This is a genomic window from Nonomuraea africana (assembly GCF_014873535.1).
Taxonomy (GTDB): Bacteria; Actinomycetota; Actinomycetes; order Streptosporangiales; family Streptosporangiaceae; genus Nonomuraea; species Nonomuraea africana.
Map to the genome: position 1 here is coordinate 8233895 of NZ_JADBEF010000001.1, position 54001 is coordinate 8287895.

Here is a 54001-nt window from a genome sequence, read left to right on the forward strand (position 1 = left end):
CTGGAGCGCGAGGCCGTCATAGCGAGGTGGGGATCGGGGTCCGTAGCGGTGGTCGGCCACCGGCTCTCGGTGAGCGTATCCCTGGACAGACGCCAGCCCCGCGCCTGGGGTGGCGCTGGGGTGGCTTGCCGTACGGGGTGGAAGGCCGGATGGTCGCGTCCTGCGCCAGCCATGGCACAGATATCGCCGCGTCCTAGGCCAGCCACGGCACAGAAATGGCCGCGTCCTAGGCCAGCCACGGCACAAGAAAGGTCGCGTCCTGTGCTTGCCACGGCACAGACACCGAGCGACGGACGCTTAGTAGACGAGGGCTTGGGCGCCCTCGGCTACGGCTTCCTCGACGAAGGCGGGCGCGCCGGCGATCCGGACCCCGTCGATCAGGTCGTCCACCGTGATGTCGCGCCGGGCGGCACACTGGGTGCAGACCGTGACGCGTCCAGCCGCGAGCACCGCGTCGAGCAGGTCCTCCAACGGCGCGGCGTGCGGCAGGCTGAACTCCTTCGCTCTGCCGGGGAGTGCGAACCAGGAGGCTTCACCCGTCAGCCACAACGAGACGGGAACGCCGCTCGCCAGCGCGGCGGCCGCGACCGTGAAGGCCTGGTTGCATCGCTCGGGGGCGTCGGCCCCCGCAGTCACCTTGATCACCAGTGATCGTGCCATGCCGTCAGCCTAGACCGAACCACTCTTCCCGTCCGCACCCAACCACCTCCCAACCCCCGCCTCGATACCTCGGCCCCGCCGAACCCCTGCTTCCGAGATCCCTGCTTCCGAGATCCCTGCTTCCGAGATCCCAGCCTCCGAGATCCCTGCCTCCGAGATCCTTGCCTCCGAGATCCCTGCGCCCCCGCTAGCCTCCCGACTCCCTGTGGGCTGAGGTTTTGACGGGGTCGGTCGCTGTTGATCTCGGATGGATGCGCTCCCCATCGCTCAACCCCCTCGGACGCCCTACGCTTGTGTGACATGGAAGAACCTGAAGTGCATCCCGACCTCGAGCCGATCGCCTGGCTGCTCGGCAGGTGGGAGGGTGCGGGCGTGGGCGGCTATCCGACGATCGAGAGCTTCAACTTCGGTCAGGAGATCGAGTTCGGTCACAACGGCAAGCCGTTCCTGACCTACACCAGTCGCACCTGGCTGCTGGACGACGCCGGTGACCGGGTGCGTCCCCTGGCCACCGAGACCGGCTACTGGCGTCAGCAGCCCGACCGCCAGCTCGAGGTGCTCCTGACGCACCCCACCGGCATCGTCGAGATCTACGTCGGCGAGGTGGTGTTCCACAAGATCGAGCTTCGCACCGACGTGGTGGCGCGCACCGCCAGCGCGAAGGAGTACACCGCGGGACACCGCCTCTACGGCCTGGTCAACGGCAACCTCATGTGGGCCTACGACATGGCCGCCGAGGGTGTCGCGCTGACCTCGCACATGTCCGCCGAGCTGAAGAAGGTCGCATGAGCACTCCCTTCACCCCCGACGTGGTCGAGGCGATCAGGCGGCACATGAACGACGACCACGCCGCGGACGGCCTGCTGATCGTGCGCGGCCTGGGCGGACGTCCCGAGGCGACGACCGCGACGACGAGCGACGTGGACGCCGAGGCCATCGAGTTCACGATCGACGGCGGGGAGCGGGTGCGCGTGCCGTGGGGCGAGACGCTGACCGAACGTCCCCAGGTACGGCAGGCGGTGGTCCGCCTCTACAACGAGGCCTGCGCCAGACTCGGCGTCCCCGCGCGCGGCGAACACTGACACCTGCCACCGGACACCCTGAAGAGCCGCAGAACCCCAGCTCGCGAAAGCCCGGGCTCTGCGGGACTTCAACCTGCGAGTGCATCGGCCCTGAGTGGACTTCGGCCATTGGGCACTCCTGCTCTGCGAGGCTGCGGCCGAATGGGGGCTCGGCGGAGCTTCGAGCTGCGTGGGCTTCGGCCTGAGGGGGCGATTGGGCCGCGGGAACACAGGCTTCCGGCAGTGGACCAAGCCTGGTATACGGCCACCGGAAAGGCCCGGGAAATGGGAAGGGCCCCGAGCGTGCTCCGCCTGTCGTCAGGCGGGCTGGATGGACCACAGACGGGGATGGACCCCGTCCTCCAGCTGCTCGGAGCCCCGGTGGCTGCCTCAAATTTCGCCTCTGCGGCGTGAGACCTCCAGACCTGGTCCGGATGGTTCCGCCGCTAGCGGACAGCCACCTCGCTAGCCCAACTATGAATCACCATTGTTCGGACCACCTCCTTTCCGCGTGTTTCAAAGCTATGCGGCCCCATCCGTAACGGGCAAGCGATTATTCGTCGGCCGTAGACTCAGGACATGACCGAGACCGCATGGCACGAGGAGCTCCGCGCCAAGGGCTACCGCGTGACTCCGCAACGGCAGCTGGTCCTCGAAGCGGTCAAGGCGCTCGGGCACGGCACGCCCGAGGAGATCTGCGCCAAAGTCCAGCAGACCGCCCGCGGGGTCAACATCTCCACCGTCTACCGCACGCTCGAGCTGCTCGAAGAGCTCGGCATGGTCACCCACACGCACCTCAACCACGTCGCGCCCACCTACCACTTGGCCGCCGAGGCCGACCACGTCCACCTGGTGTGCAGGGGGTGCGGGGAGGTCAGCGAGGTACGTCCCGAGATGGCCGACGGGCTGGTGAAGGGGCTGGAGGAGGAGTTGGGCTTCGTCGCCGACGTCCGTCACCTGACCGTCTTCGGCCGCTGTCGGGGCTGCCGGGTAGCCTGACGGCATGCGTAGCCCTCTGCTCGATCTTCCTGGCGCCGTCGCGGCCGACGCCCCCGACGCCGACGTCGCCGCCCACTACGGCGACCTCTTCGCCGAACAGCGCGCGCTGGTGAAGGGCGAAGCGGTCGTCGACCGCAGCAACCGCGAGATCGTCAGGATCGCCGGAGCCGACCGGCTGAAATGGCTCAACGACCTCACCTCGCAGAAGCTCGACACCCTGCAGCCCGGTGAGTGGACCCAGACCCTCATCCTCGACCTGCAGGGGCGCGTCGAGCACCACCTCACGCTCGTCGACGACGGCGCGGCCGTCCTGGCCCATGTCGAGCCGGGCACCGCGGCGTCGCTGATCGACTACCTCGACAGGATGCGGTTCATGCTGCGGGTCGAGGTCTCGGCGGCCGACGACCTCGCGGTGTTGTCGGGCGCGTCGGAGGACTTCCTCGTGCCGCGCGCCGAGCTCGACACCCACCTGGGCAAGCCGCTGGCGGGGCTGTGGGCCTACGAGGCGCTGCGCATCGAGGGGCACCGGCCGAGGCTCGGCCTCGACACCGACCACAAGACGATCCCGCACGAGGTGGGCTGGATCGGCGCGGCCGTCCACCTGACCAAGGGCTGCTATCGCGGGCAGGAGACCGTGGCCAGGGTCCACAACCTGGGCCACCCGCCGAGGCGGCTGGTCTTCCTCCACCTCGACGGCAGCGTCGACACGCTGCCCGTCCACGGGGCGCCGGTGCTGCTCGACGGGCAGGAGGTGGGCTTCGTCGGCTCCGCCGCCCGCCACCACGAGCTGGGCCCGATCGCGCTGGGGCTCGTCAAGCGCACGGTGCCGGTCGACGCACCGCTGCTGGCGGGCGGGGTGGCGGCGTCCCAGGAGGTCATCGTGCCCCCAGACGCCGGCCGCAACGTCGCCATCGACCCCGCCCTCCGCCGCAGAATCCGCTAACCCCGAGCTCCCTTCAGGGGGAGCCGCTCTCCTGTGTCACCCGGGGTTTCTGCGGGGGAGGCCGCTCCCGTGCGTCACCCAGAGGTTCCCGTACGGCAAGCCACCCCAGCGCCACCCGAGGTGCGGGGCCGGCGTCTGTCCAGGGATACGCCTCACCGGGAGCGCGTGGCCGGCCGCCGTTACGGACCCCGGGTGTCGCTGAGGCGTGGCGCCGGTTTCACGGGCGCCGTTGCGGCGGTCAGCCGGAGTCCTGCTGGGTGGCCGCCTTCAGCGGACGGAACCACGCTGCGACGGAGGCGCCCAGGTGGCTTGCCGTACAGGATAAGGAGACGAGTCGCGCAGACCCGCGCAGAAACAGGTCAGCGGCCCGGAAGGTTGGTCGCATCTACTCCAGACATGTCCGCGCGGGGCAGATGAGCGTTCTGGGACGGGTGACCAGATGTACCGTGACGCCCTCCGGCACCGTCAGCGTGTAGAGCCCGCCGCAGTTCGTCGCCGCGCAGCTGACCTCCGCCCGGAGCCACTTGCCGTTCCACGACTCGGAGTGGTTGCGTCCGCCGTCGCTCCACGTGAGCCGTCGCTCGATCGTGAGCCGCCCCGCACCCCCGGCGACAGGGACCACCTTGACGTCCACCTCGCCCTTCATGTCGACGAACAGCTCGGTGGTCGCGATCCGGTAGACGGACACCGTGGTCTCGGTCGAGCGGGACGAGATGAGGGCGGTGTCGGCGGAGTCCTCGGGCAGGTCCATGCCGAAACCGAACGCCGATCCCAGTCCGACGACCGACACCAGGCTGAACACTCCGCCCACGAGGAGCCAGGCCCTGCGCATGCGTGCTCCTCTCAGACCTTCAGGAAGCGCAGGACGGCCAGCACCCTGCGATGGTCCTTGTCGTCGGCGCCGGACAGTCCGAGCTTGGCGAAGATGTTGTTGATGTGCTTGCCGACCGCGCCCTCGGACACGACCAGGGCCTCGGCGATGGCCCCGTTCGAGCGGCCCTCGGCGATGAGGGCGAGCACCTCGTGCTCCCTGCGGGTGAGCTGGTCGAGCGGGTCGCTCCGGCGGCGCAGCAGCAGCTGGGCGACCACCTCGGGGTCGAGGGCGGTGCCGCCCGCCGCCACCCTGCGCAGCGCCTCCACGAACTCGGCGACGTCGGCCACCCTGTCCTTGAGCAGGTAGCCGACCCCGGTGGTCTCGGTGGACAGCAACTGGCTGGCGTAGCGCTCCTCGACGTACTGGGAGAGCACCACGATCGGCAGCCCGGGGCGCTGCCTGCGCAGCACCAGCGCGGCGCGCAGTCCCTCGTCCCGGTGCGAGGGCGGCATGCGCACGTCGGTGACGACCAGGTCGGGCTGGTGCTCGCCGACCGCGCGCAGCAGCTCCTCGGCGTCGCCCACGGCGGCCACGACCTCCATGCCCGCCGAGCCGAGCACCCAGGTCAGGCCCTCTCTCAGCAGGACGGAGTCCTCGGCCAGCACTACTCGCATGGAAGCTCCACTTCGATCGTCGTCGGTCCGCCCGATGGGCTGTCGATGCGCAGCTCGCCGTCCACCGAACCGACCCGCTGCGCGAGGCCGCGCAGACCGGTGCCGCGCTCGGGCGCGGCCCCTCCTCGTCCGTCATCTCGTACGGCGAGCCGCAACCGGTCGCCCCTGCGCACGACCGTGATCGTCGCCTCGGTGGCCTCGGCGTGCTTGGCGATGTTGGTGAGCGCCTCGGAGACCACGAAGAACGCCACCGCCTCGATCGTGGCCGAGGCCCGCTGCCTGACGTCGACGCTGAGCCGTACGGGAAAGGGGGCGCGGGCGGCGAGGCCGGACAGGGCCGCGTCCAGGCCCTCGTCGGTGAGGACCGCGGGGTGCAGCCCGCGGACGAGGTCGCGCAGCTCCTTGAGCGCCTGCTTGGACTCCTCGTGCGCCTGGGCGATCACCTGGCGGGCGGGTTCGGGCAGGTCGGTGAGGGTGGCGCGAGCCATGCCGAGGTTCATGGCGAGCCAGACCAGGCGCTGCTGGGTGCCGTCGTGGAGGTCACGCTCGATGCGCCGCCGCTCGGCGTCCGCCGCGTCGATGACCTCGGCGCGGCTCTCCTGCAGCGTCTCCACCCGCTGGGCGAGCTCGTCGCTGAGGGCCGGGCCGAGCAGGGCCTTGCCCGCGATGACGTCCACCCAGGTGAACGCCCGCGCCACCAGCGGCGCGGCGAGGAAGAGTCCCACGCCGATCAGCGCGAACAACATGCCGAGCCAAGGGCGGGGCGAGATGTCGAAGGCACGTACCGACAGGAAGATCATGGCGAGGGTGCCGCCCCACGTCACCAGCAGGGCGACGGAGCCCAGGCCGTTGAGCAGCGGGCACAGCAGGTGGTAGGCGAGCTGCCGCCACGTGCTCAGGGCTCTGGCCTGCGGGACCAGCCACTTGAGCGGGTGCGGGGAGAAATCCCTGCGCGGCAGAGGGGGGATGTGGACGTTGAGATGGGCGGTGAAGCGGGAGCGCTGCAGGGCGGTGAAGAGCGGCAGCGTCCAGAACAGCAGAGCGACCGCGATCACGGGGACGGCCACGGTCCAGACCAGCAGCACCGACGCGGCCACCAGGGCCACGATCACCGCCCCTGAGAGCAGGCCGGTGAGCAGGCCGGTCGCCACGTGGAGCGTGCGGAGCCAGGTCGCCGTTCCCCAGTGGGCGCGGATCCGCTGCCAGATGGTCATGCGTCCACGGTAGAGAGCGGGGAAGGGGTGGGGAAATGGGCCGATCATCCCGGAAAAAGGTGAGGCTGGCCCTACCAGGTCAGAGATCGATGACGAGCGTGATCGGGCCGTCGTTCAGCAGCGAGACCTTCATCTCGGCGCCGAAGCTGCCGGTCTCGACGTGCGCGCCGAGTGCCCGCAGCTCGTCGATGACGGCCTGCACGAGCGGCTCGGCGACCGGGCCGGGAGCCGCGGCCTGCCAGGTGGGACGGCGGCCCTTGCGCGTGTCGCCGTACAACGTGAACTGGCTGATCACCAGCAGGGGAGCGCCGATGTCGGAGCAGGACTTCTCGCCGTCGAGAATGCGCAGCCCCCACAGCTTCGCGGCCAGCTTGCGGGCCTCCGCGGGGGTGTCGCTGTGCGTGACGCCGACCAGGACCATCAGGCCCGGCTGGTCGATCGCGCCGACGGTTCGGCCCTCGACGACGACGGAGGCGTGGCTCACCCGCTGAACGACTGCTCGCATGGGACCCCATTGTGGCGCACCCGGTCTTCCCGGCAGAACGCCCCGGTAGGGCGGTAATACACTCGGGGCGAAAGGGAGGGTAAATGTCGCTTGTTGTGGAGGTTGTCCGTTCCGGGTTCGTGGAGTCCACGCACCGGGCGAGGATGCTGACGGTGTCGGCGGACGGGAAGCCCGTGCTGATGCACGGCGCCGTGGACGCGCTGGCCTCGCCGCGCTCCTCGATGAAGCCGCTGCAGGCGCTCGGCATGCTGCGCAACGGGCTGGACCTGGACGGGGAGCTGCTCGCGCTGGCGTGCGCCTCTCACTCGGGCGAGCCGTTCCACGTGGACGGCGCCAGGAAGATCCTCGCGGGCGCCGGGCTCGACGAGAGCGCGCTGCTGTGTCCCGAGGACTATCCCGACGACAGGACCGTGACCAGCAAGGCGCGGATCTTCATGAACTGCTCCGGCAAGCACTCGGCCATGCTCGCCACCTGCGTGATCAACGGCTGGCCGCTGGAGACCTACCTGGACCCGGCTCATCCGCTGCAACGGGCGCTCAGGGAGACCGTGGAGGAGCTGACCGGCGAGCGCGTGGCCGCCACCGGGATCGACGGCTGCGGAGCCCCGCTGTTCTTCGTCTCGATGGTCGGGGTGACGCGGGCCTTCCGCGCCTTCCCCCTGGGAGCGCCGGGCTCGCCCGAGCGGCGTGTCTACGAGGCCATGACCACCCACCCCGAGTGGACGTCCGGCACCACCCGCCCCGAGGCCAGGCTGATGCGGGCCATCCCGGGGCTGATGGTGAAGGCGGGGGCCGAGGCGTTCGACGCCTTCGCCTACTCCGACGGCAGGGCGGGCACCGTCAAGATCGAGGACGGCTCCTCCCGCGCGCGCGTCCCCGTGACCGTGGCCGCGCTGCGGGCGCTCGGACTGGACGCTCCCGAGCTCGCCGAGCTGGCGACCGGTTCGCTGCTGGGCGGCGGGCGCCCGGTCGGCGAGGTACGGCTAGGCGCGTCGTAGGATCTCGGCGATCTCCCGCTGGCCCCTCTGCTCGGCGTGCCGCAACGCGGTCACGCCGTCGGAGTCGGCCAGGTCGGGGTCGGCGCCCGCGGCCAGCAGCAGCCGGACGATCTCCTGGTACGGCGCGCTGCCGTCGCCCAGGATGACCGCCTCCAGCAGCCCGGTCCATCCCAGGTTGTTGACGTGGTTGACGTCGATGCCGGTCTTGAGCACCTCGCGGACGTAGTCGACGTGCCCGCGCTCACAGGCCGGGATCAGCGAGACGCCGCCGTAGCGGTTGGTGATCGTCAGATCGGGCCTCGCGGGCAGCAGCGCGCGCATCATGGCCACACTGCCCGTCACGCCGGTGACCAGCCACGGGGTGTCGTGCTGGGCGTCGAGGGCGTTGGGATCGGCGCCCGCGGCGACCAGGATCTCCGCGACCTCGACGTGGTCCGCCGCGCTCGCCAGCAGCAGGGCGGTGCGTTGCTGGCTGTCACGCGCCTCCAGGTCGGCGCCCTCGGTGACGGCCTCCCTCACCGCGGCGGTGTCGCCCGCGGCGGCGGCTGTGAGCAGTTGGCTGTTGAGCACAATCGATCCTTTCATGCCCGGTCGCGTGGATGGTGACCCGCCCTCGGGACCGGCCGGACCCGCGCAGGCCGCCGCCGCGAAGGGGAGCGCGGCGGCGAGCGCGGCGACCAGCACGGTCCTGCGCGTCGGGAATCTGCGGCCGGACATCGCGGATCAGCCGAGCTGGCCCTGCACGGCCTTGAGACCGGCCTGGGCGAGCGCCTCGTCGATGTCGCCCGAGGGCGCGCCGCCGACCCCGATGCCCGCGATCGGGCTGCCACCGGAGGCGACCGGAATGCCACCGGCCAGCAGCAGCGTGCCGGGGATCGCGGCCAGCGCCTGGTTCTTCGACAGCGCGCTGGTCGGCTGGCCGAACGACACGGCGGTGAACGCCTTGCGCCGGGCGGACTCCTCCGTCTGCGGGCCCGCGCCGTCCCCCTTGAGGATCAGCCTGGTCGCGCCCGAGCGGTCCACGATCGCGACGGTCACGCGCTGCTTCTGCTTGGCCGCCTCCTTCTGCACAGCGTCGGCGATCTTCAGGGCGGCGTCGGCCGACAGCACGTTCGTCTGGACGACCGCGGGGGCGCCGGGGTCGGCCATGGCCGGAGTCTGTGAGACGGTGACGCCACCGACCACGGCGAGCGCGGCGAGAGTGGCGGCGGCGGTGCGGATGCGGATGCTCGTGAGGTTCATGCCTTCCACCCTGCCGTCGCGGACGGCTCCGGCCATCGCACGACCGGTCGAACCAGGGGGAAGAAATCGGTTGAGCCGAACGTCAACCGATTGGTTGATGCGGAGAGGAGGAGCGGATGGAACGCGTCTGGCTGAACCGCGCCATGCACGTGGGCTTCTTTCTCCTGCTCGTCGCCTCCGCCTCGCGGCTGCTGGTCAGGCACGGCCTCAACGCCGAGAGCGCGGTCAACGTCGGCCTCGCGGGCGTCGTCGGTCTGGTCTACGGCGTCGGAGTGGTGTTCTGGCGCCCGCTCGGCCAGCGCGGACGGCTGGCGTGGCTCGTGGCGGTGCTCCTGCTCTGGCTGGTGCTGGTCGAGCTGGCGCCGTCGTTCTCGTGGTGCGCGATCCCGCTCTTCTTCGTCTGCCTGCGCCTGCTCTCGCCACCGCTGACGATTGTGGCGGCGACCGTCCTGACGGTCGCGGTGATCGTCGCCCAGATCAACCTGGCCGACAGGTTCGACCCGAGCCAGATCCTCGCCCCCGTCGCGGTCGCGGCCATGACCGTGGTGATCTTCTGGGAGCTGCGCCGCGCGGGCATCCTGGAGGAGCGCGAACGGCTCAGCCGCGAGATCCACGACACCTTGGCCCAGGGCCTGACCAGCCAGCGCATTCTGCTGCAGGCCGCTGACCGGGCATGGGAAGGCGACCCCGCCCTCGCCCGCTCCTACCTGCGGCAGGCGATGACCGCGACGGGCGAGAACCTGGAGGAGGCCCGCCGGTTCGTCAGGGACCTCGGCCCCGCCGACCTCGCCGAACGGTCGCTGCCCGACGCGCTCAAAGCGCTCTGTGACGACTTCCGCCAGGAGGGGGCCGAGTACCCCCTCGACGACAGGACGCAGGCCGTCCTGCTGAGGGTGGCGCAGGGGGCGCTCGCCAACGCGCGCGAGCACGCCCACGCCAGCCGGGTGGTCGTCACCCTGTCGTACCTGGAGGGCGAGGTGACGCTGGACGTGTTCGACGACGGCGTCGGCTTCGACCAGGCCGCGCCCGGGCCCGGCCGGGGGTACGGCCTGCGCGGCATGCGTGACAGGCTGGCCGAGGTGGGTGGCACGCTGGTGGTCGAGAGCGTGCCGGGCGAGGGCACGGCCGTGGCTGCGAGGATCCCACTATGAAGCTCTTCCTGGTGGACGACCATCCCGTCGTCAGGGCAGGCATCGCCGCCCTGGTCGGTGGCGAGCCCGACATGGAGATCGTCGGCGAGGCGGCCACCTCACAGGACGCGGTGCGCGGCATCGCCCTGCGCGAGCCCGACGTGGTGCTCATGGATCTGCAACTCGGCGAGGGGCCCGACGGTGTGGAGACCACCCGGCTGGTCCGCGCCCTTCCGCACGCCCCGCAGGTGCTCGTCCTGACCACCTACGAGACGGACGCCGACATCGTCAGGGCCATCGACGCGGGCGCCACGGGCTACGTGCTCAAGGCCTGCCCGCCCGAGGAGCTCTTCCACGCGATCAAGGCGGCCGCCAGGGGAGAGACCGTCCTGTCGCCCAAGGTGGCGACGCGGATGATGCGCCGCATGCGCGACCCCTGGCCGGCGATGACCGCCAGGGAGATCGAGATCCTGGGGCTCCTGGCGAAGGGCGCGGGCAACAAGGAGATCGCCAGGTCGCTGTTCATCACCGAGGCGACCGTCAAGACCCATCTGGTCCACGTGTACGGCAAGCTCGGCGTCGACACCCGCACCGCCGCCGTCACCGTGGCGGTCGAGCGCGGCCTGATCCGCCGGTGATCCAGGCGACGAGTCACCGCGCTGACGGGGCGTTCGCTGCGGAGCCGGCCCCTGCCTCGGCGAGCTCGTCTTCGGAGAAAAGGGTGTCAACCACGGTGCCAGGCTCGCACCCCGATCGCCGTGCGGGCCACCGATTTGTCCGGTGGCCCCCATGGCTGGTCACGTCATGGCCGCCTCCGCCGCTCCGCCTTCAGGGCACAGCGGCAGGGTGACCGTCACCGTCATCCCGCCGCCCTCGCGAGGACGGGCGGTGACCTCGCCGCCGTGAGCGTGCGCGATGGAGCGGACGATGGACAGGCCGAGGCCCGCGCCCTTGGCGGTGACGAGGCGGTCGCCGCCGAGGCGGCGGAACGGTTCGAACAGGGACGAGATCTCGTACGGTGGCACGGCCGGCCCGGTGTTACTCACCTCGAGCTCCACCCTGTCGCCGGCCACGGTCCGGGTGGTCACTCGCACCCAGGCGGCGCCGTCGCCGGTGTTGTGCCTGATGCCGTTCTCCACCAGGTTGTGCACCAGCCGTTCCAGCAGCAGCCCGTTGCCGGTGGTGGGCGCCGGGCCGGCCGTCTCCCGCACGGTCACCCCCGCCGCCCGCGCCTGCGGCTCGGTCTGGACGACCACGTGGCCCACCACGTCCGCGAGATCCACCGGCGACCTGTCGGTGATCTCGTGCTCGGAGCGGGCGAGCAGCAGCAGCCCGGAGATGAGCCGCTCGTGGCGGGAGTTGATCTCCAGCAGGTTCTCGCCGAGCTGCTTGACCTCCTCCGAGGCCGTCCTGCGGTGCATGGCCAGCTCGACCAGGGCGCGGCCCAGGGTCAGCGGGGTACGCAGCTCGTGCGAGGCGTTGGCGACGAAGAGGCGCTGCCCGTCGAAGGAGCGGTCGAGCCGTTCCACCATGGTGTCGAAGGTGTCGGCGAGGTCCTTGACCTCGTCGTCGGGACCGTCCAGGGCGATGCGCTCGTGCAGGCCGCGGTCGGCGGCGGGGGCGGCGGCGATGCGGCGGGCGGTTTCGGTGACCCGGTGCAGCGGGGCCAGCACCCGCCCGGCGACCAGCCAGCCGGCGCCCGCGGCGGCGCCGCCGACGACGAGGAGCGCGATCCCGCCCTGGGCGATGAGGGAGGTGGCGGCGGCGTCGCGCAGCGTGTCCTGCTGGTCCTTCAGCCACTTCTCGGCGGTGGCGCCGGTGAGCCGGTCGCCGGCCTCGGTCACCACGGACATGTCCTGGTGCAGCGGCCCGCCGGTCGGGGCGGCGGACGGCACGATCTGGCTGTCGACCTTGGGGCCGGAGCCGTTGAGCTGCTGGGTGAACAGCGCGTACGTGACGCCGAGGAGCACCACCCCGGCGGCCAGGAAGAGGCCGCTGTAGATCAGGGTGAGCCGGGCGCGCAGGGTGACGCGGCGGGGCAGCGGTCCACGCGGCTTCACGGGATGCGGTACCCCACTCCGATGACGGTCTCGACCACGGGCGGGTCGCCGAGCTTGCGGCGCAGTTTGAGCACGGTGAGCCGGACGGCCCCGGTGAACGGGTCCGTGTGCTCGTCCCACACCTTCTCCAGCAGCTGCTCGGCGGAGACCGCCGCGCCGTCGGCGCGCAGCAGCTCGGCCAGGACGGCGAACTCCTTCTTCGCCAGCGGCACGTAGCGGTGGTCGCGGAACACCTCGCGCCGCGCCGGGTCCAGGGTGATGCCCGCGCGGCGCAGCACCGGCGGGGCCGCCGGGCGCGAGCGGCGCCCCAAGGCATGGACGCGGGCGGCGAGCTCGAGGAAGGCGAAGGGCTTGGTGAGATAGTCGTCGGCGCCGAGACAGAGACCGCTGACGCGATCGGTGACCTCGGCGGCGGCGGTGAGCATCAGCACCCGCGCCGCCGACCCCGCCTCGACCAGCTCGCGGCAGACGTCGTCGCCGTGGACGGCGGGCAGGTCCCGGTCCAGGACGACCACGTCGTAGTCGTTGACGGCGGCGCGTTCCAGCGCGGACGCGCCGTCGTAGGCGACGTCGACGGCATGGGCCTCCTCCCGCAGCCACTCCGCGATCGCGTCGGCGAGCATCGCCTCGTCCTCCACCACCAGCACGCGCATCCGTCGCCTCCTTCCAGGGGCCGCTCAGGCCATGGTCGCGGAGGCCGCGTTTCCTCACCGTTAGCCGTCGGGTGGAAACGCAGGGGAAACGACCCCTGCCGTTGCATGGCCCCCTGAAGCTTTCCGGCCACACCAGGAGGAGACGACACAATGCGCATGCGAAACCGGGGAACCTGGGCGGTGGCCCTGCCCATGGCACTGGCGCTGACCGCGTGCGGGGCGCCCGCCGAGGGCGGCGGCGTGGCCGGCGCGAACGGCGGCACGGCCGCACCCGCCTCCTCGTCCGCGGCTCCCACTGACCCGAGGGAGGCGGAGCTGAAGTTCGCCCAGTGCATGCGCGAGCACGGCGTCGACATGCCCGACCCGGAGCCGGGCGGCGGGATCAGGATCGAGACCCGCAAGGGGGAGGAGCAGAAGAGCGAGAAGGCCCAGAAGGCGTGCCAGCAGTTCCTGCGGGCCGCGGTCGGCGACCCGGGCAAGACGAAACCCGACCAGAAGAAGCTGGACGAGACGCTCAAGTGGGTTCAGTGCATGCGCGAGAACGGCGCTGACATGCCCGACCCGAGCCCCGACGGACGAGTCGAGCTCTCGTGGCCCCAGGGAACCTCGGAGCAGAAGATCAAGAAAATCGAGGAGGCGTGCAACGAGTTCGCGCCCGGCCCGCTGAAGCGGTCATGAGGAAGGGACTCATCGGCGTGGGCCTGCTCACAGTGGCCGCCGCCTGCACGGCGGTGGCGCTGCTCGGCCGTGGCGAGACCAGCACGGCGACGCCCGGCAGACCGCCCACCCCGACCGCGACGATCACCCGGCAGGATCTGGTGGACACCAAGACCGTCGACGGCTCGCTCACCTACTCCGGCGAGCGCGACGTGAACCCCGACGTCTCGGGCACGGTCACGTGGGTGGCCGCCGAGGGCGCGGTGATCCGCCGCGGCCACCCGCTCCTCAAAGTGGACCGCAGACCCGTCGTCCTCATGTACGGCAAGCTGCCCCTCTACCGGGAGCTGCGGCAGGGCATCTCGGACGGCCCGGACATCGAGCAGCTGGAACGCAACCTCCAGGCACTCGGCCACGGCGACGGGCTGACCGTGGACGAGCACTTCAGCTACGCCACCCACCTGGCGGTCAAGCAGTGGCAGGACGACCAGGGGCTGCCGGCCACCGGCAAGGTGGACGCCGCCCAGGTGGTCTTCCTGCCCGCCGCGGCGCGCGTCACCGCCGCCCGGGTGGCGCTCGGCGTGAAGACGAGGCCGGGCCAGCGGGTCCTGACGGTCAGCGGCGTCCGGCGCCTGGTGCACGTGGATCTCGGCACCGGCGACCAGGCGCTGGCCAGGAAGGGCGCCAAGGTCACCGTGGAACTGCCCGGCGGCGAACGCGCCACCGGGCGGATCACCTCGGTGGGCGCGGTGGCCAGGAGCAGCGAGTCCGCGCCAGGACAGGACGGCGCCACCACCATCGACGTCGACATCACCCTGGACGAGTCCCCGAGGACCAAGCTCGACCAGGCGCCCGTCGAGGTGGAGATGGAGAGCGAACGGCGCAGGAACGTGCTGGCCGTACCGGTGGAGGCGCTGCTGGCGCTGCGTGAGGGCGGGTACGGCGTCGAGGTCGTCGAGGGCGCCGCCACCCGCCTCGTGACGGTGCGGACCGGCGGGTTCGGCGGCGGCCTGGTGGAGATCAGCGGCGCCGGGCTCCGCGAAGGCATGAAGGTCGGGGTGCCCGCCGCATGAGCCCGCCCTCCGTCGTGGAGCTGCGCGACGTGACCAAGGTCTACAACGGCCACGTGCAGGCGCTGCGCGGGGTGGACCTGACGGTGGCGAGCGGCGAGCTGCTGGCCATCGTCGGCCCGTCGGGTTCCGGCAAGTCGACGATGCTCCACCTGATCGGCACCCTGGACCTGCCCTCCACCGGCACCGTGCGCATCGCCGGGTACGACATCGCCGACCTGTCCGACCGCGAGCTGTCGGCGTTGCGCGGCCGTACGCTGGGCTTCGTCTTCCAGCAGTTCCACCTGGCACGCGGGGTGAGCGCGCTGGACAACGTGGCCGACGGCCTGCTGTACACCGGCCTCTCCCCGCGGGTCAGGCGCGAGCGGGCGGCGGCCACGCTCGAGCGGGTCGGCCTCGGCCACCGGCTGGGACACCGGCCCAACCAGCTGTCGGGAGGCGAGCAGCAGCGCGTGGCGGTGGCCCGCGCCGTGGCCGGTGATCCGCCGCTGCTGCTGGCCGACGAGCCCACCGGCAACCTCGACTCCACGGCGGGGGCCGAGGTGCTGCGGGTGCTGCGCGACCTGCACGCAGGGGGCACCACGATCGCGATCATCACGCACGACCCGGAGATCGCCGCCTGGTGCCCCCGCCAGGTCAGGGTCCGCGACGGCCGGATCGTCTCCGACAGGGGCGACGGCGCCGGCCGTCCCGCGGAGATCACGAAGGGAGCACGCACGTGACACGCGACCGCCGCCTGAAGCCTTCCCGGCTCAGCCCCTCGGACGTGCTGCGGGTCGGCGCGGCCGGGCTCAGGACCCGCCCGGCCCGGGTGATCCTCTCCGCGCTCGGGATCGCCATCGGCATCGCCACCATGATCGCTGTGATCGGCATCTCGTCCTCCTCCCGCGAGCAGCTGCTGCGCCAGCTCGACCGGCTCGGCACCAACCTGCTCACCGTCTCGCCCGGCCAGACCGTCTTCGGGAAGGAGGCCAAGCTGCCCACCACGGCGCTGGGCATGGTCAAGCGCATCGGCGCGGTCCGGACGGCCTCGGCCACCGGGGCCGTCGACACCACCGTGCGACGCACCGACCACATCCCCGAGGCGGTGACCGGCGGCATCGCGGTCCGGGCCACGACCACCGAGCTGCTGACCACGCTGGAGGGCGGGGTCTCGCAGGGAACCTGGCTGAACGCCGCCACCGAACGGCAACCCGCCGTCGTGCTCGGCTCCGTGGCCGCCGAGCGGCTGGGCGTCACCAGGACCGGCGTGCGGGTGTGGATGGGCGGGCGCTGGTTCACCGTCATCGGTGTCCTGCGGCCGATGCCGCTGGCCCCGGAGATCGAACGCTCGGCCCTCGTCGGCTTCCCCGTCGCCGAGCGGCTCCTGTCCTTCGACGGGCACCCCACGACGATCTACGAGCGTTCGGCGGAGGAGGCGGTGGCGGCCGTGCGGGAGATGCTTCCGCGCACGGTCAACCCGGAACGGCCGAACGAGGTCGACGTCAGCAGGCCCTCCGACGCGCTGGCCGCCAGGGCCGCCGCCGCGGGCGCCTTCACGAACCTGCTGCTCGGTCTCGGCACGGTCGCGCTGCTGGTCGGCGGGGTCGGTGTGGCGAACACGATGGTGATCTCCGTGCTGGAGCGGCGAGGGGAGATCGGCCTGCGTCGCTCCCTGGGGGCCACGCGGGGTCAGGTGCGCGTCCAGTTCCTGTCGGAGTCGTTGCTGCTGTCCACGCTGGGCGGGGTCACCGGATCGGTCACGGGCACGCTGGCCGCCTCGGGCTACGCGCTGTCGCAGGGCTGGCCGCCCGTCGTGCCGCCCTGGGCGATCGGCGGGGCGATCCTGGCCGCGCTCGTCATCGGCACCGTCGCCGGGATCTACCCCGCCATGCGCGCCGCCCGCCTGTCGCCGACGGTCGCCCTGGCCATCCCGTAGCGGCGCCGGGGGTCAGGCCCAGCCCGGCCTCGCCGCCCTGACCCCCCGCCTGGAACCGGCTGCTCGCGCCGCGGTCAGCTGCCCTCGTGCCCGCCCCGCACGAGGCCGAGCGTTCTCACGGACGGGCCGGTCTGCTCGGCGGCGGCGTCGTCCCGGTCGGGGCCGGGGCCGGGGCCGGAGCCTGGCCAGTGCCGGTGGCTGGGGCCTGGTCGGCGTCGGCGGCCGGGGCCTGGTCGGTGATCGGGAACGAGTGGTGCTCGTGGGCGACGACCCATCGGCCGTTCTCCTTGCGCAGGCCGAGGGTCAGCCGGAGCCGGTTCTCCGGGTTGTCGGCGAACTCCTCCTGGGTGCCGCACCGCAGCAGGGCGTGGGCGAAGGCGACGTCGTCACCCGCGGTGACGTCCAGCGACTCGATCTCGAACGAGGCGCCTTGTTCCTGCCACTGGAAGAAGGGCGGCCACGTCTGGCGATAGGCGTCGAGGCCGCGGACGCCCTCGTAGGGTGGCGGCACGTCGAACATCACGATGTCCTTGGCGTGGTCCGCGAGAACCCCGTCCAGGTCACCGCGGTGGACCGCCTCGGCCCAGCGCTCGATCAGGGTGCGGATCTGCTCGTCGTCACTACGCATCGGTAGCTCAGTCCTTCCGGGTCGATGTTTCCCTCAGGACTACAACCCGCGCGGATCCGGAAAGTCATCGCGGCTCGCCGAAGTCAGCTCCGCCGGCAGGCCGAACGCGGGGAAGTCGGCGTCCAGGAACGAGACCACCTCGGCGACCTTCGTGCCGCGCAGGACGAGCAGGTCCAGCCCCGCCGGGACATAGCGGGCCCGGTGCTCGTCCCACATGTACGTGCCGAACGCGAGCTGCCCGTTCGCCCGCGCCGGCAGGAAGCGCCAGCGCTCCTTCAACGGCCCCTCGACCAGGAAGCGGCGGATGCCGTCGGGGCGCTCGTACCAGGCGGTCAGCGGCGGCATCGAGTACTTCGCGTCCTCCGTCAGCATCGCGACGATGGAGTCGACGTCCCCGGCCTCCCATGCGGTCATGTACCGCTGGGCCAGCTCCCGCTGCGCCGCCTCGCCGAGCGTTTTGAGCGTCTGCTGCTGGGTGGTCTCGGGGAGCAGCTCGGCGAGGGTCTTCCTGGCCCGTTGGAGCGCGCTGTTGACCGCCGCGACGGTGGTCTCCAGCAGGTCGGCGACCTCGCGGGCGGCGAAGCCGAGGACGTCGCGCAGGAGCAGGACGGCGCGCTGCAGGGCCGACAGGTGCTGCAGGGCGGCGACGAAGGCGAGCTCCACGCTCTCCCGTGCCACGACGCGGGCCTCCGGGCTCAGCTCCGCCGTCCAGCCCATCAGCCGGTCAGGGTACGGCTCCAGCCAGGACGCCTCGGCCAGCGGCGCGCCTTCCGGGCTCAGGTCGGTGGGCAGCTCGCGCCGCCCCCGCCGCTCGATGAGCGTCAGCGACCTGTTCGTCGCGATCGTGTACAGCCACGGCCGGATCGAGCCCCTGTCCTCGAACCGGGCCAGGTGGCGCCAGGCCCGATCCAGGGTGTCCTGTACGGCGTCCTCCGCGTCATGGACGGAGCCGAGCATCCGGTAGCAGTGCGCGCGCAACTCGTCGCGCAACGGCCCGACCAGACGGCCGAAGGCGTCGTCGTCACCGGCGCGGGCCGCGCTCAACAGCTCGCCCGCGGTGGACTCGTCCATGTCGGCCCCTGTCCTCCCTCCCCTCGGACTCGCCCTGTGCACCTACCCATCGCCGCCCCCGGCACCGTGGGCCGCTGCCGGGGGCGAGGGCGTCAGGCGCGGTAGGTGCGCAGGTGCTCGCCGGTGAGCGAGCCGGTCGAGGCCAGCAGCTCGGCGGGGGTGCCCGTGAAGACGATCTCACCGCCGTTCTTGCCGCCCTCGGGACCGAGGTCCACGATCCAGTCCGCGTGCTGGATCACGTCGAGGTTGTGCTCGATCACGATGACCGTGTTGCCCGCGTCGACCAGCCGGTCCAGCAGCGCCAGGAGCGTGTCGACGTCGGACATGTGCAGTCCGGTCGTCGGCTCGTCCAGGACGTACACGCTGCCCGTGCGGTGGAGCTGCAGCGCCAGCTTCAGCCGCTGCCGCTCGCCGCCGGAAAGGCTGCTCAGGGGCTGACCGAGCGTCAGGTAGTCGAGGCCGACGTCGATCAGGGAGCGCAGCTTCGAGAGGAGGGCGGGCTCGGTGAAGAACGAGACGGCCTCGTCCGCGGGGAGCTCGAGGACGTCCGCGATCGACTTGCCGCGCAGGGTGTGGGCGAGCACGGACTCCTTGAACCTGCGGCCCTCGCAGCTCTCGCAGTGGGTGGTCACCGGGTCCATGTAGGCGACCTCGGTGATGATCACTCCGCGCCCCTGGCACTCCTCGCAGGCGCCCGTGGAGTTGAAGCTGAACAGCCCGGGGGCGACGCCGTTGGCCTTGGCGAAGAGCTTGCGGATGGGGTCCATCAGGTCGAGGAAGGTGGCCGGGGTGGAGCGGGACGAGGCCGCGATCGCCGACTGGTCGACGAAGATCGAGGACGGGTAGGCGGTCATGAACTCGCCGGAGATGAGCGAGCTCTTGCCCGACCCCGCCACCCCGGTGATCGCGGTCAGCACGCCGGTGGGCAGGTCCACCGAGACCTTCTTCAGGTTGTGCAGGGACGCGTCGCTGAGCGGGAGCCACCCGGTGGCCTGCCGTACGGCCTGCTTGACCTCGGTGGAACGGCGCAGGCCGCGGCCCGTGAGGGTGTCGGCGGACCGCAGCCCGTCGAGCGAGCCGGTGTAGACGATCGAACCGCCGTGAACGCCCGCGCGGGGGCCCACGTCCACGATGTGGTCGGCGATGGCGATCACGTCGGGGTCGTGCTCGACGACCAGGACGGTGTTGCCCTTGTCACGCAGCGCCTTCAGCAGGTTGTTCAGGCGGCCGACGTCGCGGGGGTGCAGGCCGACGCTGGGCTCGTCGAAGATGTAGGTCAGGCCGGTGAGCGCGGAGCTCAGGTGCCTGACCATCTTCAGCCGCTGGCCCTCGCCGCCGGACAGCGAGGTGGTGGCGCGGTCGAGCGAGAGGTAGCCGAGGCCGATGTCGGCCACTCGCTGCAGGGCCTCGCGGGCGCCCGCCGCGGCGGCGCCCTCGACCGGGCCGAGCACCTCGATCAGGTCGGTGACCTGCATGCGGGTCCAGTCGGCGATGGACCTGCCGTCGATCTTCGTCGCCAGCGCCTCGGGGTTGAGGCGGTCGCCGCCGCAGTCGGGGCAGATGCCCTCGGTGAGGAAGCGCTGCACCTGCTCGCGGGTCTTCTCGCTGTGCGCGCTGAGGTCACGGGTGACGCCGCGCCTGGTGAAGCGGTCCACCAGGCCCTCGTACTCGACGCTGAAGGTGCCGTTCTTCATGGTCAGCTCGATCTTGACACCGCTGCCGTGCAGCAGGGTCTCCATCTGCTCCTGCGAGTAGTCGGAGAGCCTGAGGGAGGGGTCGAGCGCGGGGTGCTTGCCGTACATCTGCCACTCGGTGCCGCCGACCTTGTAACCCGGCAGCAGGATGGCGCCCTCGTCCAGAGACTTGGACAGGTCGAGCATGAGCGAGACGTCGGCGCGGACGGTCCGGCCGAGCCCGTCGCAGGTGGTGCACATGCCCTGGGGCGCGTTGAAGGAGTAGGCGGAGACGTGCCTGCCGCCCTCCCTGGCGAACAGGGCGCGAATCATGCCGTAGATGTCGGTGATCGTGCCGACCGTGGAGCGGGCGTTGCCGCCGATCGGCTTCTGATCGACGATCACCGGCGTCGTCAGGTTCTCGATCACGTCGACGTGCGGCCGCTCGTACTTGGGCATCTGGTTGCGGATGAACCAGGAGTAGGTGCTGTTGAGCTGCCGCTGCGCCTCCACCGCGATGGTGTCGAAGACGATGGACGACTTGCCCGAGCCTGACACGCCGGTGAACACCGTGATCTGGTTCTTCGGGATGGTGAGGGAGACGTCCTTGAGGTTGTGCTCGCGGGCGCCGACGATCCGGATGCTGTCCATTTCCACCTATTCGGAGAAGACGATCGTGCCGAGGAGGTCGACCATGCCGAACAGGGCCATCTCGCACAGCCGTTCGGAAGAGACAGCCTAATCCCGTCCACTTCGTCCATCAGCGCGTCGTCCATTCTGGCCCCCGCGCGGGCGGTCATGGTCGCGCCGAACTCGGGCCGCACCTCGGCGATGGGCGTGTCATAGGACAGCACGCCGCGCTCGGCCCCGGCCTCGGCTCGAGTTCAGCGAAGCCGTCCACGGCCCTCAGTATCGTGGGCGACATGAAGTACATGATGATTATTTATGGCAACAAGGAGCTCTGGGAGTCGATCCCCGCCGAGGAGTGGCAGACCACGATCGCCGCCTTCGACGCCTTCACCACCAAGCACAAGGAGAGCGGTGAGTTGCTCGGCGCGTACGGCGTGGCCGACGCCGCCCAGGCGAAGACGGTCAGGACCGTGACCGGCGCGCCCGTCGTCACGGACGGCCCCTACCTGGAGTCGAAGGAGTACCTGGCCAGCTGGTACCTCCTTGACGTCGACAGCGAGGAGCGGGCCCTTGAGCTCGCCGCCGAACTGCCCGCCGACCAGGTGGAGGTCTGGCCGATCCTTCACGAGGCCTGATCGATCCGCACCTCGCCCGGCCCCTTGTCCTCCCTCAGCCCGCGCCACGACGGATGCCTCAGACTTCCGTCGGGCGTCCACTCGGCGTAGCGGACCTCTCCGACCAGCACGGGCTGCACCCAGCGCGCGTCACGGGCGTGCTCGCGCGGCACACCCGCCATCGGCGGGTCGGGCCGTTCCAGCGGGCGCAGCCGGTCGCCGAGGTCGGCCAGCATGCGCTCGGTGAACCCGGTGCCCACGTGCCCGGCGAAGACCAGCCGTCCGCTCGCGTCGTGCACCCCGAGCAGCAGCGACCCGATCATCCCCGACCGCCGTCCCTGGCCCGGCTTCCAGCCGCAGATGATGACCTGCTGCATGGTGAAGTTCTTCACCTTCGTCCAGTCGGCGGAGCGCTGTCCCGGCCGGTAGGGCGACTCCAACCGCTTGGCCACCACGCCTTCGAGACCGAGCGACTTGCTCGCGGCCACCGCGTCCTCGCCGGAGCCGTGGAACCACACGGGCACCTGCCAGCGCGCGCCCGGCGTGACCGTCTCCTCCAGCAACCGCCTCCTGTCGGTGTACGGCAGGCCGACCGCGCTGGCCGCGTTGATGTGCAGCAGGTCGAAGAGCATGAACGTCACGGGCACCGACCGGACGAGCTCTGCGATCCTGGCGGGGTTGCGCTGGTGCATCCGCGGCTGCAGCGCGCCGAAGGACGGCCTGCCCGCCTCGTCGAAGGCGACGATCTCCCCGTCGAGCACGAGGTCGTGCCCGCCCACCGCGCCGCCCAGCATGCGCAGCTCGGTGTAGGCGACGGTGATGTCCTTGCCGTTGCGCGAGACGAGCCTGACCGCCTTGTCCTCGATGTAGGCCAGCGCCCTGACCCCGTCCCACTTCATCTCGTAGGACCACTCGCCCCTGGCCGGCAGCGACCCCGCCTTGGCGAGCATCGGCTCGTAGGAGGGCAGCGCCATCAGGACACCTCCGGCGGGGGCATACCGCCGATGAAACCGCGTCCGGACGCACCCGCATAGGCCCTCAGGCCGCAGTCCGCCGACAAACTCCGCAACATTCGCATTCCCCCTGGTCAGAGCTGTACCCACTCAGGGGGTCAGTGCCAACCGCTACGATCTGCCGCCATGACGGGTATCAGGGTCGCCTTGGTCGCTCTCCTCATGGGAGCGATGCCTTTGGCCGCGCAGGCGGCGCCTCTCACCACGGCGCCTCTCAACACGGGGCCTCTCACCGACGAGGTGACGCTGGAGCTCGGCAAGGGCGGCGTGCTGCACGTGACCGAGAAGATCAGTGGCGCGGGCGGCACGATAGAACGCACCTTCCTCACCCGTACCCGCTTCGACGACGACTTCGACCGGATCTACCGCGTCTCCAACGTCAAGGGCGGCACGCTCGCCGGAGACGTGCTCACCATGAAGGGCGACGGCACCGTCTCCTACGACGTCACCGGCGCGGTGACGCAGGTCGGCGGCACGGAGGAACTGCGCTGGTTCGCCGTCGGCGGCTGGAACGCGCCGGTGGCGAAGGCGACGGTCAAGGTCTCCGGCCCGGCCGCGATCCAGAACCTCTCCTGCTTCGCGGGCGATCTGACGTCGGCGATCGGCTGCACCTCCGCCTCGATGGACCACACCGGCGCGCGCGCCGAGTTCGAGCAGCAGGGCCTCAACGCGGGGCAAGCGCTGACCGTCGTCCTGGGCTATCCGAAGGGCACCAGCGGCGGCGCCCCGATCCTCGAACGGCGCTGGTCGATGGCGAGCGCGTTCACGCTCGACACCGTCACCGGCGGCGCGCTGGCGGGCCTGCTCGTGCTACTGCTGGGCGGGGTGGGCCTGCTGTGGTGGACCCGCGGACGCGACGCGCGCGTGGTCGGCCACGAGCAGGGCGCGGTCGCCGCCGTCCAGGACGGCCACTTCACCCCGCCCGACGGCGTACGGCCCGGCCAGATCGGCACGCTGATCGACGAGCAGGCCGACGTGATCGACGTGACGGCGACCATCGTCGACCTGGCGGTCCGCGGCTACCTGCGCATCGACGAGCAGCCCCGCCAGACCTACGACGCGCCCGACTGGGTGCTGGTCAGGCTGCCCAACGCGCCGATCGCCTCGCTGCTGCCGTACGAGCGGGCGCTGTACGACGCGATCTTCGAGGGCCGCGACAGCGTGCTGCTCTCGCAGCTGTCCGGCGCCTTCCACGCGCACCTCGGCAAGGTGCGCGACGCCCTCTACGCCGACGTCGTACGGCAGGGCTGGTTCGCGCGCAGGCCCGACGCCGTGCGCACCAGGTGGACCACCGCCGGGGTCGTGCTCTGCCTGGTCGGGGTCGCGGCCACCGTGGCGCTGGCCTGGTTCACCACCTACGGCCTGCTCGGCCTCGCGTTGATCATCGCCGGCGCCGCGCTGGCGATCGGCGGGCAGTCGATGCCCGCCAAGACCGCCAAGGGCTCGGCGGCCCTGGCCCACACGCTCGGCTTCCGCCAGTACCTCCTGGCGGGCGATCTCGGGAACGTGCCCGAGCAGCACAGGGTCGAGCTGTTCTCCCGCTACCTGCCGTACGCGGTGATCTTCGACGGGGTCGAGCACTGGTCGCGGGTGGTGGCCTCGGTCACCGGAAACGGGAGCCAGGCCGACAACCTCTACTGGTACCACGGTCCCGCCGAGTGGGACCTGTCGAAGTTCGCCGGGTCGATGCGCACCTTCACCACCACCACCTCGGGCGCGATCTCCTCCACCCGCCAGTTCCGCTCCCTCTGACCGGGGCGTCAGAGGGCGATCGCGTTCTTGGCCTTCGCGACCGACTCGTCGGAGGCGGGTCCTCCCGGGTTCTCCAGCGCGAGGGCCTGGTTGGCCTCGACGAAGGGCCGCATGCGCGACTCGTACCGGTCGAAGGCCCCCTCCACCGACCTGCCCAGCTCCTCCGCCAGCACGTAGGCGCCGACCATGGCCAGGCTGGTTCCCTGGCCGGACAGCGGCGAGGCGCAGTAGCCCGCGTCGCCGACCAGCGCGACCCGCCCCTTCGACCAGGACGCCAACCTGACCTGCGCCATCGAGTCGAAGTAGAAGTCGGGCGCCTGCCACATGGCCTCCAGCAGCTTGGGCGCCTCCCACCGCAGGCCGCCGCAGCGCTCGGCGACCAGCCGCTTCTGCTGGTCGAGGTCGCGGTAGTCGTAGTCGAGCCGGTCGCCGCTGAAGCCCAGGTTGACCTTCAGCTGGGTGTTGTCGCGCACAGGGAACAGGCCGAGGCCCGCGTCGCCGTCCCTGAGCCAGATCTGCCAGTTCTCGAGGCCGAGGACGTTGTCCATGGTGAAGATGCACAGGTGCATCCCCAGGTGGTGGATGAAGGCCGATTCGTCGCCGAAGGTCAGGCGGCGCACGGCGGAGTGCAGTCCGTCGGCCCCGATCACCAGGTCGAAGCGGCGCGGCGGGCCGTTCTCGAAGGTGACCTCGCCGTCCTGGCCGATGGAGGTGATCGTGTCGTTGAAGACGTACTCCACCTCGCCCGGGGCGCGGTCGTGGATGATCCGGGTGAGGTCCTCCTTGAGCAGCTCCACGTCGCCGCTGTCGAACCGGCCGCCGCTGTAGGTGCCCTCGGTGTCGCGCATGATCTCGTTGCCGTCGCCGTCGAGCATCGACATGCCGCGCCAGGTGGTGCGCACAGCGCGCATCTCGTCGAGGACGCCCATGCGCTCGGCGACCGTGAGCGCGGCGCCGCGCACGTCGATGGCCTGGCCGCCGGGGCGCAGACCCGAGGCGCGCTCGACAACGGTGACATCGAAGCCGTGGCGGCGCAGCCAGTAGGCGAGAGTGGTGCCGGCGATGCTCGAACCGGAGATCAGGATGTTCGTCATGTTCTGAATGTACGATGTATTGTGTACTAGTGCAGTCACCGTATTTGGACATCGTCGAAGACATCAAGCGCCGCGTCGCCTCGGGCAAGCTGAAGCCGGGTGACCGGCTGCCGCCGGTCAGGCAGGTCGCCAGGCAGTGGGGAGTGGCCCTGGCGACCGCCACCAAGGCCATGAACACGCTCCAGCAGCAGGGGATCGTCCGGGCCAGGCCGCGCGTGGGCACGGTCGTGGCCGCGCCCTCCACCGAACCGCCGCCCGAGCCGGCCCCGGAGACGGCGCTGTCGCGCGAGAGGGTGGTGCGGGTCGCGATCGAGCTCGCCGACGCCGAGGGGCTGGGCGCGCTGACCATGCGCGGCATCGCCGCCAAGCTGGGCGTCGCCCCCATGTCGCCCTACAAGTACGTCGGTGGCAAGGACGATCTCATCCTGCTGATGGCCGACGCCGCCTACGCCGAGCTCGGCTACCCGACGCCGCTTCCCGAGGGCTGGCGGGCACGGCTCGAGCTGGTCGGAAGGACGCTGTGGACCCTGCACAGACGCCATCCATGGCTCGCCCAGGTCACGCCGCTCAGCCGTCCTGTCGTCCTTCCGCATCTGGCCGTCCACGCCGAGCAGGCGCTGGCCGCGCTGGAGGGCCTCGGCTTCGACGCGGTCACCAGGCTCAACCTGCACGTGCTGTTCTACAGCTCCATCCAGGGACTGGTGGTCAACGCCGAGCGCGAGACCCAGGCGCAGTCGGCCACCGGCCTGTCGGAGGACGAGTGGATGGACAGCCAGGAGGCGGATCTGCGCAGGCTGGTCGCCACGGGGGACCACCCCGCTTTCGCGGCCATGTTGGAGGGCGTCGGCGACGGCTACGACCTCGACCTGGACATGCTGTTCGAGCTCGGACTCAAACTCCAGCTCGACGGCCTGGCCACGATGATCGAGGCCGCCACACGTCAGTGAAGGACTGCTGGAGTGCCAGGTAATCAGGTCAAAGGTTGTGGCTGCCTCCTCTTCATCGCGCTTCTCGTCGTCGGCGGGTGCAACACCCTCACCGGAGGAGACGACGAGCCGGTACGGCGGCGACCCCCGTGGCCTCCTCGCAGCAGCCCCTCGATGACCTCGACGAAGATGGCATCGAGGATCTCGTCGACGATGACGCCGACGGTGTTCGCGCCGCCGTCGATATCGACGGCGCTCGCCGGGAGTCAGTCGGAGATCGTGATGCGGAGGCGGCGGAAGCCCTTGCCCTTGCTCTCGATCTTGGCCACCTTGATCCGGCCGATCTGCTTGGTCGAGGCGACGTGGGTGCCGCCGTCGGCCTGGGTGTCGAGGCCGACGATGTCGATGATGCGGACGTCCTCGACGTCCTCGGGCACCAGGTTGGTGGCGGTGCGGATGATGTCGGGGATCGCGAACGCCTCCGCGCGCGGCAGCACACGCACGTCGATGCGCCGGTCGGCGGCGATCTCGGCGTTGCAGGCGTCCTCGACCGCCTCCTTGAAGCCGGGCGGCACCTCGGGCAGGTTGAAGTCCATCCGGGCGGAGTACGGCTCCATGTTGCCGCCCGTGACGAGCGAGCCGTAGTCGCGGAAGACCACCCCGCACAGCACGTGCAGCCCCGAGTGGGTGCGCATGAGCGCGGATCGCCGCTCGTCGGCCACCGCGGCCTCGACGACCGTGCCCGCGGGCGGGATCGGGTCGCCCTCCGCCGGGATCAGGTGGAGATCGTCGCCTTTGCGTACTCCGACGATCCGGGTTTCCACCCCCTGCCAGAGGAGAACTCCGTGATCGGCTGGCTGGCCGCCGCCTCCTGGATAGAATGCCGACTTGCTCAAGACGATCCCCTCTGGCGTCGACTCCAGGACGACCGCCTCGAAGGCGCGGAGATTCTGGTCGGACAGTTCGAGCCGCTGCGTGCGCCCGTGGAGATCGAAGCTCATGTCGGCAGCCTAGAGCTCTCGAGGTGGTCATGCGCGGCTTGCTGCGGAGTCGTCTGCTCGCATCGGCCGCCACGATTTTCGGGATATGTCCTGCTATAGCGGGATGCCATATGGGAGGTCAGGGCGCCGCCGCGTCGAAGCCGGTCGCCCGCGTGCCCGCCGTCCAGCAGGCGGCACAGAAGCAGACGCCGGTGATGATGTTCGTCGGCGACAGCTTCACCGTCGGCTCGGGGCCGGTGCGCGCGTGGGAGACCTACGCCACCGAGACCGCCAGGCAGCTCGGCTGGCAGCCGGTGATCGCGGGCGCCGGCGGCACGGGCTACGTCAGCGAGGGCCGGGTGGGCCGCACCTTCCAGCAGTCGTTCGTGGCGGAGCTCGCCTGGCGCCCCGCTCCCGACCTGCTGATCATCTCCGGTGGTCACAACGACCGCAGGTGGCCGGCCACCACGGTACGGCAGGCCGCCGCCAGGCTCGTCTGGACGGTCAAGGGCTACTGGCCGAACACCAGGATCGTGATGGTCGGCCCGATCTGGATCGGCGAGGCCCCGCCCCAGGCGTACCGGGTGCGCGACGCCCTGGCCGAGGTCGCCGCGCGCGAGCGGGTGGCCTTCCTCGACCCGCTCGGGCAGCGCTGGATCGACGGCAGGCGGTCGGAGGTGCTGCTGCCCGACGGCGTGCACCCCACGCTCGGCGGCCACGCCAAGCTGGCCCGCTGGCTGACCGACGCCCTGCGGGCGGCACCCGCGTGAGGCGCCCAAGCCCCGGGTCAGGCGCCCGGATCAGGCGCCCGAGACCGGATCAGGCGCCCGAGCCCGCGGGGGACGGCGCAGGCGACGGCGGCGTGCGCTGGTGTGATCGTCGCGGTGCTGGCGGCCATGACGACCAGCGCCGCAATGGTCATGCGCCGGCGGGCGCGGGGTGTGGACATGCCGGAGGTGCTCCTCTGCGGGGGATGAAGGGCAGTCGTAGGAGCGCTCCCAGCTCTCATTCTGCGACGCGCCAGGTGGATGTCAACGAACGGCCGGCGGGGTTGCGCCGACGTTTCCCGCGATCCCGCGCCCATGCTGCGACTACACCGACCCACCCCGATCGAGGGAACCTGAAACTTTCAGCCCATCCACCCCGACCCACCAGAGCAATACCCGATGACGACAGCCGCCCCAGGCGGGATCGCGGATGCCCGACTCACGTTGACGCATGGCCGAGACTCCCGAGGTGGCGGATGGCCGACCCATGGCGGGTGGGTGGCCGTGGCACGCGGGATGGCGGGAGCCAGCCTCGTGAGGCGGGCGAAGCGGTGAGACGTCGAGCTGAGCGGCAGGGCGAAGAGGTGGCGGCTGGTCGGGGCCCGGGTGGTGCAGCGGTGAGACGTCGCACCGAGTGGGTGCGGCGGGGTGGGGTGCGTCTTAGCGAATAAGGGGGTGGCGGTTGGGCGAGGCGAAGCGAGGCGTGCGGCGTGAAGGGGTTGTGCCGCTGTGAGGAATCCGGCGGGTAGGGTCGCCTGCATGAGGAGGGCGGGGAAGGTCGGCCGGGCCTGCGGATGGCGGGAGCTGCGGTCATGCCCCGGCGGCGGATGGCAGGGGTTGCGGTCATGCCCGACGTGACGGGGCTGGAGCAGCACCGGGTCGAGCTCACCGCCTACTGCTACCGCATGCTGGGCTCCCCGTTCGAGGCCGAGGACGCCGTGCAGGAGACCCTCGTGCGCGCCTGGCGCAGCCTGGACCGGTACGACGAGGACCGGGCGTCCCTGCGGACCTGGATGTACAGCATCGCCACCAACGTCTGCCTGGACATGCTGCGGAGCGCGCAGCGGCGCGCCCGCGCGATGGACCTCGGCCCTTCGGCACGGCCCGGTCCCGACCTCGGTCCACCGCTTCCCGAGAGCGCCTGGGTGCAGCCGATCCCGGACAGCCGGGCCGTATCCGAAGACGGCGATCCCGCGGAGGTGACCGCGCGGCGCGAGACGATCCGCCTGGCGTTCGTCGCCGCACTGCAGCATCTGCCGCCCAGGCAACGGGCGGTGCTGATCCTGCGCGACGTCCTGTGCTGGAAGGCGGACGAGGTCGCCCGGCTGCTGGACAGCTCGGTCGCGTCGGTCACCAGCGCGCTGCAACGCGCCAGGACGACGCTCAGGACGGTGCCCGTCGCCGCCGCCGAGCCGTACCGGGCGATGGATCAGGAGCAGCGGCTGCTCCTGGAGCGGTACTGCGCCGCCTTCGAGCGGTATGACGTCGAGACCCTGGTCTCGCTGCTGCACGAGGACGCCACGATGTCCATGCCCCCGTTCCTGTGGTGGCTGCGCGGGCGCGAGGAGATCCGGGGGATGCTGCTCGCGGCGGGCCGTCGGTGCGAGGGCGCGCGCCTGGTGCCGACCGTGGCCAACGGGTCGCCGGCGTTCGGGCAGTACCTGCCCACCGGCCCGTACGGCAGGCACGAGCCGTTCGCGCTCGTCGTCCTGACGCTCTCGGGTGGTCTGGTCGCCGAGGTGACGACCTTCCTCAACGCCGAGCGGCTGTTCCCCGTGTTCGGCCTGCCTTCGGGCGAGGAGGCCACAGCGCTGTTCCGGAACTGGTTTCCCGGCGACCGATGAGTTTCCGCCCGCCGCTTCGTATGACCGGCGGACACACTCATCGACACCGGAGACGAAGGGAACGGCGGCACGATGGCCGAATACGTAGACGTGAACGGCGTGCGCATGTGGTTCGACGAGCGCGGCGAAGGGGAGCCGCTGGTGCTGCTCCATGGCGGCCTGACCGACAGCAGGGACTTCACGGGCAACCTCGACGTGCTGGCCGGACGGTTCAGGCTCCTGCTGCCCGAACGCCGGGGGCACGGCCATACCGCCGACGTGCCGGGACCGCTCACCGTCGAGGTGATGGCACGGGACACCATCGCGTTCCTGGAGAAGATCGTCGACGGGCCCGTACGGTTGGCCGGCTACAGCGCCGGCGCGATGGTGGCGTTGGGGGTCGCCGTGCGCCGTCCTGACCTGGTCGAGAGGCTCGTTCTGGTCAGCGGCGGATTCCATCCGGACGGCATGATCCTGCGGCCCGTCGCCGGCGCCCCGCTGCCCCCGCAGCTGGTCGAAGCCTACGCTCAGGTGTCGCCCGACGGCGCGGACCACTTCTCCGTCGTGGTGGACAAGATCGCCCGGTCGGTGGACGAGGAGCCCGGACTGGAGGTCGCCGATCTGGGCGCCGTCACCTGCCCGACGCTGGTCGTGGCCGCCGACGACGACATCGTGACCTTGGAGCACACGGTGGCGTTGTACCGGGGCCTGCGCGAGGCGCAGCTGGCCATCGTCCCTGGGACGTCCCACCTGCTGCTGCACGAGAAGCCGGACCTGTGCGCCAGATTGGTCACCGACTTCCTGACCACCGGCCCCACCCCCACCTGGATGCCGATCAGCCGCGCCACCCCACACAACACCCCCGTGTGACCCGCGCCGGGCGACCCACGCGCGGACGACCCTGTCTGTGCCGGGCGCCCCCATACGGGCCGACCTCCCCGACCTCCCGCCGGGGCGGCCTCATGCGGGGCCACCTCTTGCTGGGGCGGCCCTGCGCTGGGTGCCCTCTTGCCTCGTGGCCATATGCGGGGCGGTCCAGCGCCGGGCAGCTCCGTGCCGGGGGACTTGAGCCAGGCGGGGCCGTGCCAGGCCGCCCCCGTGATGGCCAGCCCGTACTTGGCGGCCCCATGCCAGCTGACCTTGCCGGGCGGTCCCGTGGCGGGCGTGCTGGGGCCCGTGCCGGGTTGTCGGGCGGCCGTGCCGGGAGATCTCACGCCGGGCGGGCCCGTGTGGGGTGGCGGGCCGAGGGGCTGTCGCGCTCCGGAGTTGCTGACCCTCATGTGGGTCAGTTCGTGCGGAAGGCGGTTTCGATGGTGGTGAGGTGGTGGTCGAGGATCTCGAGCAGGTCGGCGGCGAGCGCTCCCTCTCGCAGGGTGGGAGCGCTCCCGCGAACGTAGCATTGTTCCGGAAGCGTTAACAGATGGTTTCCTCTGTCACCAAGGCCCGTAAGGACCGTTATTGCCGCCCTTGCCCATTCCGGTGACAGCCGGCTTGACATCGGCCAGGTAGACGCCCGCCGCGATGACCGAGGCGATCGCGAAGATGTTGAGCCGCGCCAGACCGCTCGCGCCGAAATAGCCCCAGGCCGTCGCGAACGAGAACAGCGTGCCGAGGCCGAGGATCAGGAGCCACCACTTCTTCTGCAGCTTGCCCGCGGCGACGAACGCGTTGGCGGGGGTGCGGATCGCGTGGATGAGCGCCCACACGGTCATGCCGAACGCGACGATCGCGAGGATCGCGAAGATGAGGTCAAGTCCAAAAGAGATCATGTCCGCTCCGCCCACTACCGCAATGTCGCCCCCCACCCTAACCGGTCGCTCATCCTGTACGGCAAGCAAACCGAGCACCACCGTGATCGCCGCTTTCCCTCCGGCGAGGGCGCGCCGCCCAGCAGGACTTCGGTCCCCGCCGTCACGGCGCCCGATGAGCTGGATTTCCACCTTTGGCCGCTTCGCGGGAGCAGAGCGGTGGTCCTGCATGCTCGGCCTCATGGCCGCTTCCCCGGGTTGAGCGGCCGTCGACACGCAAGAACCCCCGCCCGGCGAGGGGCGAGGGTCCTTGGGTGTTCCGGTCAGGCCTTCGTGCCGGCCTTCGTGGTGCGGGTGTTCCTCTTGACCGGGGTGGCCACGGGCGGCTCGGCCGCCTCGGAGACCTCCTCCAGCTCGAGCGCGGCCTCGCCGCTCGCCTTGCTGACGACCTTGCGGCCGCGGCTGGCGAACTCCTCGTAGTACTCGGTGGCCTTGCTGCCGAGCTGGTCGGCGTACACACGGGCCTTCTCGGGGAACTCGCGGGCGAGCTCCTCGGCCTTGGTGCGGACCTCGCGCGCCTTCACGGGCAGGTCCTTGGTGATGTCGGTGCGCCGCGACTGCAGCTTCTGCAGCTGCTCGGGCAACTCGCGCAGCTTCTCCACGGCGAAGTCGCCCGCGCCCGCGACGGCGTAGAACGGCTTGGACTCGGTGAGCTTCTTGACCTCGGTGGCCAGCGTCATGGGTTAACCTTCCTTGGTTTCCTGGGTGACGGTGCCGTTGTTCGAGGTCGCCGCGAAGGGCTCAAGAGCGGCGAGAAATTCCTCGGGCAGCGGCTGCTCGTCGTCCGTGCCGGAGTCGTGCTGGGGATGAGCATTCTGGGAGGTCTGCTCGTCCTCAGCGCGGTTCTCCTTGCGGAACGACTCGTAGATATCGATCAGCACCTGGCGTTGCCGCTCGGTGATGAGGCTGTCGCCCCTGATCGCGGTGATCACGTCGCTGGGCGGTTCGCGATCCTCGATGAGGCCTGCCTGCACGTACAGCGCCTGGGACGAGATGTGCAGACCTTTGGCGATCTGGTTCAGGATCTCGGCGCTCGGCTTGCGCAGACCACGCTCGATCTGGCTGAGGTAGGGGTTGGAGACCCCCGCCGCGGCCGCGAGCTGGCGCATCGAGATCTTCGCCTGCTGCCGCTGCTCGCGGATGTATTCGCCGATCGAGCCGACCTTGGGTAGTGCCATACCTCTAGTCTGCCTCGCCGTGCTTGCAATTGCAAACAGGCGGCTAACAAGAGCAAGCGGCGAACAATGAGGTCAGAAAGGCAGCGCCCAGAGGAACGGCGCGGACGTGGCCAACGTCACACTCAGCGTGATCAGCCCGTAGCGCCGGGAGCGCGGCAGCTCGGGGGCCGGCTTGATCAGCCGGTCGACCCTGGCCATGACCTGCGACTGGGCGACGCCGAGCATGCCGCTCGGGGTGGGGACGGCTCCTGCCGTACCGAAGCGGAGCAGGGCGGTGGCCAGGCGGCGCGGAGAGCAGTAGCGGCGGGCGCGGTCGTCCGCGGCCATCTCCACCAGCAGCTCGACCTGCGCCTGCGCGTCCCTGACGACCTTCGACCACGGAAGCGCCCTGCGCAGCGCGCCGAAGGGCAGCAGCACCAGGTCGTGGCGCTCGCGGACGTGGGCGGCCTCGTGGGCGAGCACGGCGGTCAGCTCGTCGTGCGAGAGCAGTTCGAGGGTGCCCGAGCTGACCACGACGTGGGAGCGGAGACCGGGCACGCAGTAGGCGGCGGCGCCGGGGTGGTCGAGCACCCGCACGCCTGGCATGCCGGGCTCCTCGCGGGCGATCAGCGAGAGCAGCAGGCGGTGGCGGCGGCGGGCGCGCAGCGTCTGCACTCCCGCGGTCAGCAGCACCGCCACGAGCACGGCCAGCAGGGTCAGGCCCGCGATCATCGCGAGCGCGTGCCAGAGGTCCCAGCGGGCGTCAGGCGTGCGCCCCGCCGCGAAGGCGGCCAGGCCGTGGATCACACCTCTGTCGTACGGCGTGACGGCGTAGGCGAGCAGCGCGCCGATGCTGGCCAGCCCCCATGCGACGCCGAGCGACTGCCACAGCGCGATGGCCAGGCGGGGCGCGCGGGAGGTCCAGCGCGCGGTGGTGAAGCGCCAGGCGCCCAGAGCGCATGCCGCGGCGAGCGCTGACAACGCCGCCGCCGTGATCACTCTTCCTCCAGCTCCGTGAGGACTCTGCGCAGGAGCTCCGCCTCGGGGCCGGACACGGCCTGGGCGAAGCGGGTCAGGGCGGCCGAGCGGTCACCCGTCATGTCCAAGGCTTCCAGCATAAGCTCGGCGACATAGCTGTCGCGGCTCTCGGCCGGCTGGTAGCGCCATGCCCGGCCGTCGCGGGTCCGGTCGAGGAACCCCTTGCGGGTGAGCCGGTCGAGAACGGTCATGACGGTGGTGGGGGCCAGATCTCTTTCCTCGATGAGCCTGCCGACCTCACGCGCCGTCAGCGGGGTGTTCTGCGCCCAGAGGATGTCCATGATGCTGCGTTCGAGCTCGCCAAGACCCTTCACACTCATCAGCGTAGTACTACAGGCTGTCGAGCTGGGATCCGGGAGGCAGATGAGAGTGACATCACGCGCTCTCCCGAAGGAACGTCACCATGGCCACCTCGTCGCGGTCGTCGCCGGGAGCCACCCTGATGGCCCTGGGCATGCGGCCGACCTCCTGGTAGCCGCACCCGGCGTAAAAGGACTCCAGCCCGAGCCCGCCTCTGCAGGTCAGGTGGAGCGACTCGAGCCCCAGCCGCACGCCCGCGTCGCCGACCGCCGTCATGAGGTCCGCGCCGTAGCCCTTGCCCTGGTGCTTCGGATGCACCATCACGCGCATCACGGTCCGCCAGTGCGCCATCAAGGGGTTCGAGTTCGCGACGAGGACGGCCCAGGCGGCCACCCTGCCCTCGTCGTCGAAGCCGGCCACCAGGCTGTCCGGGCCGCGCTCCCCGCAGCGGGCGAAGGTCACGGTGGCGACCTGCCTGATGTCGTCGGCCGTCACCGGCGGCACCCATCCGACCGCGCCTCCCGCGTTGGTCACGTCCACCCAGCAGTCCAGCAGGTCGTCGAAGAGGGCGGGCGTCACCTCGGGCTCAACAACAAATCGCAACATACGGGGCAGATTACGAGGTTGGCGCGACTGCTGACCACGGGAGGCTCAGCTCGCCCAGCCGCCAGCGTCCGGCCCCGCCCAGCGGCGCCGTGCGGTAGAGGGGCCAGCCGTCCGCCAGGGTCTCGACCGCGGCCAGCCACCGCTGGCGCAGGCCGTGCGCGCCGTAGGGGGCGGCGACGGCCCACGCCCTGTCGAAGTCGCGAAGGAACGCGTGGATCGGCTCGCCGGGCACGTTGCGGTGGATGAGCGTCTTCGGCAGCCGGTCGGCCAGCTCCGACGGCCGGTCGAAGGCGTTGAACCGGGCCGAGAACGTCAGCGTCCGCGGCCCCGCCGAGTCGAGGCAGACCCAGACGGCCCGGTGCCCGGTCTCCGAGCACGTCCCCTCCACCAGCACCCCGCCCGGTGCGAGCTTGCCGCGCAGCAGGTCCCAGTAGCCCCACGCCTCCGCCTCGCCGTACTGCCTGAGCACGTTGAAGGCCCTGACGACGGTCGGCGGGCGCGGGACGGGCAGCTCGAAGCCGCCGAGGACGAAGGACAACCCCTCCCTCTCGTACGGCCTGGCCAGCGCCACCCTGGCGGGGTCGATCTCGATGCCGACCATCTCGACGTCGCCCGCGACCGCGCGCAGCCTGGTGAACAGCTCGAGGGTCGTGCTGTGGGACGCGCCGTACCCCAGGTCGACCACGAGGGGCCGGTCGGCGGCCCGCAGCAGCCTGCCGTGGACGGCGCTCAGCCACCGGTCGGCCCTGCGCAGCCGGTTGACGCCGGTCGTGCCCCTGGTGACGCTGCCGACCGGTCTAGCCACTGACGCGGTGCACCTTGTGCTGGGCGGCCTGGGCGCGCGGCCTGATGACCATGCGGTCGACGTTGAAGTGCGCGGGCCTGGTGACGCTCCAGGTGATCGCGTCGGCCACGTCGTCGGCCGTCAGCGGGCCCGGCACGCCCTCGTAGATCCTCGAGGCCGCGTCGGCGTCGCCGCGGAAGCGGGTGAGCGCGAACTCCTCGGTCTGCACCATCCCCGGCGCGATCTCGATGATCCGCACCGGCTGGCCGACCAGCTCCAGCCTGAGCGTCTCGACCATCGAGGTCTGCGCGTGCTTGGCCGCGCAGTAGCCGCCGCCGCCCTCGTAGGAGACCAGGCCCGCCACCGAGGTCAGCATCAGCAGCACGCCGTCGCCCGAGGCGACCAGCTTCGGCAGCAGCGCCTGCGTCACCCTCAATGAGCCGAGCACGTTGGTGTCGTACATCCGCTGCCAGTCCTCGACGCGGCCCTCGGCCACGGACTCCAGCCCGATCGCGCCGCCCGCGTTGTTGATCAGCACGTCGCAGCGGGACAGCGAGGCGGCCAGCGCGTCGACCGACTCCTGGGAGGTGACGTCGAGCGTCACGGGCGTGATGCCGTCCACCTCGGCGGCCAGTTTCTCGAGCCGGTCCCTGCGCCTGGCGCCCGCCACGACCTCGTACCCCTCGGCGGCCAGCCGCCGCGCGGTGGCCGCGCCGATTCCACTGCTCGCACCGGTCACCACTGCCGTCTTCTTCATGGGCCCATCCTGCCAGGACGTAAAGAGCTGATCTCGCGTTGGGAATGTCGGGAAGTTCTGGCTAGTTATAACCCCTTCGGAGGTGATGTCTGGTGAGGCGACGCGTCAACAGGGTCGCGACGGTGAGCATGCACACGTCCCCGCTGGACCAGCCGGGCACCGGTGACGCCGGCGGGATGAACGTGTACATCGTGGAGACCGCCAAACGGCTCGCCCAGCTCGGCGTCGAAGTAGAGATCTTCACCAGGCAGACGGCCCGCGACCTGCCCCCCGTGGCGGAGCTGGCCCCCGGCGTGCTGGTCAGGCACGTCACCGCGGGCCCCTACGAGGAGCTCGACCGCCGCGAGCTGCCGGGACAGCTGTGCGCGTTCCTGTCCGGCGTGTTGCGCACCGAGGCGATGTACGAGCCGGGCCACTACGACCTCATCCACTCCCACTACTGGCTCTCCGGCCAGGTCGGCTGGCTGGCCAAGGAGCGTTGGGGCGTGCCGCTCGTGCACACCATGCACACCATGGCCAAGGTGAAGAACCTGCTGCTCGCCGAGGACGACAAGCCCGAGCCCCAGGCGCGGGTGCTCGGCGAGGAACAGGTCGTGGAGGTCGCCGACCGCCTGGTCGCCAACACCGAGGCCGAGGCGGGCGAGCTCATCGACCTGTACGGCGCGCCCGCCGCCAACGTCGCCGTGGTCAACCCCGGCGTCAACCTCACCGTCTTCCAGCCCGCCTCGCAGGGCGCCGCGCGCCGCCGGCTCGGCCTGCCGCAGCACGCCCACGTGCTGCTGTTCGTGGGCAGGATCCAGCCGCTCAAGGCCCCCGACGTGCTGCTGCGCGCCGCCGCCAGGATGCTGATCGAGGACCCCTCGCTGCGCGGACGCCTGGTGGTCGCCGCCGTCGGCGGCCCGTCGGGCAACGGTCTCGCCCGCCCGTCGATCCTCGCCGAGATGGCCGCCGAGCTCGGCATCTCCGACGTCGTACGGCTGGTGCCGCCCGCTCCGCAGCACGAGCTCGCCGACTGGTACCGCGCGGCCGACGTGACGGTCGTCCCCTCCTACAGCGAGTCCTTCGGCCTGGTCGCGCTGGAGTCGCAGGCGTGCGGCACCCCCGTGGCCGCGGCCTCGGTGGGCGGGTTGCGCACCGCGGTGCGCGACGGCGTCTCGGGAGTGCTGGTGGACGGTCACGACCCCGGCACCTGGGCGCGGGTGCTGCGCAGGTTCGTCGCCGAGCCGCGCTGGCGGGACCAGCTGTCCGAGGGCGCGCGGGCGCACGCCAACGCGTTCGGCTGGTCGGCCACGGCCGCCAGGCTGATGGACGTCTACGGCGGCGCCGTGTCACACCTGCGCGACATGTCTAGGCTTGCCGTATGAGGGATGTGGTCGAAGCCGCGCTCAAGGCCGCCGAGGTCTCCTTCGAGGAGCCACGTCCCGGCGCGTTCCTGGTCAACCTGCCCGGCCAGCACAAGCTGGCCACGATGACCTGGCTCATCGTCAGTGACCAGGCGCTGCACGTGGAGGCGTTCTTCTGCCGCCGGCCCGACGAGAACCACGCCGAGTTCTACAAGTGGCTGCTGGGCAGGAACGGCGGCATGTACGGCGTGCACTTCGCCGTCGACCCCGTCGGCGACGTCTACCTCGTCGGCAGGGTCCCGCTCGCCGCGGTCGGCGACGAGGAGATCGACCGGCTGCTGGGCTGCGTGCTCACCTACGCCGACGAGTGGTTCGACCGGGCGTTGGAGCTCGGCTTCGCCTCCTCCATCAGGCGCGAGTGGGAGTGGCGGGCCAAGCGAGGGGAGTCGCTGGCTAACCTGCGGGCGTTCGCGCGCTTCGCGGATCCTGATCGGTCGCCGTCGTAGCCTCGGGGTTCGGGACCACCCGCCTCCTGATCACCAGCCCGAAGGCGACCACGCACAGTCCGAGCCCGCCCGACACCACGAACGGCGCGGCGGGGCGCCAGTGGTCGTAGAGCAGGCCGCCCAGCGCCGAGACGCACATGATGCCCAGCGCGCCCATCAGCGCCTGCACCCCGAACGCCGACCCGCGCATCCGCGCGGGCGCCTGCTGGGCCAGCAGCGGCCCCGCGGTGTTGATGCCCGCGATCTCCCCGACGCCGACCAGCATGGCCACCACGATCATCCCCGGTCCGAGCGGGTCGCTGATCAGCAGTGTCGACAGATAGGACAGCGCCGCCACGAGCTGCGCGCCGATGACGAGGTTCTGCCGCCGCACCCTGTCGCCGAGCCAGCCGAGCACGGGGGAGGAGACCAGTGCCATCGTGTGCGCGATGCCGACGATCATCCCCGCTCTCGCCAGCGCCTCGGCGGCGCCCATGCCCTGTCTCGTCGCGTGGTCCACGATCCACAGGGACATGAACCCGGCGATCACCGCCAGGTCCGCCCTCGCCACGAACGCCGCCACGTACGCCAGCGCCGCCCCCGGGTCCCTGAACAGGGTCACGCCCTCGCGCACCAGGCGAGGGAGCGGCACGTGCATGGCGCTCACGCTCACTCTGGCGGGCGAGAGCGCGAACCGCATCACCACGGCGGCCACCAGCAGCCCGGCGGCCACGGCGAGGAAGGACACCCGCGAGGCGGCGGCCGGGCTCATGCCCTGGGCCTCGAACGTCCTGGGCAGCCTGGCCAGCGCCAGCACCGCCACCAGCCCGCCGAGGCCGCAGAAGACGCCCAGCACGCCGTAGGACCTGCCGCGGGAGTCCTCGCGCGCGTAGTCCATCGCGATCGTGGCGAACATCCCGCCGAGCGCCGCAGCACCCAGCGCGAACACCACGCGCAAGGCCACCAGCACGGTCGTGTCGCCCGCGAAGGGGAACAGCGCGGCGCCGAGCGCGCACAGGACGAAGCCCGCGACCACGAGGGGACGCCGGCCGTACCGGTCGGCGAGCGCGCCGTACCACGCGAGGCTCGCGATCATCGTCAGCTCGGCCGCGAAGCCGAGCAGGCCGACCATCCTTCCCTGCGCGCCCGCGGGCACGCCGAGCACCCCGCCCAGCAGGTACGGCGTGGCCGTCGGCAGGAAGGAGATGACCATCGTGGCCATGAGCCCGAGCGTCCAGCAGGCCCACATGTTGGTCTTGGAGAACCCTGGGGCGATTCCCACGCCGAGCACGCGCATGGGGTGATCATTATCCGGATTTAGCGTAAGATCAAGATCTGTGAGCTTTGATCCGAATATCCCCAATGTCGCGCGAATGTACGACTATTATCTCGGCGGTAAAGATAATTTCCCCGCCGATCGTGCGGCGGCCGAGAAGGTGCTGGAGATCGTTCCGCACATTCCCGTCGGGGTAAGGGAGAATCGCGGCTTTCTGGGGCGCGCCGTCCGGTTTCTCCGGGCCCAGGGCATCACCCAGTTCCTCGATATCGGCGCTGGGCTGCCGACGCGGGAGAACGTCCATCAGGTGGCGGGCGACGCGGCGAAAGTCGTCTATGTCGACAACGATCCGCAGGTGCTCGCGCACGCCCGCGCCCTGCTCGAGGACAGCCCCCAGGTCCGGATCATCGACGGCGACGTGCGTGAGCCCGCGCGTGTCCTCGCCGACGCGGGCGAGCACCTCGATCTCTCCCAGCCGGTCGCCGTGCTGATGCTGGCGATACTGCACTTCGTCCAGGACGACCCCCGGCCCATCGTGGCCACGCTGACCTCGGCGCTGGCGCCCGGCAGCTTCATGGCGCTCTCGCACGTCTGCAGCGACGTCCAGCCCGAGGCGGCGCCCGGCGTCGAACGCGTCTACCAGGGAGCCTCCGCGCAGTTCACCGCCCGCCGCTCACCGGAGATCATCGCTCTCTTCGACGGGCTCGACCTCGTCGAGCCGGGGGTGGTCAACCTGCCCGAGTGGCGTTCGGACAACCCCGACTTCATGCCGTTCAGGGATTCGCCCCCGTATTTCCTGTGTGGTGTGGCACGCAAGCCCGCTCGCTAGGCTTGTCCGCATGGCGACTTTGGTGCTCGTACGGCACGGCGAGAGCGAATGGAATGTCAAGGGCCTGTTCACCGGCTGGGTGGACGCCCCCCTGTCACCCAAGGGTGAGGACGAGGCCCGCAGGGGTGGCGAACTGCTGGTCGAGGCCGGCATCAGGCCCGACGTGGTGCACACCAGCCTGCTGTCCCGTGCGATCCGCACCGCCAATCTGGCCCTCGACGCGGCCGACCTGGCCTGGCTGCCGGTCACCCGCTCGTGGCGGCTGAACGAGCGCCACTACGGCGCGCTGCAGGGCAAGAACAAGGCCCAGACGCGCGAGGAGTTCGGCGAGGAGCAGTTCATGCTGTGGCGCCGCTCCTACGACGTGCCCCCGCCGCCGCTCCCCGACGACGACGAGTACTCCCAGGCAGCAGACCCCCGCTACGCGGTGCTGCCGTCGGAGCTGATGCCGAGGACCGAGTGCCTCAAGGACGTCGTCCACCGCATGCTGCCCTACTGGTACGACTCGATCGTGCCCGACCTGGTGGCCGGCCGCACCGTGCTGGTCGTGGCGCACGGCAACTCGCTGCGCGCGCTGGTCAAGCACCTTGACGGGATCTCCGACGAGAAGATCGCCGGGCTGAACATCCCCACGGGGATCCCGCTGCGCTACGAGCTCGACGCGGACTTCCGCCCGCTCGTCCCCGGCGGCGAGTACCTCGACCCCGCGGCGGCGAAGGCGGCCATCGAGGCCGTCGCCAACCAGGGACGCTGACGCGCCGCTCGGCGGGAAGGTGGAGCCTGCTGTAGTGCGTGCCGTTCGCCCGCTCCAGCACACTGGGTGGCATGCGTGAACGTTGGGACCAAGTGTGGCGCGGTAGCCGATATCTCCTGATCGGCCTGCCGACGGCGCTCGCGACGATGCTCGTCCTGCCGCTCCTGATGGTCGGCGCGATCTCCACGGCGCTGGGCGTCGGGCTCATGCTGTTCCCCCGGATAATGGCGGGCCTGCGGCTGTGGGGCGAGTGGCACCGCCGCAGGGCGGCCGCGGTGCTGGGCGTCTCGGTCGCGCCGCGGCACGCGACCCTGCCCAAGGGCGTTCGCGCGCAGTGGCGTCAGCTGCTGGACGACGGGGAGAACCGGCGCGACGTCCGCTGGGTCCTCTGGCACATCGCGACGGGCCTGCCCGCCGGGCTGGCGGCGCTCTGCTGCGTCGGCCTCACGGTGGGCGCCGTGGTCGCGGCCTCGTTGTGGTGGCTGTTCCCCGCCGACGAACCGCTCAGTCTGCTGGTGGGGATTCCCGTGACGAGCTGGGGGAGCGCGCTGCCCATGGGCGCTCTGCAGCTCGCCCTCGGCGTCGCCCTCACCTGGTGGGCGGTGCCGCGGCTGGCCCGGTGGGACGCCCGGGCGTGCCTGGCGGCGCTGGAGCCGTCGGCGGAGGACCAGCTCGCCGAGCGGGTCGGCGTGCTGACCGAGAGCCGCGCGGGCGTGCTCGACGCCCATGGCGCCGAGCTGCGCCGCATCGAGCGTGACCTGCACGACGGCACCCAGGCGCGGCTCGTGGCCATCGCGATGCGGCTGGGCGTGGCGAGGGAGGCGCTGCCCGACGACTCGGGGGCGCTCGCCAAGCTGCTGCAGGAGGCCCACGAGGGGACGGAGGAGGCCATGACGGAGCTGCGTGACGTGATCCGCACGATGTACCCGCCGATCCTGGCCGACAGGGGGCTGGAGGGCGCGCTGGCCTCGCTGACCGCGGGCTCGGCCATCCCGGCGGAGCTCGACCTCGGCGAGCTCGGCAGGCTGCCTGCCGCCGTCGAGGCGGCGGCCTACTTCATCGTGGCCGAGACGCTCACCAACGCCGCCAAGCACAGTGGGGCGACCCGTGTCACGGTGCGGATGAGCAGGCGAGGTGGCAGGTTGCTGATCGAGGTCACCGACGACGGGCTCGGCGGCGCCGACGAGAGCCGCGGCACCGGCCTGGTCGGAATCCGGCGCAGGGTGGCCGCGCTCGACGGGACGGTGCTCGTCGCCAGCCCGGTGGGCGGTCCCACCGCGGTCACGGTGGAGCTGCCATGCGCGTCGTGATCGCCGAGGACAACGTCCTGCTCTCCGCGGGCCTCGAACTGCTTCTGGGCACCAAGGGCATCGACGTGGCCGCCGTCGTCACCGACGCGCCGGGGCTCATGGCGGCCGTGGACGAGCACCGGCCCGACGCCGTGATCGCCGACGTACGGCTGCCGCCGAGCTTCCGCGACGAGGGGATCAGGGCGGCGCTGGAGATCAGGCAGGCCCATCCCGGCCTGCCGGTGCTGGTCCTGTCGCAGTACGTCGAGAAGGTGTACGCGCGCGAACTGCTCTCCGACGGCTCGGGCGGAGTCGGCTACCTCCTGAAGGACAGGGTGAGCAGGGTCGGCGCGTTCGTCGACGACCTGCGCAGGGTCGCCGACGGCGGGACCGTGATGGACCCCGAGGTCATCGCCCAGCTCATGGCCGGCGGGACCGCCGTCGACTCGCTCACCAACCGCGAGCGCGAGGTGCTCGCGCTGATGGCCCAGGGTCTCGGGAACACCGAGATCGGCAAACGGCTGTTCGTCACGGACAACGCCGTGCACAAGCACGTAGGCAACATCTTCGCCAAGCTCGGCCTGCCGCCCTCCGACGGCGGCAGCCGCAGGGTCCTCGCCGTCCTGACCTTCCTCAACAGCAGGCAGTGACCCAGGTGACCGGGCGGGCCTGCGGAGAGGGGAGAGCCCGGCTCTCCCCTCGGCCCGGACGGGAGCCGTGCGGCGACCTCAGGACGGGCGGGAGCCGGTGACCAGGTAGACGACGTCACGCGCGACGCGGACCGCGTGGTCGGCGTAGCGCTCGTAGTAGCGGCCGATCAGCGTGATGTCGATGGCCGGCTCCACGCCGTGCTTCCAGTCCTTGTCCAGGATCTCCTTGAACAGCCGCCGGTGCAGCCTGTCCATGGCGTCGTCGTCCTGCTCGAGCTCCATCGCCGACTCCACGTCACGGCTGGCGACGCAGGAGCCCGCCTTGGTGATGAGGTTCTCGGCGATCTGGCCCATCTGCACGATCGTGGAGCGGATCTCCGGCGGGATCGCCGACTCGGGGTGGCGCAGCCGCGCGACCTTGGCCACGTGCTCGGCCAGGTCACCCATGCGCTCCAGGTCGGTGCCCATGCGCAGCGCGGTGATGACCATGCGCAGGTCGACGGCGACCGGCTGCTGCCTGGCCATCAGCTCGTAGATGGAGGCCTCGATGTCCGCGAAGATCCGGTCGATCTCCTCGTCGTGCGAGATGACGCTCTCGGCCAGCGGCAGGTCGGCGTCAAGGAGGGCGGTGGTGGCCCTCGAGATGGCCGAGCGGACAAGCCTGGTCATTTCCACCAGCTTGTCCGTCAGCGAATCGAGTTCTTCGTGGTAGGCGTCACGCATGCCGTCACCGTACGTGTCCGGCGATGAACGAACCCCGACCGCGAGATGAACTTTCCGGGAAAGGGGTCGTTCATGCCCTGGTGAGGGGTCTGTAACGCGGAAAAGGCGACCTACCATCGAGTCGTAGGACTCAGGAAGGATGCGCATGGGTGAGATGGCCATGAGCTTTGCGGCTTTGGCCGGATTCGTCGTCGGGGCGGTCGCTGTCCTTTTCTACCGGAACCAGATCGAGATCCCGGGCAGGACCGACACGGCCGAAGACGCGGAGACCGGCGCCCTTCCGCAGGGCGTGGCCTCCGTGCTGGCCGTCCTGCCATCCTCCGCGGTGGTGCTGGACGCGCACGACCGCGTCCTGCGCGCCAGCTCGGCCGCGCGGGCCTTCGGTTTAGTGAAGGGTGATCGGATGATGGCCGCCGAACTCCTGGCACTGGCCAGGCAGGTACGGCGGGACGGCGAGATCCGCGAGAGCGAGATCGACGTCGCGGGACACAAGTTCGGCCAGGAGGTCACCAACTTCGCGGTGCGCGTGGCGCCCCTCGGCTCCCACGGCCAGGTGCTCGTGCTCGCGGAGGACCAGACCGAGCGGCGCAGGGTCGAGGCCGTCCGCCGCGACTTCGTCGCCAACGTCAGCCACGAGCTCAAGACCCCGGTGGGCGCGCTCAGCCTGCTCGCCGAGACGATCCAGGACGCGGCCGACGACCCCGAGGCGGTCACCCGCTTCGCGGGCAGGATGCAGCACGAGGCGGCCCGGCTCACGTATCTGGTGCAGGACCTCATCACGCTGTCCAGGATCCAGGGCGCCGAGCCCATCCCCACGCCTGGACAGGTCGCCATCGACGAGGCCGTCCACGACGCGATCGACCACTGCAACACCAAGGCCCTCGCCAAGGACATCACGCTGGTCGCGGGTGGCACCGAGGGGCTGCGCATCTGGGGCGACGACGAGCTGCTCGTCACCGCGCTGCGCAACCTCATCGACAACGCCATCGCCTACAGCCCCGAGCACACCAGGGTCGTGGTCAGCGCCAGACCCGCGGGGGACTCGGTCGAGATCAGCGTGAGCGACCAGGGCATCGGCATCCCCGAGGAGTCGCTGGAGCGCATCTTCGAGAGATTCTTCAGGGTCGACGCGGCCAGGTCCCGCGCGACCGGAGGCACCGGCCTCGGCCTCGCCATCGTCAAGCACGTCGCCGTGGCGCACGCGGGCGAGGTGAGCGTGTGGAGCAAGGAGGGTTCCGGCTCCACGTTCACGCTCCGCCTTCCCGCGTTCGGCGGCTCCGCCGTACCCGTACAACGCCCCCTGGAGGCCGCCAATGGCTGAGCGGCGCGAAGCCATCAAGAACCACCGCTCGCTTCGGGTCGCGAACCCGACTAAGGAGGGATCGTGACCCGCGTTCTCGTCGTGGAGGACGAGGAGTCGTTCTCCGACGCCCTGTCCTACATGTTGCGCAAGGAGGGGTTCGAGGTCTCGGTCGCGACGACCGGCCCCGAGGCGCTCGACACCTTCGACCGCAACGGCGCCGACCTGGTGCTGCTCGACCTGATGCTGCCCGGACTGCCCGGCACCGAGGTCTGCCGCTCGCTGCGGCAGCGCTCCAAGGTGCCCGTCATCATGCTGACCGCCAAGGACAGTGAGATCGACAAGGTGGTCGGGCTCGAACTGGGCGCCGACGACTACGTCACCAAGCCGTTCTCCTCCCGCGAGCTCGTCGCCCGCATCCGCGCGGTGCTGCGGCGCCAGGGGGACACGGTGGAGGAGCTGGAGTCGGCGGTGCTGGCGGCCGGGCCCGTCAGGATGGACGTGGACAGGCACATCGTGGCCGTGCGCGGCGAGCAGGTGCAGCTGCCGCTGAAGGAGTTCGAGCTGCTCGAGGTGCTGCTGCGCAACGCGGGCCGGGTGCTGACCCGCGGCCAGCTCATCGACAGGGTCTGGGGCGCCGACTACGTGGGCGACACCAAGACGCTCGACGTGCACGTCAAGCGGCTGCGCGCCAAGGTCGAGGCCGACCCGTCCAACCCCCGCTGCATCCTGACCGTGCGCGGACTCGGCTACAAGTTCGACCCCGTCGAAGACTGACCCCACAGCCAGAACCCCGCCTGCTGTACGGCAGGCGGGGTTTCGCTGTTCAACGGCCCTTCCGAGCCTCCCAGTGACCTTCTCAGGTGCTCAGGGACCCGATCGGCCTTCTCCGCGGCCTCACGGGCGACCTTCTCGCGGCCCCATTGGGCCTCGAACGGCCTTTTGGGGGCTCCGAAGGGCCTTCTCGGGTTCGGGAGTGCCTCAGGGACTTATGGGGCTTTCAGCGGCCCCAGGGCGCGCCTTGTGAGGTCTCTTCCATGCGGGGGGTTTTACGTCTCGCCGTGACGGCGGGCGACCGGAGTCCCGCTGGGTGCCCGCCCGTGACGGACGGCACCCTGCGGGGACGGAGGCGCCGGGAAGGCTGTGCCGTACAGGAAAGGCACGAAGATCAGTGGCCGGACTCGTGCGCGGTGGTGGACGGCGTCGGAGTGGGGGGAGCGGGGGTCGCGCCCGGAGCCATGGGGTAGTCCTTGAACTCGCGGCTGCGGGTGATGACGGGCACCGTGACCGGCACCGACCCCGCGTTGGCGAACTGCAGGTTGAGCTTGACGCTCTCGCCGCCGCTCAGCGCCTTGGTGAGGCCCTCGATCATGATCTGCGGCGCCGGCTTGCCGGTGTTCACGCCCTGGCTGACGGGAAGCGCGATCGGGGCGGCCAGCTTCACGTTGCCCAGACCCTCGGCGACGACCCCCACGAGCTGGTCGGCCGCGCCGTTGGTGTTGACGAGGTGGAGGTAGACCGGCGCGGACCCGCCCTGGGCGAGCTTGGCGCCCGAGTCGGGGCCCAGCACGAAAGCCTGGGGGATCTTGATGCCCCGCGTGCCGTAGGCGCCGTCCTGGATGAGTGCGGCGGCCTCGTTCGGGGCATAGGGCTTGTTGGTGTTGGCGTCGAATCCGGCGGCGCAGCCGGCCAGTACCGGTGCGGCAAGGAACGCAGCGGCGGCGATAATCCAGCGACGGCTGGTCACGGGCGGGTTCTCCTTATGGCGCGCGTGCGAGTTGGGGCAGCGCCCACCTTATCCATCCACCTTCATGGTCATATCCGCACCCCCGCAGGTCATTCGGTATGTCAGACTCTGTGATTCACAGAGTTGAACGGTTGTCAAGTGGTAATATGCGCCTTTGACCTGCAGTTATGGTGATTTCACTGTTCCGGGAGGCTGTGGACGCGTGGTACCCTGGAGTACAGCGGAAGGGGTACTTGTCACATGACTTTCCAGGTCGGCGACACTGTCGTCTACCCCCACCACGGGGCTGCACGGATCGAAGAAATCACGACCCGGACCATCAAGGGTGTGGAAAAGACCTACCTGGTTCTCAAGGTCGACAAGGGCGACCTTACCGTCCAGGTGCCTGCGGAGAACGCGGAACTTGTCGGTGTGCGCGATGTCGTCGGCCAGGAAGGCCTTGAGCGCGTTTTCGACGTTCTGCGCATGCCCCACACCGAGGAGCCGACCAACTGGTCGAGGCGCTACAAGGCAAATCTTGAGAAGCTCGCTTCGGGCGACGTCAACAAGGTCGCCGAAGTCGTACGCGACCTGTGGCGTCGTGACCGCGAGCGCGGCCTGTCGGCAGGCGAGAAGCGGATGCTGGCCAAGGCCCGCCAGATACTGGTGAGCGAGCTGGCTCTCGCGGAGAAGACCAACGAGGACAAGGCCGAGGCCCTGCTCGACGAGGTTCTCAACTCCTGAACACGAATCTCCCACGGGTGGGCGTCGGAGTCGACGTCCACCCGTTCGCATCTGGCCGTGAGCTCAACCTGGCCGGCCTCCACTGGCCGGGCGAGACAGGGCTCGAGGGCCACTCCGACGGCGACGCGGCCGCTCACGCGGCCTGCGACGCGCTGCTGTCCGCCGCGGGTCTCGGTGACCTGGGCGGGCTGTTCGGCACGTCCGATCCACGCTGGGCCGGAGCCGCCGGCATCGCGTTGCTCGAGGAGACCGCCCGCGTCGTTCGCGCGGCCGGGTTCGACATCGGCAACGTGGCCATCCAGGTGATCGGCAACCGGCCCAAGCTGGCGCCCCGCCGTACCGAGGCGGAGAAGGTGTTGAGCGCGGCCGTCGGCGCGCCGGTGAGCCTCAGCGCGACCACGACCGACGGGCTCGGCCTTACCGGGCGGGGCGAGGGCATCGCGGCGTTCGCGACCGCGCTCGTCGTCGCGAGGTCAACCGATCCCGCGTCAGGCGCGTCTATCTAGCGAGGGGTAATCCCGGCGGGTGGTGCCTAGCCCGCCGTGCCACCGAGGGCGGCGGTCCGTCACTGGCGCGGTACGGACCGCCGCCCTTGGCATGCGTAACCTGGGAGGACGCCGGGTATGTCACCCTCCTGACAGGTACCGTCACGGGGGGAGTCTGACATGATCGGCTCGATCATTTCCGCGATCGTCTTCGGCATCATCATCGGCGCGATCGCGAGGCTCATCGTGCCCGGCAAGCAGAACATGTCACTCGCCATGACGTGGGTCGTCGGTGTCGTCGGCTCCCTGCTCGGCACCTTGGTCGCGTACCTGCTCGGAGTGAGCGACACGCCCGGCATCAACTGGATACAGCATGTTCTCCAGATTCTCTTCGCGGTCGTCGGAGTGTTCATCCTCGCGCGCGCCCAGATGAGCAAAGGCACGCGTTGACCTGCGTTTTCGGCATACTCGCGATAATCACGTGATAGACGGGTAATCGACTCCCGTGGGGAGTGAAAATCTCACTCTCACGGGGAGGTTCTCATGACAATCGAAACCATCCTCGGTGCCATCGTCATCGGGGCCGTCATCGGCGCGATCGGTCGTCTACTGCTTCCCGGCAGGCAGGCCATCGGCTGGATCCTGACCATCGTGGTCGGCATCGTGGCGGCACTGATCGGCACCGCCCTCGCCCAGGTCCTCGGAGTCCAGACGACTCCAGGCATCGACTGGATAGAACTGGTCATGCAGGTGGTCCTGGCCATTGTCGGCGTAGGCATAGTGGCGGGTCTTCGTCGCGGCACGAGCGTCTGAACGGACCTCCTTCTCACCTCGCTGTCGGGTGTTCGCGCGGTGGGGCGGAGGCTGTCACTGTCCTGCGGGAAGGGATCGTGTCCCGTCACTTCCCGCAGCGTTCCCTCGAGACGGGACCTGAGGCCATCGGATCGCCGGCGCGCACAGGCGCGCCGGCGATCGTGCTGTATGGGGACTTTCCGGGTCGCGCACGACTGGGCTGATTCCAGCGATGGGGGTCGGCTCGCTGTGGCCGCGAGATCAGGCTTTCATCCCTCGCCCGTGGCTCCCATCCGCCGGGTGGGGCTGCACCATCATCCGGGTGGGGCTGGTGCGCCATCCACCCGGATCGGGGCCTCTTTGCGCCGTCCCTCGGGCGGGCGGGGTGCTGCTCCGTCTCGGGCGCTCGGCGCTGCTGCTTGATCCCTCGGCCTTTGTCGCCCTCCGGTAGGGCTCTCCCCTCGGGCGGGCGGGTGCCGCTCCTCCCTGGGCGGGCGGTGCCGCTCCTCCCTGGGCGGGCGGTGCCGCTCCTCCTCGGGCGGGCCGGGGGTGGTGCTTCATTCCTCGGGTGGGCGTGGGGTGCTGCGGAGGCGTCCTGAGGGGGCGTCGGTGTACGGCGCGGCCTGCGCTTCGGTGGACTCCCCGGCGGGTCCGTCGAAGGGCTGGGGAGCGGGCTCCGGCGTGGACTCCGCAGGGCCGTGCGTGGGCTCGGTCTCGTCGGCCGCCTCGGGGCCGTGGCCCGGGTCGGGGGCGTCGGCGGCGGCGAAGGTGCGCGCGGGGCTCGGCGTGGCGTCGGTGATGACGCGGACGGGCTGGGTGTCGGCGTCGCGGTTGGCGTCGGGGCGGGGGTGGACGAGCACGTCGGCCGGCTCCGTCCTGCGCAGATCCCCCCAGCGAACGGGCCGCCGACGAGCAGGCTCGGGCTCGCGTTCCCTCTCGGTCTCCGACACGGCCTCATGGGCGGGCCCCGCCGCATGGGGCACAACCCCCGGCCCCAGCTCCGGCTCGGACCTCGGCACCGGCTCCGACGTCTGCCTCGGCTCGGACTCCGGCCTCTCCTCGAAGCCCAGCCCCTCCTCCGACCTCGGCGTCAAGTCGGGCCCCGGCGTCTCCTCATGCCCCGGCGGCTCCACGTGGCCCGGCCTCTCCTCGGGTTCCGGCTTCAGCTCGGGTCCCGGCTTCGGGGCGGGCTCGTTTGTGGTGTCCGCGTGGGGCGTGGACCCCGGCTCCACGGCGGGCTCGTATGTGGGTTCTGCGTGGAGCTCGGGTTCGGGCGAGGGCGACTGAGCGGCGGCTGCCGTGGGCGGCTCCGTCGTCTCGTGATGCGGGTGCCGGTGCGTCGAGGGAATGCGGTGTGGTGCCGTGTCGGCCGCTGGGGCCTCCCAGATCACCGGCGCGGGCTCCTCCACGGCTGCGGGCTCCTCCGCGCGGGCTTCCGCTGAATGGGCCTGCGCTGGGCGGGGCTCCTCCGTGCGGGCTTCCGTTGAGAGGGCTTCCGTTGAGCGTGGTTCCGCTGGGTGGGGTTGCTGGTCGTCGGGCCGGTTCAGGGAGTCGGAGTCGGGGCGGGGTTCCGGGACGGCGTGCGGTTCGGGCTCGGACCTCTTGTGCGGACCCGACTCCCAGCGCGTGACACGCTCCGATACCGGGATCGTGGGCGCCGGGATCGTGGGGAGCTGTGACATCGGCGGGGTCTCGGGAGCGGGAGTCGGCCCGACCACCGGAGTCGGCTCGGGCTCCTGCTGGGCCGTGCCGGTCAGGGGAGGCGCGTCACGATGTCCGCGGAAGGGCACGATGTCGCGCTCCGCCGTACCGGCCAGGTCGTCGGAGGGCTCGTGGCGGGTCTGCACGTGCTTGATCAGCACCAGCCACAGCCACAGCGCCACCGCCAGCAGTACCCACGGCGTGACCGCCACGCCCACCGCCACCCGCTGGACGGGCAGGCGGCTGAGGCCGCCGGTGGCGGCCAGCGCGTTGACGGTGGCGGCGGCCACGATGAGCAGCACCAGCACGACGGCCGCCTGGGCGCGCACGAGCAGCCGTCCCGAGCGCAGCAGCAGCACGCTGATCAGCGCGACCGCCAGCAGGGCGTCGAAGCCCGCCGGGTAGAGGTAGGCGAGGTCGGCGCGGGCCGTACCGAGAACGGCGAGGGCGCGCAGGTCGTCGAAGGAGAGCACGCAGGCGGCGGCGGTAAGGCCCGCGACGGCGAGCCCGGCGAGCGCGATGCCGATGCGGCGCAGCGCGGAGGGGGGAGTCACGTCCATGGCGTTTCGAGCCTACAGAACAATGGTGTTCATGAACGAGGACGTACGTAAGCTGTTCGACGCCGCGAACTACGCGACAGTGACGAGCATCAATCCCGATGGCGGGCCGCAGTCGACCGTGGTGTGGGTGCGGACCGACGGAGACGACATCCTGTTCTCCACGGTGAAGGGGCGCCGCAAGCCACGCAATTTCGCGCGCGATCCCAGGGCCAGCATTCTGGTCGTCGACCCCGGCAATCCCTACAGGTACGCCGAGGTGCGAGGCAGTGTGGTCATGGAGGACGACCCCGACGGCGAGCTGATACAGGAGCTCTCGCACAAGTACACAGGCAAGGCATGGGAGGAGAAGGCGGGCAACGAGCGCTTGATCGTCCGTATCCGACCTGAGAAGGTGACGCTCCGGGGCTGATTCTTCGGCCTGTAGAGCGGGGTGAGGCATTAGCCTTGCGTTCGTGAGCCTGCACCTATACGACACCAGCACGCGCGCCATCCGTGAATTCGTTCCGGTCGAAGCCGGCCGGGCGTCGATCTACCTGTGTGGGGCCACCGTGCAGGCGCCTCCGCACATCGGGCACATCCGCTCCGGTGTCAACTTCGACGTGCTCAGGCGCTGGATGACGCGTTCCGGCTACGACGTGACGTTCTGCCGCAACGTGACCGACATCGACGACAAGATCATTCGGGTGGCCGCGGCCGAGGGCGTGCCGTGGTTCGTCATCGCCGAGCGCAACCAGCGGGCCTTCTCCTGGGCGTACGACACGCTCGGCTGCCTGCCCCCGACCGTCGAGCCGCGCGCCACGGGGCACGTGCCCGAGATGATCACGCTCATGCAGCGCCTGATCGAGCGCGGCCACGCCTACGCCTCGGGCGGCGACGTCTACTTCAACGTCCAGTCCTACGCCTCCGAGTACGGAAAGCTCTCCAACCAGAAGCTGGAGAACATGCGTGCCGCGGGCGACACCGACGACGAGTCGTGCAAGCGCGACCCGCGCGACTTCGCGCTGTGGAAGGGGGAGAAGCCGGGTGAGCCGACCTGGCCGACCCCGTGGGGTCCCGGCCGTCCCGGCTGGCATCTCGAGTGCTCGGCCATGGCCACCAAGTACCTCGGCTCGACCTTCGACATCCACGGCGGCGGGCTCGACCTGATCTTCCCGCACCACGAGAACGAGATCGCGCAGTCGCAGGCCGCCGGCGACGGGTTCGCCCGCTACTGGATGCACAACGGCATGCTCAAGATCGGCGCCGAGAAGATGAGCAAGTCACTCGGCAACTCCCTGCTCATCCCCGACCTGCTGCAGCGGGTCAGGGCGGTCGAGCTGCGCTACTACCTCGCCGCGCCGCACTACCGCTCCTCGATCGACTTCTCCGAGGAGGCGCTGCTCGAAGCGGCCGCCGCCTACCAGCGCATCGAGGGATTCGTCACACGCGCGGCTGAGGTCATCCACGACGTCGACGCCGACGCGCCGCTGCCCCAGGCCTTCGTCGACGCCCTCGACGACGATCTGGGCACGCCCCAGGCGCTCGCGGTCGTCCACGAGGTGGTGCGTGAGGGCAACGTGGCGCTCGCGCGCGGCGACAAGGAGGCGGTCGCCAGACTGCTGGCCGAGACGCAGACCATGCTCGACGTGCTGGGCCTCGACCCGCGTTCCCAGCAGTGGCGCACGGGCGACTCGGGGCTGCGTCCGGTGGTCGACGCGCTCGTCCAGGTGGCCCTCGACCAGCGCGCCCTGGCCAGGCAGCGCAAGGACTACGCGGCCGCCGACGCGATCAGGGACGGACTCACCGCGGCGGGCATCACCGTCGAGGACACCCCGCACGGGGCGCGATGGGAGTTGACCCGCTAGTACCCTTGGTGACATGGCAGCAGGTGGAAGAGCGTCGGGCAGGCCCTCCAAGAAGAAGGGACCGGCCAAGGGCACGGGTGGCAACGTCCGCCGTTCCCTGGAAGGCAAGGGCGCGACTCCGCCTGCGCACATGAGGCACTGGTACAAGGACAAGGCCCGCGGCGAGCGCATCGCGCGCGAGGAGCGGGGCGGCGGCGGTTCCTCGAAGGCTCCGGTACGGCAGAAGCGGTCCGAGGACGCGCCCGAGTACATCGGCGGGCGCAACCCGGTCCTCGAGGCGCTCCTGGCAGGCGTTCCGGCGAACGCGCTCTACGTCGCCCAGCGCATCGACAACGACGACCGCGTCCGCGAGGCCATCAAGGTCGCCGCGGGCAACGGCGTCGCGCTGCTCGAGGTCAGCCGCGACAAGCTCGACCGCCTCACCGAGGGCGCCGTCCACCAGGGCATCGCGCTGCAGATCCCGGCCTACTCCTACGCGCATCCGTCCGAGCTCGTCGAGATCGCGCACGACGCCGCCGAGGTGCCGCTGATCGTCGCCCTCGACGGCGTGACCGACCCGCGCAACCTGGGCGCCATCGCCCGCTCGGCCACGGCGTTCGGCGCGCACGGCCTGCTCATCCCCTCCCGCAGGGCGGCCGGCGTCACGGGCGGCGCCTGGAAGACGTCGGCGGGCACCCTCGCCAACCTGCGCGTCGCCCGCGCCGCCAACCTGACGGCCGCGCTGCGCGAGTACCGCGAGGCGGGTCTGTTCGTGGTCGGCCTGGACGGCTCGGGCAGGGTCGACATCGACGAGGTGGAACTCCTGCAGGAGCCCCTGGTGGTGGTCGTAGGGTCCGAGGGCAAGGGGCTGTCGCGGTTGGTGAGCGAGCAGTGTGACGTGGTGGCCCGGATCCCGATGCACGCGGCTGCGGAGTCGCTGAACGCGGGAGTGGCGGCTGGGGTGACGTTGTACGAGGTCGCTCGTCATCGGCGGCGGTAGCGTCTAGACTGTTGGGCCGTGCCGACGTAGCTCAATCGGCAGAGCATCTGTCTTGTAAACAGAAGGTTTGGGGTTCGATTCCCCACGTCGGCTCTGTTGCGAGAAGCCCCTGAACAGGGAAGACCTGTTCAGGGGCTTCTCATTTGCCAGGACAATCTTGAAATCTTGCTAACAGCCTTGCTAACAGGAGACTCCGTGACTCTGGAAGAGCACCCCGGCACGTGGACCTACGACCCCGAGGCGGGGGCCGCGTACATCTACCTGCGGGGCCCGATCGCGCCCGGTGGCGTGGCGCGGACGGTCACGGGGGACAGCCCGATGGTCAACTTCGACCTGGACGAGAACGGCCGAGTGATTGGTATCGAGATCCTCGCCGCGTGGCCAGGAGAATAGGAAAGAGGGACCTCCCGAGCTTGAGGAGCCCTCGTGCCTGGCATGGATCTTCAGGCGGCGTTCATGACGGCGTCCGCGAACACGTCGGCGGCCGTCGCCGCTTGCTCAT

General features: G+C 70.7%; 61 protein-coding genes, 1 tRNA gene and 1 pseudogene (1 of these 63 only partly in view). 34 read left to right on the top strand and 29 right to left on the bottom strand.

From position 1 onward, the window contains the following. Positions 1-297 precede the first annotated feature (297 nt). Positions 298-660, bottom strand: coding sequence for a DsrE family protein (locus tag H4W81_RS39460; RefSeq protein WP_192779457.1), 363 nt, complete (start codon positions 658-660; stop codon positions 298-300). 300 nt (positions 661-960) lie between these two features. On the opposite strand from H4W81_RS39460, the gene H4W81_RS39465 reads away from it, so the two are divergent. From H4W81_RS39465 to ygfZ, 4 genes are all read left to right on the top strand, one after another. Continuing rightward, the gene (locus H4W81_RS39465) at positions 961-1449 is read left to right on the top strand and encodes a heme-binding beta-barrel domain-containing protein (RefSeq protein ID WP_192779458.1); all 489 of its coding nucleotides are present in this window, start codon (positions 961-963) and stop codon (positions 1447-1449) included. Further along, positions 1446-1742 carry a DUF2470 domain-containing protein gene (locus tag H4W81_RS39470; RefSeq protein ID WP_192779459.1) on the top strand — a complete coding sequence of 99 codons (297 nt, stop codon included), beginning with the start codon at positions 1446-1448 and terminating at the stop codon, positions 1740-1742. The genes H4W81_RS39465 and H4W81_RS39470 overlap by 4 nt, the downstream gene beginning before the upstream one ends. Before the next feature lie 558 nt (positions 1743-2300). Beyond that, entirely contained in the window at positions 2301-2720 is a 420-nt protein-coding gene (locus H4W81_RS39475) for a Fur family transcriptional regulator (protein WP_192779460.1), read from the top strand. A 4-nt stretch (positions 2721-2724) separates the two neighbouring features. Then, positions 2725-3663 (top strand): CAF17-like 4Fe-4S cluster assembly/insertion protein YgfZ, encoded by a 939-nt coding sequence (gene ygfZ, locus H4W81_RS39480; RefSeq protein WP_192779461.1) that lies wholly within the window; start codon positions 2725-2727, stop codon positions 3661-3663. A gap of 385 nt (positions 3664-4048) precedes the next feature. Here ygfZ and H4W81_RS39485 read toward each other — a convergent pair whose 3' ends face one another. The 4 genes from H4W81_RS39485 to dtd all read right to left on the bottom strand — a co-directional run bounded on the left by H4W81_RS39485 (position 4049) and on the right by dtd (position 6870). Then, positions 4049-4495, bottom strand: a complete 447-nt coding sequence (locus tag H4W81_RS39485) for a hypothetical protein (RefSeq protein ID WP_192779462.1) — start codon at positions 4493-4495, stop codon at positions 4049-4051. 11 nt (positions 4496-4506) lie between these two features. Beyond that, positions 4507-5151 carry a response regulator transcription factor gene (locus tag H4W81_RS39490; RefSeq protein WP_192779463.1) on the bottom strand — a complete coding sequence of 215 codons (645 nt, stop codon included), beginning with the start codon at positions 5149-5151 and terminating at the stop codon, positions 4507-4509. After that, positions 5142-6365, bottom strand: a complete 1224-nt coding sequence (locus tag H4W81_RS39495) for a sensor histidine kinase (protein WP_192779464.1) — start codon at positions 6363-6365, stop codon at positions 5142-5144. The genes H4W81_RS39490 and H4W81_RS39495 overlap by 10 nt, the downstream gene beginning before the upstream one ends. Positions 6366-6444: 79 nt before the next feature. Then, on the bottom strand, positions 6445-6870 hold the full coding sequence (gene dtd, locus H4W81_RS39500; protein ID WP_192779465.1) for a D-aminoacyl-tRNA deacylase: 426 nt from the start codon (positions 6868-6870) through the stop codon (positions 6445-6447). Between the two features lie 83 nt (positions 6871-6953). Between dtd and H4W81_RS39505 the strand changes: the two genes are divergently transcribed. Continuing rightward, a complete protein-coding gene (locus tag H4W81_RS39505; protein WP_192779466.1) occupies positions 6954-7868 on the top strand; it encodes an asparaginase in 915 nt (304 codons plus the stop codon). Here H4W81_RS39505 and H4W81_RS39510 read toward each other — a convergent pair. Further along, positions 7854-8585 (bottom strand): ankyrin repeat domain-containing protein, encoded by a 732-nt coding sequence (locus H4W81_RS39510; protein ID WP_225959007.1) that lies wholly within the window; start codon positions 8583-8585, stop codon positions 7854-7856. The two genes, H4W81_RS39505 and H4W81_RS39510, sit on opposite strands and share 15 nt — an antisense overlap. 6 nt (positions 8586-8591) lie before the next feature. Then, positions 8592-9110, bottom strand: a complete 519-nt coding sequence (locus H4W81_RS39515) for a GlcG/HbpS family heme-binding protein (RefSeq protein WP_192779467.1) — start codon at positions 9108-9110, stop codon at positions 8592-8594. A gap of 116 nt (positions 9111-9226) precedes the next feature. Here H4W81_RS39515 and H4W81_RS39520 point away from each other — a divergent pair, with 116 nt between their 5' ends. Then, positions 9227-10261, top strand: coding sequence for a sensor histidine kinase (locus H4W81_RS39520; protein WP_192779468.1), 1035 nt, complete (start codon positions 9227-9229; stop codon positions 10259-10261). Further along, positions 10258-10878 (top strand): response regulator, encoded by a 621-nt coding sequence (locus tag H4W81_RS39525; RefSeq protein WP_192779469.1) that lies wholly within the window; start codon positions 10258-10260, stop codon positions 10876-10878. Before H4W81_RS39520 ends, H4W81_RS39525 begins: the two co-directional genes overlap by 4 nt. A gap of 159 nt (positions 10879-11037) precedes the next feature. On the opposite strand, the gene H4W81_RS39530 is transcribed toward H4W81_RS39525, so the two are convergent. Then, positions 11038-12300, bottom strand: a complete 1263-nt coding sequence (locus tag H4W81_RS39530; RefSeq protein ID WP_192779470.1) for a sensor histidine kinase — start codon at positions 12298-12300, stop codon at positions 11038-11040. Then, entirely contained in the window at positions 12297-12953 is a 657-nt protein-coding gene (locus tag H4W81_RS39535; RefSeq protein ID WP_192779471.1) for a response regulator transcription factor, read from the bottom strand. Before H4W81_RS39535 ends, H4W81_RS39530 begins: the two co-directional genes overlap by 4 nt. A gap of 156 nt (positions 12954-13109) precedes the next feature. On the opposite strand from H4W81_RS39535, the gene H4W81_RS39540 reads away from it, so the two are divergent. The 4 genes from H4W81_RS39540 to H4W81_RS39555 are packed head-to-tail and all read left to right on the top strand — an operon-like array spanning position 13110 to position 16598. Continuing rightward, entirely contained in the window at positions 13110-13631 is a 522-nt protein-coding gene (locus H4W81_RS39540; RefSeq protein ID WP_192779472.1) for a hypothetical protein, read from the top strand. After that, the gene (locus H4W81_RS39545) at positions 13628-14683 is read left to right on the top strand and encodes a peptidoglycan-binding protein (RefSeq protein ID WP_192779473.1); all 1056 of its coding nucleotides are present in this window, start codon (positions 13628-13630) and stop codon (positions 14681-14683) included. Before H4W81_RS39540 ends, H4W81_RS39545 begins: the two co-directional genes overlap by 4 nt. Continuing rightward, on the top strand, positions 14680-15402 hold the full coding sequence (locus tag H4W81_RS39550) for an ABC transporter ATP-binding protein (protein ID WP_192779474.1): 723 nt from the start codon (positions 14680-14682) through the stop codon (positions 15400-15402). The genes H4W81_RS39545 and H4W81_RS39550 overlap by 4 nt, the downstream gene beginning before the upstream one ends. Beyond that, entirely contained in the window at positions 15399-16598 is a 1200-nt protein-coding gene (locus H4W81_RS39555) for an ABC transporter permease (RefSeq protein ID WP_318782342.1), read from the top strand. Before H4W81_RS39550 ends, H4W81_RS39555 begins: the two co-directional genes overlap by 4 nt. Positions 16599-16713: 115 nt before the next feature. Here the strand turns inward: H4W81_RS39555 and H4W81_RS39560 are convergent, their stop codons facing one another. The 3 genes from H4W81_RS39560 to H4W81_RS39570 all read right to left on the bottom strand — a co-directional run bounded on the left by H4W81_RS39560 (position 16714) and on the right by H4W81_RS39570 (position 20621). Then, positions 16714-17226, bottom strand: a complete 513-nt coding sequence (locus H4W81_RS39560; protein ID WP_225959008.1) for a YybH family protein — start codon at positions 17224-17226, stop codon at positions 16714-16716. A gap of 39 nt (positions 17227-17265) precedes the next feature. Beyond that, positions 17266-18297, bottom strand: a complete 1032-nt coding sequence (locus H4W81_RS39565) for a sigma-70 family RNA polymerase sigma factor (RefSeq protein WP_192779475.1) — start codon at positions 18295-18297, stop codon at positions 17266-17268. A gap of 92 nt (positions 18298-18389) precedes the next feature. After that, positions 18390-20621 carry an excinuclease ABC subunit UvrA gene (locus H4W81_RS39570; RefSeq protein ID WP_192779476.1) on the bottom strand — a complete coding sequence of 744 codons (2232 nt, stop codon included), beginning with the start codon at positions 20619-20621 and terminating at the stop codon, positions 18390-18392. A 272-nt stretch (positions 20622-20893) separates the two neighbouring features. Between H4W81_RS39570 and H4W81_RS39575 the strand changes: the two genes are divergently transcribed. Next, positions 20894-21235, top strand: a complete 342-nt coding sequence (locus tag H4W81_RS39575) for a YciI family protein (protein WP_192779477.1) — start codon at positions 20894-20896, stop codon at positions 21233-21235. Here the strand turns inward: H4W81_RS39575 and ligD are convergent. Then, positions 21223-22188 (bottom strand): non-homologous end-joining DNA ligase, encoded by a 966-nt coding sequence (ligD, locus tag H4W81_RS39580; RefSeq protein WP_225959009.1) that lies wholly within the window; start codon positions 22186-22188, stop codon positions 21223-21225. The two genes, H4W81_RS39575 and ligD, sit on opposite strands and share 13 nt — an antisense overlap. A 165-nt stretch (positions 22189-22353) precedes the next feature. Here ligD and H4W81_RS39585 point away from each other — a divergent pair, with 165 nt between their 5' ends. Beyond that, positions 22354-23979 (top strand): DUF2207 domain-containing protein, encoded by a 1626-nt coding sequence (locus tag H4W81_RS39585; RefSeq protein WP_192779478.1) that lies wholly within the window; start codon positions 22354-22356, stop codon positions 23977-23979. 8 nt (positions 23980-23987) lie between these two features. On the opposite strand, the gene H4W81_RS39590 is transcribed toward H4W81_RS39585, so the two are convergent. Beyond that, positions 23988-25073: an FAD-dependent monooxygenase gene (locus H4W81_RS39590; RefSeq protein ID WP_192779479.1), complete on the bottom strand. Its 1086-nt coding sequence runs from the start codon at positions 25071-25073 to the stop codon at positions 23988-23990. 44 nt (positions 25074-25117) lie between these two features. On the opposite strand from H4W81_RS39590, the gene H4W81_RS39595 reads away from it, so the two are divergent. Beyond that, the gene (locus tag H4W81_RS39595; RefSeq protein WP_264083224.1) at positions 25118-26020 is read left to right on the top strand and encodes a TetR/AcrR family transcriptional regulator C-terminal domain-containing protein; all 903 of its coding nucleotides are present in this window, start codon (positions 25118-25120) and stop codon (positions 26018-26020) included. 245 nt (positions 26021-26265) lie between these two features. On the opposite strand, the gene H4W81_RS39600 is transcribed toward H4W81_RS39595, so the two are convergent. Next, a complete protein-coding gene (locus H4W81_RS39600; protein ID WP_192779481.1) occupies positions 26266-27000 on the bottom strand; it encodes an alanyl-tRNA editing protein in 735 nt (244 codons plus the stop codon). A gap of 110 nt (positions 27001-27110) precedes the next feature. Here H4W81_RS39600 and H4W81_RS39605 point away from each other — a divergent pair, with 110 nt between their 5' ends. Continuing rightward, complete coding sequence (locus H4W81_RS39605; protein WP_192779482.1) at positions 27111-27749, top strand: SGNH/GDSL hydrolase family protein; 639 nt, start codon at positions 27111-27113, stop codon at positions 27747-27749. Positions 27750-27766: 17 nt separating this feature from the next. Here the strand turns inward: H4W81_RS39605 and H4W81_RS39610 are convergent, their stop codons facing one another. After that, complete coding sequence (locus H4W81_RS39610) at positions 27767-27928, bottom strand: hypothetical protein (RefSeq protein ID WP_192779483.1); 162 nt, start codon at positions 27926-27928, stop codon at positions 27767-27769. A gap of 663 nt (positions 27929-28591) precedes the next feature. Between H4W81_RS39610 and H4W81_RS39615 the strand changes: the two genes are divergently transcribed. Both H4W81_RS39615 and H4W81_RS39620 read left to right on the top strand, forming a co-directional pair. Further along, positions 28592-29590: a sigma-70 family RNA polymerase sigma factor gene (locus H4W81_RS39615; RefSeq protein WP_225959010.1), complete on the top strand. Its 999-nt coding sequence runs from the start codon at positions 28592-28594 to the stop codon at positions 29588-29590. 72 nt (positions 29591-29662) lie between these two features. Beyond that, positions 29663-30439, top strand: coding sequence for an alpha/beta fold hydrolase (locus H4W81_RS39620; RefSeq protein ID WP_192779484.1), 777 nt, complete (start codon positions 29663-29665; stop codon positions 30437-30439). A 563-nt stretch (positions 30440-31002) separates the two neighbouring features. Here H4W81_RS39620 and H4W81_RS39625 read toward each other — a convergent pair. From H4W81_RS39625 to H4W81_RS39660, 8 genes are all read right to left on the bottom strand, one after another. After that, positions 31003-31509 (bottom strand): DUF2516 family protein, encoded by a 507-nt coding sequence (locus H4W81_RS39625; protein ID WP_318782347.1) that lies wholly within the window; start codon positions 31507-31509, stop codon positions 31003-31005. Between the two features lie 131 nt (positions 31510-31640). Continuing rightward, entirely contained in the window at positions 31641-32057 is a 417-nt protein-coding gene (locus H4W81_RS39630; protein ID WP_192779485.1) for a hypothetical protein, read from the bottom strand. 3 nt (positions 32058-32060) lie between these two features. Then, a complete protein-coding gene (locus H4W81_RS39635; protein ID WP_192779486.1) occupies positions 32061-32555 on the bottom strand; it encodes a helix-turn-helix domain-containing protein in 495 nt (164 codons plus the stop codon). Positions 32556-32627: 72 nt separating this feature from the next. Then, positions 32628-33533 carry a M56 family metallopeptidase gene (locus tag H4W81_RS39640; protein ID WP_192779487.1) on the bottom strand — a complete coding sequence of 302 codons (906 nt, stop codon included), beginning with the start codon at positions 33531-33533 and terminating at the stop codon, positions 32628-32630. Further along, entirely contained in the window at positions 33530-33886 is a 357-nt protein-coding gene (locus H4W81_RS39645) for a BlaI/MecI/CopY family transcriptional regulator (RefSeq protein WP_318782348.1), read from the bottom strand. Before H4W81_RS39645 ends, H4W81_RS39640 begins: the two co-directional genes overlap by 4 nt. Before the next feature lie 61 nt (positions 33887-33947). Then, positions 33948-34478, bottom strand: a complete 531-nt coding sequence (locus H4W81_RS39650) for a GNAT family N-acetyltransferase (protein ID WP_192779489.1) — start codon at positions 34476-34478, stop codon at positions 33948-33950. Positions 34479-34488: 10 nt separating this feature from the next. Next, positions 34489-35283: a class I SAM-dependent methyltransferase gene (locus tag H4W81_RS39655; protein ID WP_192779490.1), complete on the bottom strand. Its 795-nt coding sequence runs from the start codon at positions 35281-35283 to the stop codon at positions 34489-34491. After that, a complete protein-coding gene (locus H4W81_RS39660; RefSeq protein ID WP_192779491.1) occupies positions 35276-36019 on the bottom strand; it encodes an SDR family NAD(P)-dependent oxidoreductase in 744 nt (247 codons plus the stop codon). Before H4W81_RS39660 ends, H4W81_RS39655 begins: the two co-directional genes overlap by 8 nt. A gap of 92 nt (positions 36020-36111) precedes the next feature. Between H4W81_RS39660 and mshA the strand changes: the two genes are divergently transcribed. Together mshA and H4W81_RS39670 are read left to right on the top strand one after the other, a co-directional pair. After that, the gene (gene mshA / locus H4W81_RS39665; RefSeq protein WP_192779492.1) at positions 36112-37383 is read left to right on the top strand and encodes a D-inositol-3-phosphate glycosyltransferase; all 1272 of its coding nucleotides are present in this window, start codon (positions 36112-36114) and stop codon (positions 37381-37383) included. Next, entirely contained in the window at positions 37380-37868 is a 489-nt protein-coding gene (locus H4W81_RS39670) for a type III secretion system chaperone family protein (RefSeq protein ID WP_192779493.1), read from the top strand. Before mshA ends, H4W81_RS39670 begins: the two co-directional genes overlap by 4 nt. Here the strand turns inward: H4W81_RS39670 and H4W81_RS39675 are convergent. Continuing rightward, on the bottom strand, positions 37816-39144 hold the full coding sequence (locus H4W81_RS39675; RefSeq protein ID WP_192779494.1) for an MFS transporter: 1329 nt from the start codon (positions 39142-39144) through the stop codon (positions 37816-37818). The genes H4W81_RS39670 and H4W81_RS39675 overlap by 53 nt on opposite strands. A 40-nt stretch (positions 39145-39184) precedes the next feature. On the opposite strand from H4W81_RS39675, the gene H4W81_RS39680 reads away from it, so the two are divergent. The 4 genes from H4W81_RS39680 to H4W81_RS39695 all read left to right on the top strand — a co-directional run bounded on the left by H4W81_RS39680 (position 39185) and on the right by H4W81_RS39695 (position 42645). Continuing rightward, positions 39185-39952: an SAM-dependent methyltransferase gene (locus H4W81_RS39680; protein WP_318782350.1), complete on the top strand. Its 768-nt coding sequence runs from the start codon at positions 39185-39187 to the stop codon at positions 39950-39952. 10 nt (positions 39953-39962) lie between these two features. Beyond that, positions 39963-40706 carry a phosphoglyceromutase gene (locus tag H4W81_RS39685; RefSeq protein ID WP_192779495.1) on the top strand — a complete coding sequence of 248 codons (744 nt, stop codon included), beginning with the start codon at positions 39963-39965 and terminating at the stop codon, positions 40704-40706. 71 nt (positions 40707-40777) lie between these two features. Next, the gene (locus H4W81_RS39690) at positions 40778-42016 is read left to right on the top strand and encodes a sensor histidine kinase (protein ID WP_192779496.1); all 1239 of its coding nucleotides are present in this window, start codon (positions 40778-40780) and stop codon (positions 42014-42016) included. Next, positions 42004-42645, top strand: coding sequence for a response regulator transcription factor (locus H4W81_RS39695; RefSeq protein WP_192779497.1), 642 nt, complete (start codon positions 42004-42006; stop codon positions 42643-42645). Before H4W81_RS39690 ends, H4W81_RS39695 begins: the two co-directional genes overlap by 13 nt. Before the next feature lie 78 nt (positions 42646-42723). On the opposite strand, the gene phoU is transcribed toward H4W81_RS39695, so the two are convergent. Next, positions 42724-43368, bottom strand: a complete 645-nt coding sequence (phoU, locus tag H4W81_RS39700; RefSeq protein WP_192779498.1) for a phosphate signaling complex protein PhoU — start codon at positions 43366-43368, stop codon at positions 42724-42726. Positions 43369-43522: 154 nt separating this feature from the next. Here phoU and H4W81_RS39705 point away from each other — a divergent pair, with 154 nt between their 5' ends. Together H4W81_RS39705 and H4W81_RS39710 are read left to right on the top strand one after the other, a co-directional pair. After that, positions 43523-44689, top strand: a complete 1167-nt coding sequence (locus H4W81_RS39705) for a sensor histidine kinase (protein WP_192781315.1) — start codon at positions 43523-43525, stop codon at positions 44687-44689. Positions 44690-44752: 63 nt separating this feature from the next. Then, positions 44753-45445, top strand: coding sequence for a response regulator (locus H4W81_RS39710; RefSeq protein WP_192779499.1), 693 nt, complete (start codon positions 44753-44755; stop codon positions 45443-45445). Positions 45446-45836: 391 nt separating this feature from the next. Here H4W81_RS39710 and H4W81_RS39715 read toward each other — a convergent pair whose 3' ends face one another. Then, on the bottom strand, positions 45837-46415 hold the full coding sequence (locus H4W81_RS39715; protein ID WP_192779500.1) for a copper chaperone PCu(A)C domain-containing protein: 579 nt from the start codon (positions 46413-46415) through the stop codon (positions 45837-45839). 240 nt (positions 46416-46655) lie between these two features. Between H4W81_RS39715 and H4W81_RS39720 the strand changes: the two genes are divergently transcribed. The 4 genes from H4W81_RS39720 to H4W81_RS39735 all read left to right on the top strand — a co-directional run bounded on the left by H4W81_RS39720 (position 46656) and on the right by H4W81_RS39735 (position 48436). After that, complete coding sequence (locus tag H4W81_RS39720; protein ID WP_181615762.1) at positions 46656-47138, top strand: CarD family transcriptional regulator; 483 nt, start codon at positions 46656-46658, stop codon at positions 47136-47138. Between the two features lie 17 nt (positions 47139-47155). Continuing rightward, positions 47156-47644, top strand: coding sequence for a 2-C-methyl-D-erythritol 2,4-cyclodiphosphate synthase (gene ispF, locus H4W81_RS39725; RefSeq protein WP_192779501.1), 489 nt, complete (start codon positions 47156-47158; stop codon positions 47642-47644). Positions 47645-47803: 159 nt separating this feature from the next. Continuing rightward, positions 47804-48073 carry a GlsB/YeaQ/YmgE family stress response membrane protein gene (locus H4W81_RS39730; RefSeq protein ID WP_192779502.1) on the top strand — a complete coding sequence of 90 codons (270 nt, stop codon included), beginning with the start codon at positions 47804-47806 and terminating at the stop codon, positions 48071-48073. A 93-nt stretch (positions 48074-48166) separates the two neighbouring features. Beyond that, the gene (locus H4W81_RS39735) at positions 48167-48436 is read left to right on the top strand and encodes a GlsB/YeaQ/YmgE family stress response membrane protein (RefSeq protein ID WP_192779503.1); all 270 of its coding nucleotides are present in this window, start codon (positions 48167-48169) and stop codon (positions 48434-48436) included. Positions 48437-48972: 536 nt separating this feature from the next. Here H4W81_RS39735 and H4W81_RS39740 read toward each other — a convergent pair. Next, entirely contained in the window at positions 48973-50676 is a 1704-nt protein-coding gene (locus H4W81_RS39740) for a DUF2637 domain-containing protein (protein WP_192779504.1), read from the bottom strand. Between H4W81_RS39740 and H4W81_RS39745 the strand changes: the two genes are divergently transcribed. The 5 genes from H4W81_RS39745 (at position 50675) to H4W81_RS39765 (ending at position 53892) form a co-directional block, all read left to right on the top strand. After that, complete coding sequence (locus H4W81_RS39745) at positions 50675-51085, top strand: PPOX class F420-dependent oxidoreductase (RefSeq protein ID WP_225959012.1); 411 nt, start codon at positions 50675-50677, stop codon at positions 51083-51085. The two genes, H4W81_RS39740 and H4W81_RS39745, sit on opposite strands and share 2 nt — an antisense overlap. 43 nt (positions 51086-51128) lie before the next feature. Continuing rightward, positions 51129-52520, top strand: a complete 1392-nt coding sequence (gene cysS / locus H4W81_RS39750; RefSeq protein WP_192779505.1) for a cysteine--tRNA ligase — start codon at positions 51129-51131, stop codon at positions 52518-52520. Between the two features lie 13 nt (positions 52521-52533). Beyond that, complete coding sequence (rlmB, locus tag H4W81_RS39755) at positions 52534-53499, top strand: 23S rRNA (guanosine(2251)-2'-O)-methyltransferase RlmB (RefSeq protein WP_192779506.1); 966 nt, start codon at positions 52534-52536, stop codon at positions 53497-53499. 20 nt (positions 53500-53519) lie between these two features. Next, positions 53520-53592: transfer RNA gene (locus H4W81_RS39760), tRNA-Thr, on the top strand. A gap of 102 nt (positions 53593-53694) precedes the next feature. Beyond that, a complete protein-coding gene (locus H4W81_RS39765; protein WP_318782351.1) occupies positions 53695-53892 on the top strand; it encodes a DUF2283 domain-containing protein in 198 nt (65 codons plus the stop codon). 50 nt (positions 53893-53942) lie between these two features. Here H4W81_RS39765 and H4W81_RS39770 read toward each other — a convergent pair. After that, a pseudogene (locus H4W81_RS39770) lies at positions 53943-54001 on the bottom strand (tyrosine-type recombinase/integrase) (its annotated part continues 124 nt past the right edge of the window); the annotation flags it as partial.

Excerpts from the sequence above, each read along its gene's own strand:
- H4W81_RS39730 (WP_192779502.1), top strand. The coding sequence starts at position 47,804 with ATGATCGGCTCGATCATTTCCGCGATCGTCTTCGGCATCATCATCGGC.
- H4W81_RS39540 (WP_192779472.1), top strand. The coding sequence starts at position 13,110 with ATGCGAAACCGGGGAACCTGGGCGGTGGCCCTGCCCATGGCACTGGCG.
- H4W81_RS39605 (WP_192779482.1), top strand. The coding sequence starts at position 27,111 with ATGGGAGGTCAGGGCGCCGCCGCGTCGAAGCCGGTCGCCCGCGTGCCC.
- H4W81_RS39495 (WP_192779464.1), bottom strand. The coding sequence starts at position 6,365 with ATGACCATCTGGCAGCGGATCCGCGCCCACTGGGGAACGGCGACCTGG.
- H4W81_RS39470 (WP_192779459.1), top strand. The coding sequence starts at position 1,446 with ATGAGCACTCCCTTCACCCCCGACGTGGTCGAGGCGATCAGGCGGCAC.
- H4W81_RS39525 (WP_192779469.1), top strand. The coding sequence starts at position 10,258 with ATGAAGCTCTTCCTGGTGGACGACCATCCCGTCGTCAGGGCAGGCATC.
- H4W81_RS39670 (WP_192779493.1), top strand. The coding sequence starts at position 37,380 with ATGAGGGATGTGGTCGAAGCCGCGCTCAAGGCCGCCGAGGTCTCCTTC.
- H4W81_RS39460 (WP_192779457.1), bottom strand. The coding sequence starts at position 660 with ATGGCACGATCACTGGTGATCAAGGTGACTGCGGGGGCCGACGCCCCC.
- H4W81_RS39695 (WP_192779497.1), top strand. The coding sequence starts at position 42,004 with ATGCGCGTCGTGATCGCCGAGGACAACGTCCTGCTCTCCGCGGGCCTC.
- phoU (WP_192779498.1), bottom strand. The coding sequence starts at position 43,368 with ATGCGTGACGCCTACCACGAAGAACTCGATTCGCTGACGGACAAGCTG.
- H4W81_RS39660 (WP_192779491.1), bottom strand. The coding sequence starts at position 36,019 with ATGAAGAAGACGGCAGTGGTGACCGGTGCGAGCAGTGGAATCGGCGCG.
- H4W81_RS39510 (WP_225959007.1), bottom strand. The coding sequence starts at position 8,585 with ATGTCCGGCCGCAGATTCCCGACGCGCAGGACCGTGCTGGTCGCCGCG.
- H4W81_RS39620 (WP_192779484.1), top strand. The coding sequence starts at position 29,663 with ATGGCCGAATACGTAGACGTGAACGGCGTGCGCATGTGGTTCGACGAG.
- ygfZ (WP_192779461.1), top strand. The coding sequence starts at position 2,725 with ATGCGTAGCCCTCTGCTCGATCTTCCTGGCGCCGTCGCGGCCGACGCC.
- H4W81_RS39630 (WP_192779485.1), bottom strand. The coding sequence starts at position 32,057 with ATGACGCTGGCCACCGAGGTCAAGAAGCTCACCGAGTCCAAGCCGTTC.
- H4W81_RS39740 (WP_192779504.1), bottom strand. The coding sequence starts at position 50,676 with ATGGACGTGACTCCCCCCTCCGCGCTGCGCCGCATCGGCATCGCGCTC.
- H4W81_RS39590 (WP_192779479.1), bottom strand. The coding sequence starts at position 25,073 with ATGACGAACATCCTGATCTCCGGTTCGAGCATCGCCGGCACCACTCTC.
- H4W81_RS39490 (WP_192779463.1), bottom strand. The coding sequence starts at position 5,151 with ATGCGAGTAGTGCTGGCCGAGGACTCCGTCCTGCTGAGAGAGGGCCTG.
- H4W81_RS39475 (WP_192779460.1), top strand. The coding sequence starts at position 2,301 with ATGACCGAGACCGCATGGCACGAGGAGCTCCGCGCCAAGGGCTACCGC.
- H4W81_RS39585 (WP_192779478.1), top strand. The coding sequence starts at position 22,354 with ATGACGGGTATCAGGGTCGCCTTGGTCGCTCTCCTCATGGGAGCGATG.
- H4W81_RS39615 (WP_225959010.1), top strand. The coding sequence starts at position 28,592 with ATGCCCGACGTGACGGGGCTGGAGCAGCACCGGGTCGAGCTCACCGCC.
- H4W81_RS39600 (WP_192779481.1), bottom strand. The coding sequence starts at position 27,000 with ATGAGCTTCGATCTCCACGGGCGCACGCAGCGGCTCGAACTGTCCGAC.
- H4W81_RS39735 (WP_192779503.1), top strand. The coding sequence starts at position 48,167 with ATGACAATCGAAACCATCCTCGGTGCCATCGTCATCGGGGCCGTCATC.
- dtd (WP_192779465.1), bottom strand. The coding sequence starts at position 6,870 with ATGCGAGCAGTCGTTCAGCGGGTGAGCCACGCCTCCGTCGTCGTCGAG.
- H4W81_RS39690 (WP_192779496.1), top strand. The coding sequence starts at position 40,778 with ATGCGTGAACGTTGGGACCAAGTGTGGCGCGGTAGCCGATATCTCCTG.
- H4W81_RS39720 (WP_181615762.1), top strand. The coding sequence starts at position 46,656 with ATGACTTTCCAGGTCGGCGACACTGTCGTCTACCCCCACCACGGGGCT.
- H4W81_RS39650 (WP_192779489.1), bottom strand. The coding sequence starts at position 34,478 with ATGTTGCGATTTGTTGTTGAGCCCGAGGTGACGCCCGCCCTCTTCGAC.
- H4W81_RS39635 (WP_192779486.1), bottom strand. The coding sequence starts at position 32,555 with ATGGCACTACCCAAGGTCGGCTCGATCGGCGAATACATCCGCGAGCAG.
- H4W81_RS39515 (WP_192779467.1), bottom strand. The coding sequence starts at position 9,110 with ATGAACCTCACGAGCATCCGCATCCGCACCGCCGCCGCCACTCTCGCC.
- H4W81_RS39535 (WP_192779471.1), bottom strand. The coding sequence starts at position 12,953 with ATGCGCGTGCTGGTGGTGGAGGACGAGGCGATGCTCGCCGACGCGATC.
- H4W81_RS39565 (WP_192779475.1), bottom strand. The coding sequence starts at position 18,297 with ATGGACGAGTCCACCGCGGGCGAGCTGTTGAGCGCGGCCCGCGCCGGT.
- H4W81_RS39745 (WP_225959012.1), top strand. The coding sequence starts at position 50,675 with ATGGCGTTTCGAGCCTACAGAACAATGGTGTTCATGAACGAGGACGTA.
- H4W81_RS39685 (WP_192779495.1), top strand. The coding sequence starts at position 39,963 with ATGGCGACTTTGGTGCTCGTACGGCACGGCGAGAGCGAATGGAATGTC.
- H4W81_RS39610 (WP_192779483.1), bottom strand. The coding sequence starts at position 27,928 with ATGTCCACACCCCGCGCCCGCCGGCGCATGACCATTGCGGCGCTGGTC.
- H4W81_RS39505 (WP_192779466.1), top strand. The coding sequence starts at position 6,954 with ATGTCGCTTGTTGTGGAGGTTGTCCGTTCCGGGTTCGTGGAGTCCACG.
- H4W81_RS39705 (WP_192781315.1), top strand. The coding sequence starts at position 43,523 with ATGGCCATGAGCTTTGCGGCTTTGGCCGGATTCGTCGTCGGGGCGGTC.
- H4W81_RS39520 (WP_192779468.1), top strand. The coding sequence starts at position 9,227 with ATGGAACGCGTCTGGCTGAACCGCGCCATGCACGTGGGCTTCTTTCTC.
- H4W81_RS39485 (WP_192779462.1), bottom strand. The coding sequence starts at position 4,495 with ATGCGCAGGGCCTGGCTCCTCGTGGGCGGAGTGTTCAGCCTGGTGTCG.
- H4W81_RS39465 (WP_192779458.1), top strand. The coding sequence starts at position 961 with ATGGAAGAACCTGAAGTGCATCCCGACCTCGAGCCGATCGCCTGGCTG.
- ligD (WP_225959009.1), bottom strand. The coding sequence starts at position 22,188 with ATGGCGCTGCCCTCCTACGAGCCGATGCTCGCCAAGGCGGGGTCGCTG.
- H4W81_RS39560 (WP_225959008.1), bottom strand. The coding sequence starts at position 17,226 with ATGCGTAGTGACGACGAGCAGATCCGCACCCTGATCGAGCGCTGGGCC.
- H4W81_RS39545 (WP_192779473.1), top strand. The coding sequence starts at position 13,628 with ATGAGGAAGGGACTCATCGGCGTGGGCCTGCTCACAGTGGCCGCCGCC.
- rlmB (WP_192779506.1), top strand. The coding sequence starts at position 52,534 with ATGGCAGCAGGTGGAAGAGCGTCGGGCAGGCCCTCCAAGAAGAAGGGA.
- H4W81_RS39550 (WP_192779474.1), top strand. The coding sequence starts at position 14,680 with ATGAGCCCGCCCTCCGTCGTGGAGCTGCGCGACGTGACCAAGGTCTAC.
- H4W81_RS39570 (WP_192779476.1), bottom strand. The coding sequence starts at position 20,621 with ATGGACAGCATCCGGATCGTCGGCGCCCGCGAGCACAACCTCAAGGAC.
- H4W81_RS39675 (WP_192779494.1), bottom strand. The coding sequence starts at position 39,144 with ATGCGCGTGCTCGGCGTGGGAATCGCCCCAGGGTTCTCCAAGACCAAC.
- H4W81_RS39575 (WP_192779477.1), top strand. The coding sequence starts at position 20,894 with ATGAAGTACATGATGATTATTTATGGCAACAAGGAGCTCTGGGAGTCG.